This window comes from Microcoleus sp. FACHB-831, assembly GCF_014695585.1.
Lineage (GTDB): Bacteria > Cyanobacteriota > Cyanobacteriia > Cyanobacteriales > FACHB-T130 > FACHB-831.
This window is the reverse complement of sequence record NZ_JACJON010000073.1, coordinates 57,672-115,342: the sequence shown is the minus strand read 5'-3', so window position 1 is coordinate 115,342 and position 57,671 is coordinate 57,672. Positions and strand designations below refer to the sequence as shown.

Sequence of the window (57,671 nt, the reverse complement as noted above, 5' to 3'; positions counted from 1 at the left end):
GCCCAACGACTCCACCTCAACTCAATTCAAATCCTCACGGGCGATAGTCGCAACCTCCCCCAATTTACCAACTCAGCCGATAGAGTATTGCTAGATGCTCCCTGTTCGGGACTTGGAACCCTGCACCGTCGCGCCGATGCGCGTTGGCAGAAAACACCAGCAACAGTTGAGGAACTTTCTACTCTTCAAGGGGAACTATTAAAGCAGGTAGCCACTTGGGTGAAACCTGGAGGCATTTTAGTTTATGCAACCTGCACCCTGCATCCGATGGAAAATGAAGCCGTCATTCAACCTTTTCTCGACCATCACCCTGGCTGGCAAATCGAAGCGCCGCCGGAAAACTCACCAGCAGCAGGCTTTACAACCCCAGATGGCTGGATTAAAGTCTGGCCGCACCGTCATCATATGGATGGGTTCTTTATGGTGCGACTGAAACAGGGTGTAGGGTTGTAGGTAGTTGTTATTAGTTACTACCTGTTACCCAAAAAGGAAAAAGCTATGTCAGCTAATTCTAGTGTTAAACAGCTTGTCAAGATTCTCATCGGTGCTGCTTGGATAGACGGCAAAATTCAGCCAGAGGAACGAGACTATCTCCAGCGAGTGGTGAAGGAAAATGGTCTCGCTGAAGATCGCGAAATTCAGCCGTTGTTATATGAACTCAGGCCCGTGCAAGCCAACGAGTGCTATAACTGGGTGCAAGATTATTTAGGCGATCGCCCCAGCCCAGAAGATTATCAGCGTTTGGTTGAATCTATTAGCGCCTTAATTTATAGCGACGGTGACGTGGCGAACGAGGAAGCTAAACTGCTGAATCGATTGCAGCTTCTCGACCCAGCCACTGCCTCTCCCAAATCTGGCAATAAGACTGTACTCGCAGCGATTCAAAAACTCTACCGCCGCTGGGTTGACCATCAAGACTAACAATTCAGGTCTGCTCTTGAGTCTAAAGTATGAACTCCATATATCAGGCACATCCTCTGGGTGTGCCTTTTTTATCAGGACTTACCCACCAACTCCACATATATTACGGGCGCCCCTACTCATGGCGGTGTACCACTAATTTGCGTAATACCATTTGGGTTTAATCTGGCTACATTTGAAGAGCTGAAATTTCCTACTGGCGTCGGCGTTTCCAATCCAAAATCCAAAATCCAAAATCCAAAATGCTATAAGTCCTGTTTATGGTTGCGAACAGCACTCTCCCGGTCTGGTTTTAGCAACCCATTTCCTTGCAAACCCGCAACTAATTTACGCTATTAACGTCTTTAATACTTAAGGGCACTCTATTCTAAAAAAGCTAAAAATGTTCCCGACATACCCATTTATACCTAAAAAAAGTAAATTTATTGAAATTGCTATTTGTAGGAACATCTTAGTTAGTTTCATGTCTAATAAAACAAAGGCACATGAGTTTGGGAGAACGCACTCAATGTTTAACTTCAAGAGCTTCAAATCTACGACTTCTTTACTATTACTGATGGGGATGACAACAGGTTCGTTGATGCCAATTGTCGCACCAATATTGGCTCCTGCACCTGCTGTTGCTCAAAGCGCTGGTTTTAGCGATGTAGCGTCTAGCTACTGGGCTAAGGATTTTATTGAAGCCCTCGCTTCAAGGGATATTATCAAAGGATTTCCGGATGGAACCTTCCGCCCTCAAGACCCAGTAACGCGGGCACAATTTGCGGCAATGCTTCGGCAAGCCTTCAATAAGAATAAATCCCGCGATGCTGTCAGATTTACAGATGTATCGTCCTCCTACTGGGCTTACACGGCGATTCAAGAAGCTTATCAGACAGAGTTTCTATCAGGTTATCCCGGCAATATCTTCAGACCGGAACAAAGAATTCCCCGCGAACAAGTTCTAGTTTCTTTAGCCAATGGATTGGGTTATTCTGCAACTAATGCAGTAGCATCAGATTTGCAATTTTATAACGATGCTTCTGCAATCTCTAGCTATGCTCGCAATAGTATTGCCGCTGCTACTGAGAAGAAAATTGTAGTAAACTATTCCAATGTCAAGCAGCTAAATCCGGGGCGAAATGCTACTAGAGCAGAGGTGGCTGCTTTCATCTACCAAGCATTAGTTAGCGCTGGTGATGCGGCGGCAATCAGCTCACCTTACATTGTGGCTCTAGTTGACGATACCCCACAAAACACGGCAGTAACAATTCCTGCTGGAACCGCTATTCCAGTCAGGTACGAAAAACAAAAAATTCTCGTAACTCCTGATGAAAAGGCACCGCTGACGTTGACCGTAGCGGCTAACATTCAAACCAATCAAGGAACGGTAGTAATCCCATCAGGAAGTGAGGTAGTTGGGGAATTGCAACCTGCTACTGGAGGGTCTCAGTTTGTTGCCAGAGAGTTGCGTCTGCCTAATGGTCAACGCTTGCCTATAAGTGCTAGTTCTCAGGTGATTACAAAAACTGAGCAGATTTCTAAGGGCACTAGCGTCAGGACTGTCATTAAGGATACCGTATTGGGTGCGGCAGCGGCAGCGGCGGTTTCTGCTGTGACGGGCGATCGCGCTATTGCTACGGAAGAAGTTCTAGGCGGCGCTGGGATTGGTACTCTGATTGGGCTGTTCCTCGGTAAGGACAAAGTTAACTTGATCGTGGTTGAGCCTAATACAGCTTTGAGTCTGAAGTTAAACCAAGACTTAACGGTTCAGCCGTAAGTGAGATGTATGGGCGGGTTTACCAAAATATATGGCATTCCCGCGACATTCTTTAACCATCTGCCCTTAAAGTTTTGAGTAAAAAGAAGCGTTGGAAGTTGGGCGATCGCTTCGCCACAAATCCCGGCTTAGTCTGCGAACTAATCCTCTGGAGTTTCTTGAAACCCGTTTTCTTTAAGAAAACGGGTTTCACGTTTGAAAAGCGAAAATTTTTCGCATTTGAAATTTCAAAACTTAGCCAGCGGCAACCAGACAATAAATGTCGTTCCGTGCCTTCCGTCTAATGAATGAGCATCTGTAGTCCCGGCGTCGTAGGCTGGGCTAATTACTTGTATTTCACCTTTCATTTGCTGGACTAACTCTCGCGCGATCGCCAGTCCCAATCCTGTACCCGGTATCTCTGTTTGAGCTTGCACTCCTCGATAATGTCGCTCAAAAAGATGTTCTTTATCTTGTGGGGGAATGCCGGGGCCAGTGTCGGTAATAGCGATCGCCTGGAAATCTCCCGCAGAGCAATGTTTTTCTTTCCCAACATCGATATAAACATTCCCGCCTGCTGGAGTGTATTTCAAGGCGTTGTCGATGAGATTGTTCAACACCTCGCGCAATGCCTTGGCATTAGTTTGGACTGAGGGTAAGTTTGGGGGAATGTTGGCAACTAATACTAGATTTCGTTCTTGCGCGATCGCCCTTGCGGAATCCAAAAGCGGTTCTAAGATTTCAGCTAGCTGGCATGACTGGGATTGCGGTTGGCTTCCCGCCACCGTGTACGGTAACAAAGGGATTGGCCGATTATCTTGTGGCGTCGTGGGGGGCAATTGTTCGCGGGGTGCTGAGTTGGCTGCTGTCAGGTCAATTGCTTGGTCGAACTGTTGCAGCAACTCTTGCAGGCGATCGCTTTCCCGCACAATACTATTAGCCACTTCGCGGTTAGCATCTCCAGGTCGCAAGCGTCTAATTAACAGCTTGCCAAACGTGCGTATAGCTGTCAGTGGATTGCGAAACTGGTGCAGCAAATCATCCATCAAGTCGCGCTGTTGCGCCTGAAGCCGTTGTTGCAACTTCACCTGATGTTCCAACCACTCACGCTGCCGATCCATGATGCAAGCTATAGCCAGCGTCTGAGCAATCCTTTCAATCTGAAGCTTTTCTCCATCATTCCAGGGGCGGTCATCCCTTCCAGTCACCAGCAACCCCATCACCGTACCTTCATGCATCAGCGGCAAAACAATTTGTCGCTGTCGCCCCAGAGGATTTTCTCCCCCATCGGGTTGAGTTGAACTTATCTGGGCATTATCGCGTTGCGAGCGGGAGGAGGGCTGTAATTTTCCTGACGGTAAGCGGCGAATCTGGTCAAATCTGCCAGTCGCGTCTGCTAAACGCCACCTCGCCCGATTTTCTTCCCATACAGCACCTGTTTCCGGATATACCACTATGGGAATTAGCTTTGCATCGCCTGATTCTACCAGTTCTTCGGTTAAATAGATTGCACTCAGAGCCGCTCCCAGCCCTTGAGTTAGAAGTGCCACCTGCGATTGGCACAAAGCAACAAATTCTGAACTGGCCATTATGTCCATGCGGTAGCTAGGGGCTAGGGATACAGTGTGGCATGATGCCCAAAGTAGATTTTTGCGTTTTGCGTTTAGCTTCAGCGAAGCTTGTTAGATGCGCTTACGCGCTATACACAAAGGACTTTCTTAAGCCATCTGTCCATACAGGCGATATTGCGCGGTCTCGCCCCGCTCAACGTACCAAGTCGTTGCTCTCCAGTTTATCCTGGTCTTACGGTTTATTGACTATAGACTATTGCCTTATCAACTGTAGACTTCCTCAAGTTGGAATTCCACAGCCTCAGATCCCTATTTTCACCCCTCGCCAGCTTCTATTTATTACTTTTGGTTAAGCTTTGTATATTTTATTTTAATATAACTCTCTTTTCAGCACCCCCCAAGGGGGCTTAAGCTTTGTACTTGCAGCACTTGACCGATTTGGCTAAATAGTTTAATACAAGTTGATTTTTTAAACTCAAACGGATATACTTGCGACGGCTTTTGTAACTACCATTACAACTGCTGTCTGAAACAGGAGGTAAGCAGGTTGGCAAGAAGACGCAAGCGCAAAAGTCGCCGTCGCCAGGAAGGGCGCAGAATTCTGGAACACGTGCCTCAGTTTAGTATCGAAAGTGGGGAAGATAAACCAGTTACCGCGGCGCGAAAATTTATTCAATCAGAGGGTATAGTTCCACCCGCATTACTGCTAGTGAAGCGGAACGAACACACAACAGACCGCTACTTCTGGGCAGAAAAAGGTCTCTTCGGTGCCCAATACGCAGAAGAGAATCATTTCTTGTTTCCTAGTCTTAGGGTAATTGACAACACCATAGAGAAGCCTGCGGTCGCAGTTCGCACCAGCTGAGACTTAGACAAAATAGGCATCTCTAGGCGTATTGCCAAGAGAAGTGGGATAAAAATACCCTGGCAAAATTAAGTGCAGCCATTTTTTTAATACAAGGTAAAAACTACACTAGGGCATAGGTCACGTAAACCTTAAGGAGGAGTCTGAAACGACTCGTCATCAGAACGCGATACCTGAGTAAAGGTAACTTGAAAGGAGAGTCTGAGCTTAAGAATCCCACTCCTTGTAGGTGCGGGAGCGTACAAGAGTCAGTAGGTTGTAAGAAGGAATAATTATTCCGCCTACCGCCTTCTGGCTTGCAGGCTTTGCCCGATGCTTCACTCGCAGGTCTTTAACTGCAATGCCTGTTGTAGAGAAGCCAGTTCGTCGCGGTGGGCGGTGACGGTAAGGACACTTTGTGTCTCATTTCCTTCACCGACTACTGCTTCCACCTTGAGAGATACAATCTCTGGGCGTGCAGCTTTTTGCCAGTAAAAAATTCCTGCTGCGGGTGCTAATAGAAGCAATATTAGAAAAACGCCGCCCGCTTGAGGAAATAATTGAGATAAAACCAGCACCAGACAAAGGATGCCGCACAAAGCTAGCAGAGTTAAGAAGATAGCTAGAAACCAGCTGGGGCGGACAAATCCTTGGAAGGTGACTTTATTTTGTTCGGCATCTAGGGCGGTAACTCGGTAGGAGCGGGTTTGAAAATACTGCTGCAACTGAGAAAAGAGAGATGCTTCTGGTTGTTGAGCAATTAGTTTAACTTGTTCCGTGCGATCTTTAACAGAAGCCCGGATAAAGAAAAACAAACCGACTGCTAGTAAGAGCGTTAGCAGGAATGTAGAAGAGAGAATAGTCGTATTCACAGATTTTAGGTAAAGAGAGGCAACATTGCTACTACTTTACAAGTTGCTTGCCCCTGAAGATTACTACCCGCTTCCTTCGCCCCGCGCGATCGCTTGAGCCGATAAGGAATCGAGAATTTTCAACAATACACTAAAGCTTCGCAAATTAATAGTAGTGCCCACCAGCGCCCAAGTCGGGCAAGGGGTGGGCATAGCCCCGGCTAATGCTAGCATCGCGGCGATCGCGATGCCACGGAGCGTCGCAGCCGCAACCCTGAAGCGATATAGGATGCATTACAACCCTAATTGCTAATTACTTGTCTGTCCCTGTTTAGATAATCACGCCAAAGCCCGGCAAGTTCCTGAGCGCGATCCTGCCAAGTGGAGTTGATTTGATACATCCTACGGGGGCGTCCTCTTCCTTCGACTTTTTTCCAGTACCCTGCGATCGCCCCTGTCTCTTCAAGAAACTTGAGTGCGCTATAGAGAACGGTGTCGCTTAGGCGATAGGTTGGGTATTCCCTCTCCAGTCGCGCTATGAGTTCTGTCCCGTAGGATTCTCCCTGCAACAAGACTGCTAGGACATAACATGCCGCTAGTTCCTTGTTGAGATAAGTCGGAGGAGGGTCTTGAAAAAACTGATAGATATCGTCAAATTTCATCTGATTAACCTGCTTTTCACCCCAACCAAACGCATGTTCAGTGGGATAGTCTTGGCCATTCTAACGATGCATTTGTCCACCTGAAACCTTATAGGAAACAGTGTGACGGGCACACAGGCACCCTCAGCCATTAATTTTAGACACTGTAATCCGCGTTGGGAGCCAGAGTAGATGTCTGATTTTACAAGTCCAATTGGTGTGCTACCGGAATTGAAACAGATAGAACAACAACTGCTCCTTGGTGGGACGAAGCTGCGATCGTAAATTTGGTTTGCACAGCGCCTCCGTGCAGTCTCTGTCTACGCACCTGTAAGTCTTTAATTTGGTAGTGCGATAAAAATTCCTCCCAGGCGGGGTAGCGAGACGAACCCTGGTAGACTTCACCCAAAGCGCTAGAAGATTGCTTTAAAATTGGCTTTTTCACCTTGTCGGGCTTGACTTGGTGACTTGGAATAGCCGCAATGCTGCGCGTACTGACGCTGTTCGCCCTTTGGTATTTTTGGCCTATCGATATCGGCTTGTCAACAACAGTTCTTTGGTAGACCACCAAACTACATACGAGAGCAACGGCATAAGCACCGTTAGCCAAATGCTTTTTCAGTGTCGTTCCTAAAAACTCCATCGTACTGCACCAATCGAAACGGCTTAAAAAAGTAATGACAGGCGATGATAGGGGTAGCCTGAGTAAATCAGGAGCCTACATTCTTAGTTTGACGAAAGAATTGTTTCAAAAGTTCTCCCCAAAAAAAAATTATGTGACTTAGGCCATAGTTGAATTTGCTCGGGGTGGCGTCAAGAGCTTGCAATATGCTTGTCTGCCCAAATTCACCCTCAATAGCAGCAGATTGCCAAACGTTTATTGTCAAAGGGATGGCAATAAACGTTTGAAATACGACAATTTAAACAGCAGCTGTTGCCTGGACACATTCGTCACAACCCAGTCATCAGATTTAGATCTATATGCCAGAAACGACAGACACCCCGACCGTTCCCTCAGCCCTAAAGCGAATTGCCCTCACCCTGCGACTAACAAGCTGGATTGGCTTCTGGTTTCAGTTAGTCTTAGCCGTTGTTGCCACTGGGCTTTTTTTGGTGGGGGCGTTTCGGTTTGCCCAGCCTAGCGCCAACACCGGAGCCAGCAATGCAGGGACGGGAGGAGCGACTTTTTTTGCAGTTTGCGGCCTCTTAGTGCTGTATTTCAGTATTTATCAAGCTTTTCGTTGCGTCGTCATCGCTCGCAAGCTGCTAGATCCCAATCCCAACCTCCGCCCTAAAAAGGCAGACACCATTCAAGTATTGCGGCTTGGATTGGTTGTGAGTTTGGTGGGAATGTTACTTAACATTGTGGGTGCACAAGCCATCACAGGCGCTCTAGTAGCCAAGTCTTTGTCCCAACCTCAAGGTGTGCAACTCTTAGACCCCCAATCTATCAACCGCCTAATTCAACCGCTGGATATCCTTGTTGTGCTGGCGAACACCCACACCATTACCGCTCACTTTGCCGGAATCGCAGCGTCAATTTGGCTTATGAATCGCATCGCCAAACAGTAAGGCGAGAGGGGGAGCAGAGGGGTAGTGGAGTAGGGGAGTAGTGCAGATTAAACTCAAAACCGGAGGCGCAGTTGTCTGCGCCTCTGCTCAAAACTCAGTTCCCCATGCCCCATCCCTCATGCCAAATTACCCATAACGCGATCGCAGTGATATCCTGATTTATTGGCAGCAACAGCTGGGAGAATGTGTGCTAGACCTCAAGCAAATAAGAGAAAATCCACAAGCAGTCCAAGAACGCCTAGATCGTCGCGGCGTCGGTAAATATGACCTACAACCTATTTTGCAGCTAGACCAGCAGCAACGGGAACTGGAAGCGAAGCGAAATCAACTCCAAGCCCGAGGCAACGAAATTGGCAAATTAGTCGGTATAAAAATTAAACAGCTTGGCGACCCCTCTTCCCCAGAAATTCAAGCGCTGCGGGACGAAGGCAACCAAATCAAAAGCCAGCTTGGCGAACTAGAACCGCAGGAAAAAGACCTCAAAGCTAAATTAGAGGCTTTACTCCTAACACTCCCTAACTTGCCCAGCGAGTCCACACCCATTGGCAAGAGTGAAGAGGAAAATGTTGAAGTACGCCGCTGGGGTGACGAATACATACCCCAGAGCGCTACAATTCTCCCTCATTATGAAATTGGTGAAAAACTAGGGATTTTAAACTTCGATCGCGCTGTTAAAGTTGCTCAAACCCGGTTTGTAACTCTCATCGGTGCTGGTGCTGCCCTCGAAAGAGCTTTAATCAGCTTCATGCTCGACAGGCAAATCAAAGCTGGCTACACCGAAGTCATTCCCCCGTTTCTCATCAACAGCCAGTCACTCACAGCTACGGGTCAACTGCCCAAATTTGCCGAAGAAAGCTTCAAATGCGACCAGGATGACCTCTGGCTCGCTCCCACTGCTGAAGTCCCAGTAACTAACCTCTACCGGGATGAAATTTTAGAAGCGTCGCAGTTGCCCATCTATCACTGTGCCTATACTCCCTGCTTTCGTCGAGAAGCTGGTAGCTACGGGCGAGACACGCGGGGATTAATCCGACTGCACCAATTTAACAAAGTCGAGTTAGTTAAAATTGTTCATCCCAGCACTTCAGAGCAAGAGCATCAGCAGTTAGTGGGGAATGCTGAGGCGATTTTACAAGAATTGAAGTTGCCATATCGGGCGATCGAGTTATGTACCGGAGATTTGGGCTTTGGTGCTGCCAAGTGCTACGACCTAGAAGTATGGCTGCCCTCAACTGGAAAATATCGGGAAATATCGAGCTGCTCCAACTTTATGGATTTTCAGGCGCGGCGCGGCAGCATCCGCTTTAAAGAAGCTGGGAAGAAGGGCACGCAGTTCGTACACACCCTCAATGGTTCTGGATTGGCAGTGGGGCGCACGATGTCGGCAATACTGGAAAACTATCAACAACCCGATGGAAGTGTGAGGATACCAGAAGCGCTGCAACCTTACTTGGGGCGAGAGGTTCTGTAAGCTTACTGACTGCACGCTCTAAAATGAAGAAGTGTGTAGCTCAGTAGCAATAAATACTTAACTATGAATGTTTTGGCGGCGATCGCAGTTTTAGCCCTCCTCATCCTGGTGCATGAGCTAGGCCATTTTATGGCAGCTCGTCTTCAAGGAATTTATGCCAATCGCTTCTCCCTTGGATTCGGGCCAATTCTGTGGAAGTATCAAGGGCCAGAAACAGAGTATGCCCTCCGAGCCTTTCCGCTAGGCGGCTTTGTCGGCTTTCCCGATGATGACCCAGAGAGCGACATCCCTGCCGATGACCCCAATCTGCTACGCAACCGCCCCGTCCTCGACCGAGCGATCGTTATCAGCGCTGGGGTAATTGCCAATCTAATATTTGCTTACTTTGTTCTTGTGGTTCATTCCGGTATCGTTGGCATACCTTCAGGGTTTAACTATCAGCCTGGTGTTTATGTTGGGCAGGTAATCTCAGAAAACACACCCGCCGCCCAAGCTGGGATTAAATCAGGGGATTTAATTCTCGCTGTAAATGGGAAGGATCTTCCGGCTTCTGAGCAGGCGCGTCCGTCCCTGATGAAAGAAATTCAAACTCATCCCAACAAGCCAATAGACCTGAACATTGAACGCGACAGCCAAAAACTTTCGCTGCGCGTCAGACCGGAACTAGGAGCAGACGGACAAGGACGTATTGGGGTGCAATTGAGTGCTAATGGCAAAAGTATATATCGTCGCCCCCAAAATATAGGCGAGGCTTTTGCTCTGGGAGCTGAACAATTCCAGCAGATATTTGTGGCTACGGTTGAAGGCTTTGGTAAGTTAATTACAAACTTCACAGAAACCGCCAGCCAGGTCAGCGGGCCTGTTGCGATCGTAGAGGCGGGCGCAAAATTAGCCGAGTCTAACACTCTGAGCCTGCTGTATTTTGCAGCAGTTATTAGTATCAACTTGGCTGTCATTAACATTCTGCCCCTGCCAGCGCTTGATGGCGGACAGTTAGCTTTTCTGCTGGTTGAGGGTCTGCGCGGCAAGCCCCTGCCGACCCGCATTCAAGATGGTGTAATGCAGACTGGGCTGATGCTGTTGTTGGGGCTAGGAATTTTTCTGATTTTCCGCGATACTGCCAATCTGGAAGGGGTACAGAAGTTATTTCGGTGAGCATTACTCGTAAGTGGTCGGTTAAGAAACAACGCGCTCTGGAGATTTTGATTCGCCTCAAGCGACTCTATCCAGAGGCTCCCTGTACGTTGAACTATGAAACCCCAGTGCAACTGCTGGTAGCAACAATTTTGTCTGCTCAGTGTACCGATGAGCGGGTGAATCAGGTTACGCCCGAGTTGTTTGCCCAGTTTCCCGATGCAGCGGCTTTCGCTGGTGCGGACTTAGAAGAGTTACAAAATCTGATCCGTTCCACTGGTTTTTATCGCAACAAGGGAAAAAACATTCAAGCTGCCTGTCGCCTAATTGTGGATAAATTTGGCGGACAAGTGCCAAAAAGAATGGAATTGCTCCTTGAATTGCCTGGTGTGGCGCGTAAGACAGCTAATGTCGTTCTTGGTCATGCTTACGATATCCATCAGGGGGTGACGGTAGATACTCACGTAAAACGACTTAGCTACCGTCTGGGTTTGACAGAAGAAACTGACCCCGTGCGGGTGGAGCGAGATTTAATGCGGCTTTTGCCGCAGCCAGATTGGGAAAACTGGTCGATTCGATTGGTTTATCACGGTCGGGCAGTTTGTAAGGCTCGCAAACCGGAGTGCTACGCTTGCGTGCTTGCAGATTTATGTCCTTCTGCGGATTTGTCTGAGGAGAATTTAGCTAATCTCAGCATCACAACCTCGCGTCAAACTTTGGAAATTTCTTTATAAGTTTCCAGTTGATGGCATTGGGATACAATGGAGAATGGTGTCTTTATTTGTGGAAACTAACAATCATGGCTAAAAAGAGCATGATCGAGCGTGAGAAGAAACGCCAGAAGCTTGTAGAGAAGTATGCCGATCAGCGGGCAGAATTGCAAGACCAATTTGATAGTGCTACTTCCCAACAACAGAAGCTGGCTATTCACCGTCAAATACAACAACTACCACGCAACAGTGCTAGAACCAGACTGCGGAATCGCTGCTGGGTGACAGGGCGTCCCAGAGGCGTATACAGCGATTTCGGTCTTTCTCGCAACGTCATGCGGGAATGGGCACACCAAGGTTTGTTACCGGGTGTGGTCAAGTCCAGCTGGTAGAACAAGAAAGTTATGAGTTATGGGTTACGAGTTCTGAGTTAATTCAAAACTCAAAACTCAAAACTCAAACTTAAATGTATTACTGGCCGCAGCAGCGATCTACGCCAAGACTATCTAAAATTAGATCGCTGACCGCATTGGCGATCGCAAACTCGCTATAAAAACTCTCTCGAAAGTCAAACGACTTCATTTCCATCAAAATTGCAATTACGAGCGAACCCAGGTCATTTTCCCCTTCCATGCGCTGTCGGACAAAAATCTGGGACGCTCGCGCGGCAATTTGCTCGTTAACGGCTTCTGGGATAAATTCTGTATCGAGCCACCTATGTAAGGCGTCTCGCAACCATTCACCCTCCTGCTGAGGATTCTCAACTGGTGGTAGCGTAATCGGTGGGATAGGTTGTGACATAGTATCTAGCATTCAGCTATTAGTTAAAAGCTTACCGTGAATAAGATAAAGTACATAATCGCTTCACAAACTAATTAATGCAGTTTGACGTTCCTACTATTATCCAGGGGTATGCCCAAGGCTACTTCCTGATGGCTGATGAGGAAAGCGAAGGCTTGGGATGGTATTCCAGTCGCAGACGGGCGCTGGTTCCCTTAGACGACAGCTTTCGCTATCCGAAGTCACTGCGGCGCGTTATCAACCAGGAGCGTTTTAGCGTTGCTGTGAATAAAGACTTTAAGGGCGTTGTCGCTGGGTGTGCTGACAGGGAAACAACCTGGATTTCGCCGGAGTTAAAGGAAATTTACTTGGCGCTTAATCAAGCTGGTTGGGCGTATAGTTTTGAGACTTGGCAAGGTGATGAACTGGCTGGGGGAATTTTAGGAATTGTTATCGGCGGTGCTTTTATTGGCGAGTCGATGTTTTATAGAATTCCAGAGGGGTCGAAGGTAGCGATGGTGAAGTTGGTGGAGAGATTGCGATCGCGCCAGTTTGTTTTTTTCGATGCCCAAATGATGAATCCCCACCTCGAACGTTTTGGAGCTTACATAGTTGACGATATTCAATATGAAGTTCTGTTGCGGCAAGCCTTAGAAAGCCATTGTTTTTTAGATTAGCTAGCCTATCATTATGGCAGATTAAATTTATTACCTAATAATGAGCGGCCTAAAACTTGTCAAAGAGTTGAAATTATGGCTTTTGGGTATAGCAGCAGGCTTAATTGCTCTTCATCTCCATTTGACGATGAGAATTGGAGATAATGACCTGTTGGGGGCTAGCGTTTTATTTTGGATTGCTGTATTGTCCTTACTTTGGAAAAAACGCGATCGCTTAAATCTAGAAAGTGGTATTTTTTCTACTTTTTTTGGTGCATCGCTGATTATTTTAATTTTTTTCAAGGCTATACACTTATCTAGCCAAGACTCTTTCGTCCGCATCTCACCTTTCATTTCAATATTAGGTTTGAGCCTCGTAGCTTCGGGTTTTAAAGGGTTAAAGCAATATTGGCAGGAACTTAGCATCCTCTGTTTTCTAGCCATAGCTCAAGGCTGGTTATTCCAGTTTGATATATCTGAATTAACAGCTAAATTCGCAGCTTTTGTGCTTTGGGTTTTAGGATTTCAAGTATCCCGCCAAGGTCTGCTAGTCAGTCTACCAACAGGAGCGATAGAGGTATACGCTGGCTGTTCCGGTACGGGGCTTATGCTTCAATTAGTGGGATTTGCATTTATCTTTTTAGTGCTGTTTCCCACTAACTCAAGGCAAAAGATATTAATTACTTTTGTGGCTGCGCTGCTGGGATTTGTAGTTAATGGTGTGCGTGTTGCTCTTATGGCTATTTTAGTAGCGTTATCTAATCAAAATGCATTTGACTACTGGCATAAAGGGGATGGCTCGGTAATATTTTCTATGATTAGTGTCATGGTTTTCGGGTTATTCTGTCATATTTTTATTTTACAAAAATCCAATATAAATCGAAGCAATATTGCATAGTGATGACAGCAAATACCCTAAATAGATAGGGGTAATCAAAGTAGAAAATTTCTAATTATGAAGAGATACTTATTATATTAGTATAAACACCATGAAACGTTGGGATAAAATCAGGATTTGGCTGGTGGCTGCAATTTTTGGCGGTGTACTGGCGGTTTTGGGGAATTCAATTTTATATCCTAGCGTAAGCGATCGCGCCCCTTCAGAATTCGTTTTTCCCACAACAATATCTTTACCTGGCTGGCAGGCTTTAGCAAGCAGCCCCCTAATTAATCAAACTACAGAAAAGCTTACTAAATACATTTCTGGAAGGCAATATCGCTACAGTCAGAAGGATTGGTTCCTAGATATTGAAATGCGCTATCTTGCTAATACAAACGGTGATATCAAAGGCTTAATAAAAACCTATAAAAATATCCCCAACTACACGGATAAAATTGTACCCATCTTACGCCAACAACAAGGAATAGGCTTCTATAGCCTTTTTGTTCATAGCGAACGAGCCTATCTTAGCGCCTGTATTAACCCGCGTGGCGGTAGTACAGTCACGGATGAACAGTTTAGGAACAATCGTATTATTTACGATGTGCGCTTGAGCCGCTTAATTCCCTGGTTGCTAGGTCGCGCAGAACTGCGAGATATGCGTTGTTTATGGGCGCATTTGTCGATACCCCTAAAAGATTATTCTGCTGTAGAAAATGCATATCAAACTTTAGAACAAGCCTGGGTTCCTTGGTATCAATGGTGGCAATACAAATTAGTAGGATGGGTATTGCCCACCCTAGTAATTATGATTTAATGGCGGGGTGTAGAGTTTTTCAATCCCATCAGCCGCTTCCAGCCAAAGTAAATTCCTAACAACAAAAGCCCTAGAATATTGCCGAACATTTTGGTGGGTTCTGGCACTTGGCTTGGGTCTGAAGATTGAGTGGATTGCCCCCCTTGACTAGGTGAATTAACCTGGTTGGATTGCCCTATTGCGCTGGGTGCTGGCATTGAATTAGGTAGCGCTGCTACATTCGTTATCGGCTTGGCAAGCCCTGTAGAAGATGACGTTTTCTTAGCTGTTTTCGCGGGAGAAAGTTGGGGCTGATTAGCATTTTTGCGAGAAGTAGTGTCACCCCTCATACCATCCGGATTTTCCACTGGTACTTGCATTTTCCTGGTGTTATTGGGATCGACTCGCACTTCTTCAGTGACGGCGACAAATGCGGTGTATTTAGATAGCAAACGATAAGCTAAAGCCGTATCGGTAACATCTTTGACGCCGGATGAAGTTTCACCCTGATACATTTGTTTCATCAATTCTTTAATGCGGGCGCGTCCCCAAAGTTGAGCGATCGCTGCGTTTCCAGCGCTGTCAAAATTGACTGGAATTGTCTTCTCATAACGTTTGCCACCCGCAGCAATCCCGGAAATCTTCAAAGTGCCATTGCTGCGATCTTGCTTGCGCCCAAACAACACTACTGGCTGATTTGCAAATACATCCGCAGGCTTTAGGGGATAAATTGCTGGTGAAGCGCCAGAACCTTGCCAGCTAACTTCAATATTTGTTAGCACAGGGCTGTTGATTTGTTGGAAGAACTTTTCAGCTACTTCCTGTGTGGGTTCATCCTGACGGACAACTTTTGCAGTTCCTCGTCCTTCCTCTGCCAAACGCTCAATTAAAAAGCGATTAACAGAACTTCCCACGCCAAAACTATAAAGCCGATTCCCCGGTTTAAGATTCTTTTGGACTGTTGCGATCGCTCGCACGTCGTCGCCTACCAATCCATCTGTAATTAGCACAACGCTACGCAGACGCCCTTGGGGAGCTGGTGGAAAATTCACAACAGTATTAATGCCATTAAGTAACTCTGTACCGCCGTCGGCTTGCAGCCGCTCGATATAACTTAGGGCTTTGTCGCGATTTTCTGGTGTATTTCGTAAAGGTGTTGGTGATAGCTGAGTTGTGCTATCGGCAAAGTCAATAATGGTAAATGTATCTTGGGGATTCAAGCCATTAATAAACCGCCGCATCAGTTCCTTAGATTTTACCAGCGGATCGCCTGATTGCGAACCAGAGGTATCCATAAGGAATACCACATCTTTTGGCACAATCTCATTAGTTTGATATTGCACTGCGGGGATTAAATATGTGGCAAAGTGTCCGCCGCGTTCATCTGCATCAGCAAGTACGGTAGACTGCGTTTCTTTACCTGCAACTTGATAGCGCAAAATGAGATCTTTGTTGGGAATTGTATCTTGTTTAGCCAACTCAACTCGCAGGATGCGTCCGTCTTTCGTAGTGCGGATTTGATGAGAAGTAGAGCGCACGTTAGAAACTTGTACGCCTGCTTCAATTTCTACCGTCACGCCAATATCTTGTCCGGCAATGTTTCCACCTGACTCTACAGGCGGGTTAATTGTTGATGCGTTGGCAACATTGCTATTGTCGCCATTGTTTGAGATGTAGCGCGGTGCTACCACCATCGGAAATACAAATTCGTAATCGCCTTTTTCAAACTTCAGGCTATTGGTATAGCGAATAGTGACATCAATTTTTTCGCCTGGTTTGATATTAGCTAGCGACTGAGTGAATATATTGTCGCGTTCTTGTTCGAGTAATCCAGCAGTTTTGCCTTGCTCTTTGGCTTGCTGATAAATTTGCTTTGCTTCTTCGCGTTTTTTGATAAGACCTCGGATGATGCGATCGCCTACTTTTATTTCCATATCATCCACCGCCGCATCTTCAGGGAGTGGAAATTTATAAACCGCTTCTAAGGGTTCTTTAAAGGGGTTTGTAAAAGTCTGCGTCACTTCCACCCGCGAGACATTACCAGCGACTTTCGCCATCACTTCGGTATGCTGCAACGGGAAAACTTGCTGCTTCCCATCTACTTCTGCAAACAAACCACTTTGTTGAGAGTGCGATCGCTCATCAGATTGTTGCGTCACCATCTGCGTTACAGGAGATACTAAATACCGAACTCCTGCGAATCCCAACACTAAAACAGCACCCGCCACTAGCCATTTTTTCTTAATTTCAAAACTAGCAACTGGGATAGGAGTTGAATTCAAATCTTGAAGGACTTCATCTGCTGAGTGGTAACGCTTATTTGTCGCACTTTGTAACATTTTATCGAGGATATTGCCTAACTGTAGCGACACAGAAGCTCCACTTTTCCTAGCCTTCTTCCCACGCGCACCGTTCGGCGTTTGACGTAGATAATGTCGCCAAACCCAGGCATCTTCGCTACCATCAAATAAGTCAAACGGAGGTATCTGGGTTAGTAGATGAATGCAGGTGACACCCAAACTGTATAAATCGCTAGCAAAAACGGCTTTACCTCTGACTTGTTCGGGAGCCGTGAAAGCCGCAGAACCAATTACCGTGCCAGTTCTTCCCAGAGTAGTTTCTGTTGTATATTTTGCAGCGCCAAAATCGACTAAAAACAAACTGCCATCAGCGCGACGGCGAATAATATTTTCTGGCTTAATGTCTCTGTGGATGACTTGATGGCTGTGGACAACCCGCAGTATGGGCAACAAATCATTAAGTAACTGTCGAATTTTGGTTTCGTCGAATGGCCCTTCTTCAGCTAATTCTTCTGCTAAGTTGCGACCATCAATAAATTCTTGTATTAAATATTGGCGTTGGTCTTGTTCAAAATAGGCCAACAGTTTAGGAATTCGCGGATGTTTGCCGAGTGACTCTAGGCGAGTCGCTTCTTTGCGAAATAACTCAGCTGCTTTTTCAGTATTGCTAGTGCCTTGTTGTTGAGGAAAAAACTGCTTAATCGCGCAATATGGTTGGGATGGGGAAGATTCATCAATAGCGCGAAATGTTCTGCCAAAGCCTCCTTGACCGATAAGCGCGATCGCTCTATATCTATCTTGCAGGAGTAATTTTGACCCGCAATTTTGGCACGTTTCGGCATTGCGATCGTTCTCTGGATGCTCGCAAGCAGGATTGAGGCAGTAGCACTGATTCCGATTTTGGGTTGTATTTTCTTGAGGCGGCAGTGTTGTCATAGCAGCTATTTTGGCTAACCGTAGCCGCTATTCTAGCCGCTGAATTTCGCAAGTGGAGGCAACATATACGGTGCAAAGCTTGACCGTGAAAGGTTTTTGAGGATATTCGACACTAAAATTTTTAGTTTGCCTAATTATAGTTGTTACCAAATTGGAATTAACCCTTATGGATGTTCCGCAATTATGGTAAGCAGTCTGGATTCTTCTGTGTTGCGAAGAGGGTGAGAGAGGGGTGCTAAATATTTTTGTAACATTTTGCAAAAAATTTATTTATGTACTGCTTTATAAAGATTGTGTAAAGGAGGCGATCGCGCCACATTGCCTAGATGCTTTAGTTAAAAAATAGCTATTTCTTGGTTTAGTAAAACTTTTTTTTGTAAATAAATAGAGACGTGGTAATTACTAAACGTGCTTCGAGAAATGAGATTTTTGCCCGGAGCCGCTATTTATCAATATATAAAATAGATCGGGCAGATGTTATCTTTACAAAGAGTAAGGGCAAGTGGAAAAGCTTGAATCCGAGCTCTAAACTTGAATGCGGCATCGATACTGCCAAGATAAAAACTCTTAAAACAGTGTTTAGCCTGTAAACAAGTAGCCTAATATTTAGCAACACCTTCCTATGGCTAAACTCCTGAATTAGCCTGTAAAGTTAAGCAGGAAGTCAATAGAGAGGATAGCTATGTACGTGTTAATTGGTGGAGCGGGCTTAGTAGGGCTTACTTTAGCCCAAAAACTGGTAGAACTAGGGCATACCGTCGCAATAATTGATATCGACCCCAATGCGTGCCGTTATGCCCGCGATCAAGTGGGAATAATGGCTTTTGAAGGCAGTGCTGTGAGTACAGAAGTCTTGCTAGAAGCGGGAATTCGCAAAGCAGACTCACTAGCTGCTGTCCTGCGGGATGATGCCTTAAATCTGGCTATGGTAACTCTTGCCAAACACTATGGCGTTTCCCATATTGTGGGTAGGATGCGCCACCCCGATTTTGAACAACCTTTAAAAATTGCTGGGGCACACCATGTAATTAGCACCATAGATTTAGCAGTTGCCACAATGGTCAATGCCATAGAATATCCCGAAGTGGAATCTATGATGCATTTTGAGCAGGGTCAAATTGAAGTTTTAAAACTCGCAATTCCACAGCAGTGCAATGTTGTTGGTCGTAGTGTTGCCCAAATCGCTCAAGACTCTCGCTTCCCCACAGGTTCTCTAATTATTGGTTATCAACCCCATCCCCACATGGATTTGATGATTCCCAACGGCAGTACGATACTGGAACCAGGTTCAACCATCTTGATCGTGACGAAGCCGGGGTCATTACATCAAGTGATTGATTTTATCGGCGGCTCTTAATCATCTTCTAGTTTGAGCAGTTGTTGGTTAATCGTCTGTAGCCTGCCGCGCACGATTTGTTCGTCAAGAATCCGCTTACGCAACGCCTCGTTTAGCGCTCCCTTTTCTGCTAGTAGCAAGCGCCGACGAATAGCATCAAATTTAGTGCGATCGCCCAGAGAATTGCTCAGTTGTTCGGGACGTTTGTTATACAAATCCCTCAACAATTTTTCGGCTCCTGCCACCTTAAATTGATAAGTTGAACGCATTTCCTCATAGATAGATTTCGGTAGAACACCAGATTTTAACAAGCTATCTAATTCATCTTGCGCTGCTTTAGCGGTAATTAGCTCGGCTTGTAATTCCTCTGTTTGTTGCTGAAATTCTGAGAAATGAGACAAATTAAACCGTTTCACAAACCAAGGTAAACTTAGCCCTTGCCCAACCAACGACAGCAGTACCGTGCCAAATACTAAAGCAATCAATGCCTCCCTACCTAAAATAGTTGCAGGTAAACTAAAAGCAAGAGCCATTGACAGCGAGCCTTTGATATTACCAAGAAACAGGATATGCTGCCAGCGCAACGGAATCGCCCGGTCAAAAAAACGAACAAGTGCCAATAATGGATATACCGACACCAAGCGCCCTACTTGATAAGCTACAATCGCCAGCAAAACTGCTGGCAGTGTTTTCCACAGCGTTATTAAATCTATTTCTAAACCGATAAGTAGGAAAATAAAGGTATTGACCCCAAAGCCAGCATATTCCCAAAAACTTAATAACGTTATGTTACTGGACGCAGAAACACTTCTGGAAAGCCCAACATTCCCGATAATCAACCCGGCTACTACTACCGCTACAACAGCAGACACTCCCAGAATTTCACCGATCTGAAACGTTCCTAGCGCTACTGCAACTGTCAGTAAAATACTGCTTAGAGGATCGTCTGAGCGAACAAATAAACCAGTGCTTAAGTAACCCAACGCTAATCCTACAAGAGTGCCTCCCACAATCACTACAAAGAGTTCTTGAAGTCCAGCCAAAAACGTTAACGAGCCAGTTTGATGCACTTGTAGAATCAGGCTGAACACAACTAAAGCAATACCATCATTAAATAAACTTTCTCCCTCAACAATTGTGGACAGCCGAGAGGGGACTGACACTTCCTTGAAAACAGCAATTACTGAAACTGTGTCGGTAATTGCCAAAATCACCCCTACCAACAACGCTGGTATCCAAGTTAACCCCAGGCCAAATTTCAATATAATTGCCGTAATGCCAGAAGAAATTACCACCCCTGGCCCTGCTAAAAGCGCAATTGGTTTTATAGTGCTGCGGAGGCGGCTGATATCAGTATTAATGGCAGCTTCAAATAACAGAATTGGTAGAAAGAGATTGAATATTAGCGAAGAATCCAAGCCGATGCGACGCGGCAGCAATTCTGTAATTGCCAACCCCGCTAATACTAAACCCGTGACATACGGAAGCCGAAGGTAACGGGAGACGAGAGCAACACCAGTCGCAACCAGCAGGAGAATAATCAAAACGGTGACTAAACCCTCTACCTTCCCTGGATTGGATGGGTCTGCGTTATTGATGCTTCCTAGTATAAATGGCGGTGAAAATAACCAGAGGAATGCTGTTGTTGATGCAAGACTGTCCATATAATTGAGCATGATGATTGCAACAATAGATAACTCTACACTGGTTAGCTCTGCGGCAAGCTGTCCTCAAATAAATAAAAAAGTCTGCGATAAGGTTGTGTATACAACAAGCGCGAGCTGTTTATTTTTTGGGACTTAGGTTCTTGATTACTCTACCATTACTTACGAAAGATATTCCCTGAGCGCTTGAAGCACTAATCATAACTGTCTCAAACACAGGCTGAGAAACTTCTTTTTCTGCTACCCATTCCACGATAAAATTTGCTCCTAAGCCACCACTTTTGTCACTTCTCTCTACCACAAAATCCGTAGAAGCCAAGGAGCCTAGTTCTATCGGATTTTCTAAATACTGCCTAACCAATTTACCGTTGGTATCGTAGTATCGTACTGAAGTAATAATAATGCTATTATCTATATCTGTATTGCGGACGCTGAGAGTGGCTGATAAATCTATAGCTTGCTTTTTATTCTCAAAATAGATATGGGAATAAACGGGAACGTATATAGTTTGACCCATAAGTATTTTGGTTTTATCTAAATTCACCACCTTGAGTTGCTTTTGACTTACTTGATTACTATCAAGTTGGGGCAATTTTTGAGCATCTTGCAATGTGCAGGCAGTGAGGAGAAGGCTCGCAATTGCTGAATAGAGATAAGGATACAGCTTCATTAGAGACAAGTGGCAACTCTAATTTAGAGTGGATAATTGTAGATGGCTGTCGCCCATCAAAAAGCTCCTGTCTTTCCTGCAATTAGATGTACTAACAGACACACTTTACATTATGGCCTAAGTTGTTTCTAATGCATGGGCATTGCGGCTCGGGGGTTTCCAGGTCGTAGTAGCTTGACCAGTATCGTGTTTAATGCCCAGGATAACGTTTATGTTTAGTTCGTACCAATGCAAGATTTGTACGCTCGGTTGGCTGAGTGTATATGATTGGCACGGAGCTTCTTTCGCGAAGCGATCGCGCTGATCGCTATCCTAAATAATCATCAAATAAGTTTAAGTCAAATTTTCCCTAATGACTATTACTCAGGACAGAAGATGACCCCTCTTTAAAAACTAAACTCTTGCTAAGTCTGCAACCTGCAAAGCTGATTGAGTCCATGCATCATTTGATAATCGCCCCTTAGACAAGTTGAAGTCAAAGGCATGAGGTGGTTCCTGTACAAACGAGGGTGAACCTTTTTCGTTCACCTTCACCAAGCTGACTATCCAGGGGAGAAAATCTAAGATTTCTTCTGGCAGTACTGTTAACTCGAAGTACCAACTTTCATTAAGTCCTTGACATTCTTTGCCCCATTTTGCCGTCCCGACTCTGCCAGCACTCTTATTAATAGCGACCCTAAGTAAAAACGGGCGTTCTGGAATTAATTTATCTGGTGCTGTGTAAGCATAAATACTGACGTAGTTTAGCCTTTTCCTATCATCTACCCACGACGCAATAGCAAAATTACTGCTATATGAACTACCACTAATTTTTACTGGCACATTCATAGCAGTAGCAAACAGAGAGTAGAACTCGCTCCTTAGCTGGGAAATAAGGCGTATTGATTCTGGGGTCATTCTTGCTACACTCTTGAAAATATATAAGCTAAATAGTTCGCTTTTAAAAACTTGCGATCGCCTAGAGCAAAAGTTGTTGTAAACAAACCTTTGCTTGGCGATTACCTGTTTACTACACAGCCAACTCATTCCCTGCCTAAGCAAACATCATTGCCACACTATCAAGGCATTTTTACCGCCCTTATTTCGTATTTAAATTTTGTTGCATTAATCCAACTAATGCTGTTAAATAAGCCTAGATAAAAATTGCTACAAATTGTTAAAATCTCCTTCTTTAGCTGCAATTTTACAAGGCGGCGCTATTCAGGCAATACACTAGCAGAAAACAAGTCACCCCCAAGTTTTTAGCCATGAATTTATTCGGCAATTTTGCCGAATTACGCTTATTCTTATACTTAACTCCCCATGCAAGTTTAATTTATTCCTAAAAATCAAAAACCTTTTACTTACCCTATCTACAAGTAAGCAATTCTAATCGTGCTTTGTTCCATCAGGCATTGTTGCCCCGCGCAGGTATGCATGACTGAGGTTTACATCACTTAGGTCTACGTTAGTTAAGTCGGTTAGAGCCAAGTTTGCTTTAGTTAAGTTTGCCCCAATTAGGCTTGCCCCATTAAGATTGGCTCCAGTGAGGTTTGCCCCCATCAAGTCCACGTTCCCCATATTTGCACTACTAAAATTGGCCTCATGCAGGTGTGCATAACTCAAGTTTGTTGTATGCAAATCTGTCTTACTGAGGTCTGCCTTAGTTAAATTTGCTCCGCTTAGTCTTGCACCGCCGAGCTTTGCACCGCTCAGATTTACATTTGTTAAGTTTGCCTTAGTTAAGTTTGCATTATTGAGTTTTGCGCCATTCAGTTTTGCGCCACTCAAATTTATATTGCTAAGATTTACATTTTTCAAGTTTGCTGCCATCAGATCTACGTCAATAAAATTTCTTTGTCCGGCTGCATATCGGCTTAAAAGTTCTTTGGTATTCATTTTTGTGTTTTTTATCCTAAGCGTGTTAACCGTTTCGCGCATTTCTACTAATAGGAAATCTACTGGCCAGATTCCCAAGGTGATTTTCTCGCATCTGCGCTAAAGATTTAATTTCAAGGCTTTGCAAATTGACAAGGCAACACCAATCCATCTGCCAGGTGTTGCACTGTAGCTGATATTGCTGACCGCTAAGGCTGGCAATCAATTTAACTACCGTTGGTTTGAGAAAATACCGCCAACATGGTACGATCGCCATGTTATGTTACCAATCTAAATATCGGTGAATAGCCTGTTGTCCGCCGCTTCCAGAAAAACAAACCCGCGCCAGTATTGAGGGTAAATAACGAGCCAGAATTATTAACAATATGGCGCTATTTTAATGGCAAACCTTGGCTTAAGGTTTTTAGGTACGTGCAAATGCGAAATTATTACTGCCAGTTGGCTGAATTTTTACAATTGGCACGGCGACGCGATCGCGCTTACCGCAAATTTTGCTTTAAAGCATCACAAACAAGCATAGCGATCGCATCTGCCCCTCGTTTATAACCCCCAGCGGGGCGGCGCGTCTTACTAAGACGAGTCATTCCATTTGCTATTGACTAAATTCTCAGCCTATAAATCAATAGCGGAAACGACGTTTACGCCTTCTAGCAAGTGCTTTGCGCTTGCGTTTCTCAATTGGAGTCTCAAAGTGACGTTGGCGCTTTATATCTGGAAAAATCCCTGCTTTAGATACTTGGCGCTTAAATCGGCGCAATGCTGACTCAATGCCTTCATTTTCGCCTACAACTATTTGGGTCATTTTGCTTACTCCTAAAGTTTCGATCAATGGCTGGATACCCTCATCAGCCAAAAAGTCAATTGCAGATTAAGGAAACCCAAACGCTAAAGCGTTGGGGTAAACAGACTAATCCTCCTGCCCTACAGGCTAGGATTATTAAACCCGCGCAGGCGGGCGAGGGTTCCTGTAGATAAGTCGTTAGCAGGGGCTAAAACAGTTCAATGCTCTGACTCCTTGCTCTGCAATTGACCCTATTTATGGTTCCGGTCTCAAGATTTAATAGCGCCGATTGCTTCGGTTGTTATTGCCCCAGTTACCACCACCTCCACCACCACCAGAAGGCCCTCTAGACTCGCGAGGTTTAGCCTTATTAACTTTCAGATCCCGCCCCATCCACTCAGCTCCATCCAGAGCCTCAATAGCAGCAGTTTCTTCAGCTTCAGTTGACATTTCCACGAAAGCAAACCCCCGCACGCGACCCGTTTCACGGTCAGTTGGTAGCTGAACCCGCTTGACAGTTCCATACTCGGCAAATACACCGCTAATGTCTTCTTGCGTAACTTCGTAGGATAGGTTGCCTACATAAATTGACATGGAATATCTCCAGAATCAGATGTTGTGGGGAGTTAGATTCGGAAAACGCCTGTCAATACAAATAACAAACACTACAGCCGAATTTAAATCTTACTAAAGATTTTAACACACAATTCATTACATACCAGCATTCGCATAGCTGGTTTTTGGTGAAAACTCAAAACTCATGCTAGTATCGAATCGCTAGTCTAGTAGCGATCGCCCGACGAACACTTTACATTTGCTGTGGCACGAGTAATGGTGCAGCTTGTAACAAAGTTTTGGTATAAGGATGTTGGGGATTGTTAAAAATTTCTTGAGTCTCCCCAAGTTCGATAATTTTTCCAGAATTCATCACAGCAATGCGATCGCATAAAAATCTTGCTACCGACAAATCGTGAGTAATAAACAAATAAGTCAGGTTAAATTCCTTTTTTAACTCCAACATTAGCTGCAATACTTGCGTCTGCACAGTAGCATCCAACATACTCACAGGTTCGTCGCAAATTAACAGCTTGGGACGAGTAATCAAAGCCCGCGCGATCGCTACCCTTTGCTGTTGTCCCCCAGACAAATCGGAAGGATATCTCTGATAATATTCCTCGGCGGGAGTAAGTCCTACCCGCTCTAACATCTGCATTACGCGGCTTTTCGCCTCTTTGGGACTAGCCAAATTGTGAATAAAAAGAGGATCGGCAATACTTTGTCCTACCGTCATCACCGGATTTAGACAAGCATGGGGATCTTGAAACACCATTTGTATTTCCCGCCGTTCCGCTCGCATCGACTCGGGAGACAATTTTGTTAAATCTTGTCCCAAAAACTCCACGCTTCCACCACTAGGACGAATCAGCTGCAAAATAGTACGAGATAAAGTACTTTTGCCACAACCAGATTCTCCAACAAGTCCGAGAATTTCACCTGGATACAGCTCTAAATTAATGCCATCTACTGCTTTAATCGCCGCAGGTGTTTTTACATCTTCTCGATTGCCAAATTGTGATAAAAACTGCTCAATAAAACCGCGTTCCAAAGTGTAGTGTTTTTCTAAATTTTTTATACGCAGCAACGGTGCATCTTGGACTTTAGATTCAATTACCTGTTCCCCTTTTTCTGTTCCTTGTTCCCTTAGATGTAGGGCAGCATTTAGCAGCGATCGCGTATATTCGTGTTGCGGACGGGAAAAAATATCCTTCACAGGGCCAGTTTCCACCATCTTGCCAGCGTACATTACAGCAATGCGATCGCAATATTCCCCCACCATCGCCAAATCGTGAGAAATCAGCAATAACGCCATTTCCCTTTCCCGACACAATCTTGTTAGTTCCTGTAAAATCTGTGCGGCGACAGTAACATCAAGACTCGTAGTGGGTTCATCAGCCACAATCAGCTTAGGGTTGAGCAAGAGAGCCAGAGCGATCGCCACCCGTTGGCGCATCCCACCGCTAAACTCGTGTGGATACTGCGACCAGCGCGTAGGCGGAATCTTCACCGCCTCCAGAGTAGCGATCGCCCTGTCCTTAGCTTGGCGCCGCGATAGGTCTGGTTCATGAGCCTTCAGAGTTTCCAGACAATGTTCGCCAATCGTCATCAACGGATCGAGGCGAGTCATCGGATCTTGAAACACCAACGCCACAGCTTCCCCGCGAAATCGCCGCATCTGTGGGGGTGTAAGCTCAAAAATAGACTGACCCTGAAAATACGCACGTCCTTCAATGCGCGTCTGTGCAGGTAACAACCGCATTATTGCCCGTCCCAGCGTTGACTTACCGCACCCCGATTCACCCACCATCCCCAGTTTTTCCCCGGGTTCAAGGGTAAAAGAAACATCATCCACAGCCCAACTAGGCTGACCGCTAGACCGACGGCTTGGATAAGCTACCCGCAGATTTTCTACACAAAAAAGGACTTTACTCATATTCAGCTATCAGCATCTTAATTCTTTCTTCTTACTCAGCAGGAGCCGGGGAGTTGTTATTTAGTTACTCCTACTCGCCGCATCAGATAGGCAACTCCAAAATCCCCATTCGGATGTTTTGCTAAAAGTTCAGCAAGCTCAAACACGCGCGTCGCCAAATCGGAGCCGAGTTTTTCCGTTGTCGCCTCGCGTTCTTTCTCCGATTGCTGCTGCTTTTCCACCCGTGCTTGCCATTCATTGGAAAATAGCTGCTCAATCGTTGCGTGCAGTCCTAGCTTAGATAGCACATCCCACTCGCCATAATCGCACCAAATACCCTCACAAGTCAGACAGCGCTCCACATAAAACGGCGTCTTCAGCTTCACCTTAGCGCGGGATAGATAGCGTCGGCACTCCGGACACAAAGCAGCCTTGGTATCGAAGGGAGACTGCACAAAATCTACAGGAAGGGTTTGAGAGAGCAATTCTGGATCTACACTCGGAAGCTGCGCTAGACTAGCTTGCCACGCTTCGTATTCACTAGCAGGAATCCAAGTCCCCTTGCACTCCATACATTGCTTAACCGCTAAATGTCCAGCCAACGTGCCATCGATTAGCGATACATTTTTACATTTTGGGCAGTTCACCAGTTGATTTTCCTCTCAAACGCCAATTTCCCTATTAAATTTACCCCGTTTACTATGACATCTTGTGCCAATGGTTGATGGCAATTGAGTTCTTAGCTTCGGTTTTTAAGTTTGGCGGAGCCGGAGGCGACTGGCCTCCGGAGTGTAATCTTCCCTCTCCCACTGGGGAGACGCGAGCTTATCGGCGTTGAGACAAGATTCCCCCAGAATGCAGACTCAGGACGTTTCACTCCCCCCTTATACTTGGAGAAGCGCTTCGCAGTAGCCAAGCAGAGTTTTAATGCGCGATCGCATTGATGCATACCTCACAGAGGTTGTGGCTGACTGGCGGGAAGCCTGCAAAAACATTACATCCATTTCGAGGAGCCGCATCTGTTTGTGGATTTCCGTTTGAAAAGACTGCCACCTAGACACCAACGCTGGATCTAGTTGATCTGCGGTCAAACTGGCTATTCTCCTATGAAAAATTTGTTGCAACTCTTGTCCATTCTCTGCGATCGCCTGCTTATCCGGAATTGAAGCATCTAGCGTTTTTTGCACCTGCAAAAGTGCCATTGAAAATTCCTGATGGGCTTGTCGATGATCGGGCGGCAACATTGAGGATATCCTTACGATATGATCGATATTAAGAATTTTGTCAAGAAAATACAGGCATTGGCGAGTCAAACTTCGTCTTTTAGCTCTGGCAACATTAAAGTAACCTTTAGTTTCCAAGAGCTTGATGCCCTATTTCTGAGAATATTCTTACAACCTTCCCATAGCGACCCCTTGTTCGTCTGTCTAGCTTAACCTCAACAGCGAACAGCCATTAGTCAATAGTTCCTCTGGTGGTAGCAGGCAGTAGATAATTTTTCCCTATATCCACTAGCCCTAAACCAACGATCCCAACCTCTTTCATCTTTGTGCATCCGTGTTTCAACTCCCTGTTCCTTCTCCCTATTTGTAATATTTATACTCGGCACTATGAACGCAACAACAGCAACTTCTACATTTGAGTGTGTTATTCCTGACTGGCTACAGCAATGTTTAATCGCCCAAGACAACGGGGGCGAAACAACATCGGTTAACACCAAAGCCGACAACGACTTGGTATGTCGCGCTTTTGAATTTGCTTATACCCTGCACGAGGGTCAGACTCGCAAATCAGGAGAAGCTTATATCTGTCACCCCGTCGCCGTTGCGGGATTGTTGCGAGACTTAGGAGGCAGCAGTGCTATGATAGCCGCGGGATTCCTGCACGATGTAGTAGAAGATACCGAGGTGACTATAGAAGAAATAGAATCTCGGTTTGGTGCAGAAGTGCGACAACTGGTGGAAGGCGTCACCAAGCTATCTAAATTTTCAGAAAACTTCTCCAGCAAGACAGAACGCCAAGCCGAAAACTTCCGGCGGATGTTCCTGGCAATGGCTCAAGATATCCGAGTGATTGTGGTCAAACTAGCCGATCGCCTGCACAATATGCGAACGCTAGAACACCTACAAGATGAGAAACGGCGGAGGATTGCCCTGGAAACGCGAGAAATATTTGCACCACTGGCAAATCGGCTGGGGATCGGACGTTTTAAGTGGGAATTGGAAGATCTTGCGTTCAAATATCTCGAACCCGAAGCTTACCGCAAAGTGCAAGAATTGGTCGCTCAGAAACGTGGAGACAGAGAGGCTGGATTAGCTGAAGTGGCGGCAACTCTGGGGCAGCGCTTGGATCAATTGGGAATAGATTACGTCGAAGTCAGCGGTCGGCCCAAGCATCTATGGAGTATATACCAAAAGATGCAGCGGCAGGGAAAAGAGTTTGAGCAAATCTACGATATTGCTGCTGTGCGGATTATTGTAGAGTCGATCGATCAGTGCTATCGTGCCTTGGCTGTAGTTCACAATAGTTTTAGACCGATCCCAGGTCGGTTTAAAGACTACATCGGGTTGCCCAAGCCGAATCGCTATCAGTCGTTGCATACAGTTGTGTTCGGCAATTCGGGTGCGCCTTTAGAGGTGCAAATCCGCACCCTGGGAATGCATCAAAGTGCTGAATATGGAATTGCGGCTCACTGGAAGTATAAGGAAACAGGTGGGTCGGGCAAAACCCAGTTCAGTTCTGAGGAAGAAAAATTTATCTGGCTCAGGCAAATGTTGCGCCAAGTGCTGGAATGGCAGAATGATGTCAAAGATCCCCAGGAGTATCTAGAAGGGATCAAAGACAATTTATTTGATGAAGAGGTATATGTATTCACGCCCAAAGGGGATGTGATATCTCTGGCGCGAGGGGGAACGCCAGTGGATTTTGCCTACCGCATCCATACAGAGGTAGGGAACCACTGTTATGGTGCGCGTGTGAACGGGCGGATGGTGACGCTAGACACGCCGCTGAAAAATGGGGACATTGTGGAAGTTATTACCAGAGAAAACAGCCATCCGAGTTTGGACTGGCTGAATTTTGTGAGTACGACAACAGCTCAAAATAGAATTCGGCAGTGGTACAAGCGATCGCGTCGCACGGAAAACGTCTCTCGCGGTCGGGAAATGCTAGAGAAAGAAATGGGCAAAAATGGCTTTGAAGCTTTGCTCAAGTCAGAACCAATGCAGGCAGTAGCACTAAGATCCAATTACCATAGCGTCGAAGACTTACTTGCCGCTTTGGGTTACGGCGAAGTGACGCTGAACCAAGTGGTGAATCGCCTGCGAGAAGCAGTTAAAGCAACTCAACCGATTGCAGCGGCGCTTGCAGAAACCTTGCAGGCAACTCCTTTACAACAAATTCCCTCGCTCGCACGCCCCCAACCAGGTAACAGCACTAAAAACCCGATTGCTGGAGTCGAAGGGTTACTTTATCACAGAGCAGGATGTTGCGCGCCTATACCAGGCGAGGCAATTATAGGTCTTGTTACAAAAGGCGATCGCGGCATTTCCATTCATCGACATGGGTGTCAGAATGTCGAGAAGGTAGAGAGCGACAGACGCATGCCCGTCAGTTGGAACCCCCTAGATGAGGCAGGCCGTCCCCAAACTTACCCCATCAACCTTCAGATTGAAGTAATCGATCGCGTGGGAGTGTTTAACGATATCCTCTCGCGGTTATCGGATGACAAGATTAACGTGCGGGGTGCAGGCGTGAAGACAGCACCAGGAAGACCAGCGACGATCGACTTGTGCATTGATATACGCGATCGCGATCAACTAGAGCGCTGCTTCACCCAAATTAAAAAAATGAGCGACGTTTTAAATCTCCGTCGCATTGGACAAGGGGATGAGTAATTATGGGTAATGGGGAGTAGGGAATAGGTAATAGGGAAAGGCGAATGGAAATGACCCATGCCCCATGACCCATGACCCATGCCCCATGCCCCATGCCCCATTCAAATTAGCCAAGACTATGAAACGTTCTGCCTGTCTCATCTTCAATCCAGTTGCAGGTCAAAGCGACCCAGAGCAAGATTTAGCCCAAATTAAGGCAATTTTGGAGCCAGAAATTGACCTAGATATTCGCTTGACAACGCCTGAACTCGACGCCGACGAACTTGCGCGTGAAGCGATCGCCCAAGGTGCCGATACCATCATTGCCTCTGGTGGCGATGGCACAGTTTCGGCTGTAGCCGCCGCCTTGGTGGGCACCAGCATTCCCTTAGGCGTAATTTCGCGCGGAACAGCTAACGCCTTTGCCGCCGCTTTAGAAATTCCCAATAATATTGAAGCCGCCTGCGCCACTATTTTAGGGGGGAAAAGGCGGACGGTGGATGCAGCCTACTGCAATGGCAAGCCGATGGTATTGCTAGCCGGGATTGGTTTCGAGGCAGAGACAGTAGAGCAAGCAGATCGAGAGAGTAAAAACCGCTTCGGGATGCTGGCTTATATCCTAGCTGGCATCAAACAGCTACGGGAGATGGAAAAGTTTGAAGTCGAAATAGAAACCGAAGACAAAATTATCTCCGTTACAGCAGCAGCAGTCACCATAGCCAATGCGGCTCCCCCCACCTCGATATTGGCTCAGGGGCCAGCGGGATTGATTGTAGATGATGGACTGCTGGATATAACAATAGTTGCACCAATAAATGTAGCAGGAGCGATCGCCGCTTCCTATCACCTACTGCAAAGCGCCCTGAGTGGCAATGCCGCAGAAAGAGACGACATTGGCTATCTGCGTGCCCGCCGCCTACAGGTACGCACCAATCCTCCGCAGAAAGTCGTACTCGATGGCGAACTAATCGGCACTACACCCGTTGATGTTGAATGCATACCAGGAGGCTTAACGATCCTCGTCCCCCAAGTTGAAGAAGCCCTAATTGCCGAAAAACTTGAAGGCTTGCCCAGCTTAAAGATAGAATCCAAGTCGCAGCCCCTAGAGAATGACGAGGGGGAATTTTTGGATGTATTAGATCCTACACCTGAATAAAGGTGGCGTTATATTTAATAAAACATATCGGATTTAGGACATTTATTGTCTGGGGAAATAATACTCTTTTATTGTTCATAGTTTGCTGAATCATTCACATACTAATGATGAAAAGTAAAGAGAATTTTCCCAATCCGTAACGAATATTTCAAGTTAATTATGAAAATAATTCGTTCTATAGTACGTTCTCTAACTAAAAGTTGGTTGCGATTTTTTCGTGTCTTCTTGCAACGAGCGCGACAGTCGAACGACTTGCGATCGCCAAGAAGTAAACCTAATATCAAACCTCCATCGGGGGCGATCCCAGCAGCATTACCAGCCAACGAAGCAGATAGGATAAAGGCACTTTATCGTTATAAAATTCTCGATACTGCTCCTGAAGAAGCATTCGATGACCTGACAACTCTGGCTACTTATATTTGCGGCACTCCGATCGCCTTAGTCAGCCTCATCGATACTCACCGACAGTGGTTTAAGTCAAAAGTCGGCATAGACGCGCCAGAAACTCCCAGAGAACTGGCCTTCTGCGCCCATGCTATTTTGCGCCCTGACGATCCGTTAATTGTGCCCAATGCTTTAGAAGATGAGCGGTTTGCGGGCAACCCTCTAGTTACGTCTGAACCCAATATCCGCTTTTATGCTGGAGTTCCCCTGGTGACGCCCGATGGCTTTCCCATTGGTACTCTCTGCACGATCGACAGGATTCCCCGAAATTTAGACCCAGAACAGATTAAAGCTTTGCAAGCTCTGGGTCGGCAAGTGATCACCCAGATGGAGTTGCGAATTACCGTAGGTAAGTTAGAACGCAACATCAAAAAGCGCCAGCAAACCGAAGATAAATTGCGAGAAAGCGAAAAAAAATATCGCTCAGTCGTTGACAGTATCAAAGAAGTAATATTTCAAACAGACGAAACAGGATTGTGGACGTTTCTCAATCCCGCCTGGGCAGAAATTACCGCATTTTCAATTGAAGAAAGCCTCGGGAAAAACTTTTTAAAGTACATTCATCCCGACGATTGCCAAAAAAGTCTGGAGCTATTTCAGCTTCTGCTCGAAGGAAAAAAAGAAGACTACAAACACGAAATTCGTTACCTGACTGCGCGGGGAGGCTTTCGGTGGGTTGAGGTTTATGCCCGGGTTACACTCGACCCTGAAGGCAATATCATCGGCACGACGGGCACGCTCAACGACATCACGGATCGGAAGCAGGCAGAGGCAGCATTGCGCCAGAGCGAAGAATCATTACGCAGTGCCTTTGAATACGCTGCTATTGGGAAGGCGCTGGTAGCATCCGATGGTCGGTGGCTGCAAGTCAATCGTTCGTTGTGCGAGATTGTTGGTTATTCAGAAGGCGAATTGCTAGCTACGACAGTGCAAGCGATCGCGCATCCAGACGACTTGAATACCGATAGTCATTATGTACGTCAACTACTCAATGGTGAAATTCGCTCCTATCAGATCGAGAAGCGATACTTACACAAAAAAGGGCACATAGTATGGGTTCTGTTGAGCGTGTCTCTAGTTCGAGATAGCAGCGGAGAACCTTTGTACTTTATTTTTCAGATTCAGGACATCACCGAGCGTAAAGTTAGCATTCGGGCGTTACAGGAAAGCGAGGCGCGATTTAGGGCTGCCGTCGCAGGAAGTCTAGACGCCTTCTTCTTATTGCAGAGCATCAGAGACGAGTCGGGAAAAATCGTAGACTTTGCGTTTGTAGATGTTAACCGTGGTGGCGAGAAGATGATTGCCATGTCTAAGGAGGAAATCATTGGCAAGAAACTGTGCGAACTTCTCCCCATAAATCGCACTGGTGGTTTTTTGGAGAAGTACGTTCGGGTTGTTGAAACTGGAGAAGTATTAGAGGAAGAATTCCCCATCAGTACGCCAGAGATCTCAGCTTCGTGGATTCAACATCAAGTAGTACCGCTTGCAGACGGTATAGCAATTACATCAAGAGACATCAGCGATCGCAAAGCTAGCGAACATGCCCTACAAGAGACGACTAGCTTGCAGCGGGCAATTTTAGATAGCGCCAACTACACCATTATTTCCACAACTGTAGACGGTACAATTCGTACTTTTAACTCGGCGGCAGAGCGATTGTTGGGCTATGCTGCCTCTGAGGTAGTTGGGAAAACCACGCCCGCCATCCTTCACGAGCCAAATGAAGTAGTGCAGAGGGCACAAGAACTATCTGAAGAGCTTGGAATCGATATTGAGCCTGGGTTTGAGGTTTTTGTTGCCAAAGCGCGTCGCTTCACGATCGAAGAGCGCGAATGGACTTACATCCGCAAAGATGGCAGCCGCTTTCCTGTCCTGTTGTCGATTACAGCATGGCGCGACAGCAGGGGCAAGATCGCGGGATTTATGGGGATTGGTAGCGATATCACCCAACGCAAACGCTCGGAGCGGCGTCTGGAAACGCAGCACGCCACTACCCGCATATTGGCAGAGTCAGCCACGCTATCGGAAGCAACGCCGAAAATCCTGCAAACCATTGGTGAAAACTTGGGCTGGGACGTGGGCGAACTCTGGAGCGTGGATCGACAAGCTAACGTGTTGCGTTGTGTAAAAAACTGGCACGGTAGGGTAATTGACACTGGCGAGAAGATACTTCCATCCAGTTCTTCGGAATCGCCTTTTACAGAGTTTGAGGCGATCGCGCGACACACCACATTGGCACAAGGCATTTGCTTGCCCGGTCGGCTTTGGGCAAGCGGCAAACCAAGCGGGATTGTTGATTTAGCAAGCGATCCGAACTTTCAAAGACAAGCGATCGCAGCTAAAGAAGGGCTGCACTCAGCCTTTGGTTTTCCCATCCTCAGCGGGGGGGAGATACTAGGCGTGTTCGTCTTTTTTTCTCAGCAAATCCAACAGCCAGACCAAGATCTGCTCAACATGATGACCGCCATCGGCAGCCAAGTCGGTCAATTCATAGAACGCAAACAAGTAGAGAAACAACTCCGAGAAAGCGAAGCGGGGATTCGGGCGTTGTATCAAGTCACGGCAACCCCAGACCTCAACTTTGACCAGCGCCTCCAGAGGATGCTAGAGATGGGATGCCGCCGCTTCGGTCTGGAGGTTGGTACGCTGGGGCGAATTAAAGACGAAGTTTTTGAAATCATTGCAGCCGTTGTCCCCGAAAATTCCCCTTTCCAAATTGCCAGGGGCGATGTCTTCGAGCTGGGGTCAACCGATCGCCGCGAAACGCTAAAAGCTCCAAACCTCGTTTTCTGTGAGTCAGCAGCAACATCAGAATCGTGTTTCCACCCAGCCTATGCCACCTTCAATTTAGAGGCTTATATTGGTACGAGCGTCGTTGTTGCCAATAAAGTGTACGGCACGCTTGGCTTTTCTAGCCGTTACCTCCGACAGAAAGCTTTTAAAGCTGTGGACAAAGAACTGTTGAAGCTGATGGCTCAGTGGGTTGGGGGTGAAATTGAACGTGCCACAGCCCAGAGTGCCCTGCAACAGGAATTTTCTAAAGCATTGCTGCTCAAACAAATTACTCAAGAAATTCGACAGCAGCTTAGTACCGAGAAAATTTTCCAGACCGCTGTGACTCAGATCGGTCAGGCATTTCAAGTTAATCAATGTTTGATTCTCACATATGTGGCAACGCCACAACCCCGGCTATTGGTGATGGCAGAATATTTAGCGCCTGGGTATGACTCACTGGGGGATTTAGAAATCCCCGTCCATCCCAACTCTTATACTGCCCATCTGATAGAGCAAGATCGGGCGATCGCCTCATCAAACGTTTACGCCGAGTCGCTACTACAACAAGGGCCGAATCTCAATGAAAGACTCAAAGTAAAATCTCTGTTGACAATTCGCACCTCTTATCAGGGGGAACCCAACGGTGCTATTGGGTTACATCAGTGCGACGACTACAGACATTGGACAGATGATGAAATCGAGCTAATCGAAGCCGTAGCTGCTCAAGTAGGAATTGCCCTTGCTCAAGCCCGACTCTTGGAGCAAGAAACTAGGCAACGCGAGCAATTGAGTACGCAAAATTTTGCATTGGAAAAAGCCAAAGGCGAAGCGGTAGCAGGCAACCGCGCTAAGGGTGAGTTTCTGGCTACAATGAGCCATGAAATCCGGACGCCGATGAATGCGGTAATTGGTATGACTGGATTGTTGCTCGATACTACTCTAAATCCCCTTCAGCGAGAGTTTGTCGAAACTATTCGCAGCAGTGGCGATGCTTTGCTAACCATCATTAACGACATCCTTGACTTTTCCAAAATTGACTCTGGCAAACTGGAGCTTGAGAAGCATCCTTTCGATCTGCGAGCCTGTGTTGAGGAATGTCTGGATCTGTTGGCTCACCGGGCTGGTGAAAAAGACCTGGAATTGGCCTATCTGATAGATAAACAAACCCCGAAGACGATTTTGGGAGATGTTACCCGACTGCGGCAAATTTTAGTTAATTTGCTCAGTAATGCGGTTAAATTTACTGAAACTGGCGAAGTTGTGGTTTCTGTCACCGCCCAACGGTTAATGGGGAATGGGGAACCACAAATTAACGATGAACAAAGGTATGAGTTCAAATTTGCCGTCCGAGATACGGGGATCGGCATTCCCGCCGAACGGATGGATCGGCTATTTAAAGCCTTTAGCCAGGTGGATTCTTCTACCACACGCCATTATGGTGGCACGGGGCTGGGTTTAGCGATCAGCAAACGTTTGAGCGAAATGATGGGTGGGAGAATGTGGGTCGAAAGCGAACTTGGCGTAGGATCGACCTTTTATTTCACCATCGTGCAAGAGTGCGTTCCCAGTTCATCGCTGGTTGAGTCCCCCACTCCGCCGATTACGCTGGATATGAAGCGGCTGCTGGTTGTTGATGATAACGCCACGAATAGGCAAATATTGACCCTACAGGCGCACTCTTGGGGGATGCTCGTGCGTGCGGCGACTTCTGGTGCTGAGGCACTTTCGTGGCTTAGTCAGGGTGAAACATTTGATATCGCGATTTTGGATATGCAAATGCCGCAGATGGATGGTCTAACTTTATCGCAAGAAATTCGCCAGCTAGAAGAAACAGGCGGAATGCTTACCCCGCGCTTGCCCCTAGTGATGTTGACTTCGATTGTTAACCCCCAGGGAGATGAAGAGACAGCAAAAGCAAATTTTGCAGCCTTTCTAAACAAGCCGATCAAACAGTCTCAGCTATACAATGTCTTGAGCGGTATATTGAGTAAACAGCCCATGCAGGCAAAGCCTCCCCGCTCCCAACAATCCGCTATTGACCCAGAGTTAGCCTCTCGGCTGCCCTTGCGAATTTTGTTAGCAGAGGACAATGTTGTTAATCAGAAGGTAGCGATCCACCTGTTACGACGGTTGGGATATCGCGCCGATATTGCTGGAAATGGTCTGGAAGTCTTAGAAGCGCTGCGTCGTCAGCCCTACGATGTGGTGCTGATGGACGTGCAGATGCCAGAAATGGACGGTTTAACCGCCACGCGGCAGATTTGCCAGGAATGGAGTTATGAGGTGCGCCCCTGGATTATTGCCATGACTGCAAATGCCATGCAGGGCGATCGCGAGGAGTGCTTGAATGCGGGTATGGACAACTACGTGAGCAAGCCAATCCAGGTCGAGACGTTGGTTGAGGCGCTGAGTTCGTGTTGTCCGCTTCCGAGAAAGGCGATCGCACCGAAGTCTGAATCTCCCGCGTATGAGGCGATCGACGAGGCGCAGCTACCGACATTTGACCCCGAAGCATTACAAAGTATTTGCGAAATGGCTGGTGAAGAGGCACCTTTAATTTTGGTGGAGGTAATTGATAGCTACCTGGAAGATGCACCAAATCTGGTGGAAGCAATTCGACGGTCTGTGACAAATAACGACGCGATCGCATTGAGATATGCTGCTCACACGCTGAAGTCAAGCAGCGCGACTTTGGGCGCTACCGCTTTGGCAGAATTGTCCAAGCAGCTTGAAGCAATTGGTCGTGGGGGAACAACAGAAAACGCCCTAGCGATCGCGACTTCTGTTAATGCCGAATACGAGCGCGTCCAGGCAGTATTGCAACAAGAACGTCAGCGATATCAAGATCAACTATAGACTAGGGACTAGATCGTTGGGCATCGGTGAGTGACTGATAGATCGAAGACCTTTCTGCACGACTCCTTAACCAACGAAAACCCCAAGCTTAAAGTCTAAAACCGGATGAAAACCCTCTCCCTTCCCCAGCAGCCACCAGTTATCCTCGTGGTGGACGACGATAAGACGATGCGGCGACTGCTGCGTCGAGCGATGGAACAGGAAGGATATCAGGTGGTAGAGGCTAGCGATGGAGAAGAGTGCGTCACCGCTTATAAAAGCATCCAGCCGCATATTGTCTTGCTGGATGCGATGATGCCAGTGATGGATGGCTTCGCGTGTGCGAGGGCACTGCAAGCTCTGCCTGGGGGCGATCGCACTCCCCTACTGATGATTACTGGCCTTGACGATCCACAGTCGGTTGATCGGGCCTTTGAGGTCGGAGCGACCGATTACGTCACTAAGCCCATTCACTGGCCCGTCCTGCGCCAGCGCGTGCGTCGTCTCATCGAAACAGCTTCGCTCTTTAAACAACTAGAAGCAGCAAATTTAGAGTTGCAACGACTTGCGTCTTCCGATGGCCTTACCCTACTGGCCAATCGGCGACGCTTTGAGGAATATTTTCAGCAACAGTGGCTGCAAATGGCACAAGAACAGTTGCCGCTGTCTCTCATACTAGGGGATATAGATTTTTTCAAGCTCTACAATGATACTTACGGCCATCAAGCTGGTGATGAGTGTTTAAAGGCTGTCGCTGCTGTACTGACTCTAGCGGCAAAGCAACAGCCGGATTTAGTCGCTCGGTATGGGGGTGAGGAGTTTGCCATACTTTTGCCCAATACCAATGCAGAAAGCGCATTGCAGGTGGCTGAGGAAATTCGACTTGAGATCGCAGCCTTAAAAATTGTCCACGAGCCGTCAACGGTAAGCCAGTACATCACAATGAGTTTGGGCGTTGCCAGCACGATTCCTGAGAGCAACCTAAATCCGGCAGCCCTGATTTCTTTGGCTGACAAGGCGCTGTATCAGGCAAAAAACGAGGGACGCGATCGCGTCAGCTTTGACCCTTGAAAGTACCAATTCAAACAACTGGCAATTGTGCGGGCAGTTTCGTGGCGTTAATCCGAGTTGCCTGCAAAGGTTCAGCCAAATGTCAGTTTTTACTATTTCTAATCGCTTATAGGAGTTTATAAAGTCCACATTCATTCCACCATAGAGACAATCCCACATTCCCCACCCCAAGCATCTATTCGAGCCGAATTAAAACTGCTATGACAACCTGTTATCGCCCAGTTGGCTGGGAGAGCTTTTAAACTAATAGTTATCACTTAGGCGCATCTAAAACGGCTTGCCTTCGTAAGTGGCCTGGTTACAGTGGGGTGTCATCTAAATAGAGGACGTGAATTTTTAACACCGCTCAAAAACAGGATGCGGCGCGGTTGTCCTCAACCAAGCAAATCAGACATCCCCATAACCCACACATTAAAAATGCGCTCCGATCGCCCATTTCCCTGGCAGGACAATTTCCAGAATCAAGTAGAGACGCGATCGCTCGCCTCTCGACAAGAGTTGCAACCCACCGACTCCGACATACGCAACAAAATGCAGGAGGCAATCTGTCGAACAGAGGCTGAACTGGAGCAATATCGCACCCTTTACGACAGCATTCCTTGTATCTACTTGACCCTAGCCTCAGACGGAATTGTTCTTAACATCAATCACTTTGGCGCCACACGTCTTGGTTACATTCGCGATCGCTTAGTTGCCAAACCTGTTTTTAGCCTGTTTCATCCTGAAGACACCCTGCGTCTGCAAGATGCACTGCGAGACTTTGTGCAGCAATTAGCTCCTCTGGATATCGTGCATTGGGAGTTCCGCATCTGTTGCCAAGATGGCACCGCATTCTGGGTAAATGTCACCGTTCGCCTTGTTAAAGACATATGTCAGCACGAGAATACAACCCAACTGCAAGAATCCCAAGCCACTTACCAACCGCAACAAGGAGAAGTTGGCGACTTAAAACAACCAATAATCCTGTTTATTTGCGAAGACATTACCGAACGCAAGCTAGCTCTTGATGCCCTGCGCGAGAGCGAGTACCGATATTACACCTTGGCCAAAATGGCGCCCGTCGGGATATGCCACACAGATGCCGACGGGCAATGCTTGTATGTCAACGAACGCTGGCGAGAACTTGCGGGAATGACGCTCGGAGAGGTACTAGGACAAGGCTGGACTCAGCCCATACACGCCGAAGATCGGCAACGTGTCCTCGCCGAATGGAATCAGGCGCGTATGGGGACTAGGGCCTTTGCGTCAGAGTATCGTTTGAGGCGTCCGGATGGAATAATAAGCTGGGTATTTGGCCAAGCTGTGGCTGAAAAAGGCAGAAATGGTGAGATTGTTGGCTTCATCGGCACTATAACTGACATCACCTCTCGCAAGCAGGCGGAAGAAGCCGTGCGGTTGCAAGCTTACCGCGAGAGATTGATGGGGGCGATGCGCGATCGCATTCGCCAATCTCTAAACTTAGAAGAAATTCTCAGCACTACGGTGGCAGAAGTGCAGCAATTCCTGCAAGCTGACCGGGTTCTGATCTACCGCTTTCAACCTGATTGGAGTGGAGTTGTAACCGTCGAGTCCACTGCTCCTGGTTGCACTCCCCTCTTGGGCACTCCAATCCAAGACCCCTGTTTTGGGAAAAACTATGCCTACCCCTATCAGCACGGTCGCATCAAAGCTACTGAGGATATTTATGCCCCCGGTACCGCCCGATGTTACGTGGATTTTTTGGCTCAGTTTCAGGTTCGGGCGAACTTGGTGGTTCCCATTGTGCAAAACAACAGCGCGTTGGGGACTGCGGACTGGGGGATGAATCTTCTAAATCCCCAATCGCCACTATTTATTGCCCAATCCTCCGACTCCCCAATTCCAAATCCGTTATGGGGATTGTTGATAGCACATCAGTGTCGTGGCCCCCGGCAGTGGCAATCCTGGGAGATCGATCTGCTCGATTCGCTCGCTACGCAGGTGGGAATTGCCCTGCAACAAGCGCAGCTCTATCAACAGTTGGAGGCAGCTAATCAACAGCTACAGCGCCTCGCCACCCTCGACGGTCTTACCAGTCTTGCCAACAGGCGTAAGTTTGATGAGTATCTAGATGCCGAATGGCGGCGTATGGCACGGGAAAAAACACCCTTATCACTTATTTTGTGCGATATTGACTTTTTTAAGAGATATAACGATAATTACGGTCATCCAGCTGGGGATGAGTGCTTGCAAAAAGTGGCTTGTGCCATACGTTCGGCTGTAAAGCGCCCTGCTGATTTAGTGGCTCGCTATGGTGGAGAGGAATTTGCGGCGATTCTCCCGAATACCGACCTTGCTGGTGCGCTTAAAGTGGCAGAGGAAATTCGCTCTCGTGTTGGAGGCTTAGAGATTGTTCATGCTTTTTCATCGGTGAAGCAGCACGTCACCATATCGTTGGGGGTCGCTAGTATAATTCCCGGTCATGATACGTCAGTTAAGATGTTGATTGCCCTTGCTGACAAGGCGCTGTATCAGGCAAAAGCAGAGGGACGCGATGGCGTTAGCGTATGCACCTAAGCCCTATTCGCGTTACTCTATGCTGCTACACTTGTAGGCTCTGCGCTCTACCCCAAGCATTGGCGATCGCTTACACCTACTTTCTATTTTTACTCTCAACAAGCGAAATCTGTTGATACTCCTAATTGCTCTTATTGACGATAATTCCTGGATTTTAGCTCTATTCGTTACTATCTAAAAATATATCTAGCTGTCTTGATAATTTCCTTAGAACTTTATTTATCCTCAAAATAATTAATCAAAATCTTCTCTAATTTATTACGTTTTAACGAGTACTTCGACAAAGAGTGACCTATAGAGGCGAGAAATTTGCCGCGATTTTGCCCAATACTCCTAGTGTTGGTGCTATGCAAATAGCCGAGGAAATTCGTGCGGCTGTTAGAGCCTTAGAGATTCTACATCAGCGATCGCTCGTCAGCCAGTTCGTCACCCTGAGTTTAGATGTCGCTAGTACGGTTCCCCAGCCACGACGCTAATCCGGCAACCCTAATTGCGGCAGCAGATAGCCTTATCAAGCGAAAGCACAAGGTCGCGATAAGTGCGCTTTAAATTGATTTTTTAGGCGTTTAATAACACCTGTCGCTGTTTGTTTTTGTTTAGGGGTTTCCTGCTTCCTGTTTCGGGGAAATTAGCCCAACCCCTGACCGATAGACCGTATAAAAGTGTATTTATCCTATTTGCTAAAATATCAAGCCCGTTTGAGTAGCTATATTAACTGTTATAGGCTAATTGACAATTGTTTTTATCCCTTGCCTGTGTCGCATCTAATGAAGGGTAAACTACCCGATTTTGTATAACTATTTAATTATTTTTATAAATATGTGCCAGTTTAATAACAGTCCACTGTGTTTCCACATATCTCTATTTAGCTGTTAAATAAAGGTGATTTTTTCGCGGCAATCTTCATGGCAATATTTTTTTATCGATGTGGCAATAAGCCAGGATGCTTGCATTGAGCCTATTTTAAAGCCGCGCTAAGTAGTTAGTCAAGCCAATAAAAAAACTTGGTGAGATTTTTCGGAACTTTTTGATTGCTAAAGGCGACTTTGAAAGTAACAAAGCAACAGAAAAGCATACAAAATAAGGAACGAATTATGAAACGCTCTCTCAAGTCTGCTGCAAAGATTTCCCTTTTATCTACATTGGCGATCGCTCCTGTTTTACTGTCTCATGGCGCCGCTTCTGCTAAACCAACAGGAACTGATGCAAACTACGTCGGTGCTGGTGCTGCCGCGGGTGTTACTAATGGTGGACAAAACGGAGATGCAGCTACATTCGGCGGTACTATTGTTGGCCGCTACAAAATTCAAAATACCCCTCTTTCTGCTAGAGGTGCTGTAATTTTCAGCGGTGAAACTAGCGCTATCATGCCAATGATTTCCTACGATGTTCCCATCACCAACAACGCTAACGGCTACGTTGCTGCTGGCTACTCCTTGGTGGAAAAAGACGGCGCTCCAACTCCTATTGGTAATAAAAACGCCCCTGTTGTAGCGGCTGGTGTTGAAGCTGAAGTTGCCAAGAACGTTGTTGTTTTCAGCGACGTAAAGCTGGGAATCAAAGCTTATGAAAATAGCCCTGCATCTGCTGTCAGCATCAACGGTGGCGTAGGCTATAGCTTCTAATGTTTGAGGTAGATGTGGTGGGGGTTATGGCTAATTCTTCTATCCCCACTACATTCTTAAATTCCTAATCGGACGAAGATCCTTCAGTTTGTTCGCCCTGGGTGGGGGTTGACAATGTTTTGAGTTCTTGATTCTTACTACTTAGAACAGGCTACTACGATTTTGGATTTTAGATTATAAAACTAGCTTTCTATAGTTAGTTTTATAAATGAGAGCCTTTTGGTTCTAGATCCAAATAGTATTCTAGCCTGTTTTGTTTTCTGTAATAGCTCGCTCTTGTCTATATAAAAAATATTCCACCTCAAAACCGCGATCGCTTTTTATAGCTCTAATACTAAAACAATATATTTTTTCTTTTAGTAATTGACTTTAATAGGGCAGTATCATATTATAAATATTAAAAACACATAGAGATAAATCCCTCTTGTGGCATCAACGTACAATTGTACGTTGATGCGGAAAAAAAGGCGCATTTCGCGATAAGCCGAAGTTGGGTAGACAAAAATTTCATTTAGAATGAAGCCGTGCCATTAACTCCTTAACGCGAGGTTTAAAAGCTTCAATTGCCTCTGGAGTGGGTTGAGTTATTTCCCAAGAATTACGCTGTATTAATTGCTCGCACCAAGCGTTAAGTTTTGGATAGCCATCTAAGGGCACGCCAATGCTAGGACACCAGGGAACAGCAGTTCCGGCGACGATATCCGCTAGAGTTAAATTGTTAGCACCAAAAAAAGAGCGGTCGCCTATTAAATTTTCCAAAAAATTTAGTGCAGTCGCTACTTTCTGTTTAGACTGTTCCTGCTTTTGCGAATCTAGTTCGCCAAAACCCATCATTTGCTGAATTAGCGGATTCATAGCAGGTAGGAGTTCATTTACACTCACCATCTGCACCATTCGCACCGTTGCTATATCTTTGGCATTATTTGGCAACATAGCAGGCGTAGGATACTTTGCCTCAAGGTAGTCAAGGATTGCCAATGATTCGACTACACTAAAGTCATCATCCACCAGAACAGGAATGTGGTTGAAAGGACTGATATCCATAAACTCTGGTTGAAATTGATCGCCATCCAGCTTCATTTCCACCAATTCAAACTCAATCTCTTTCTCCAGCAGGGCAATCCACACGCGGCGCGAGTTTGCAGAAATAGGGGTATGATAAAGCTTTAACATACATAACCTCATCGAACTTACTTCTGTGCCTACTTTGCATTTGAAGCATAGTAGTGGCGGGTAGTTCCTACAATAATTGTTAAAAGTTTAGGTTTGTAAAGCAGTGCCCAGACTGGGCGTTGTAAAATTAGGATATTAGGATTCAACAGAATCCCGACCGACTTACCGGGAATGCGTTCACATTTTCAGCCCCCCAATTTTCGATGGTTAAAACTCCCACACCCCCAGTACAAAAGCTTTCTAAGGTAGAAGGACTTAAAGAACGCAGTAATTACCTGCGCGAACCAGTGGCAAGTGAGTTGCTACTGGATACGAATTACTTTTCAGAAGACGCCATTCAAATTCTCAAGTTTCACGGTTCATACCAGCAGGATAACCGCGATAACCGGGTGAAAGGGCAGGAAAAAGACTACCAGTTCATGCTGCGAACCCGCAGTCCGGGAGGATTTATTCCCCCCGAACTGTATCTGACCCTAGAAAAGTTGGCTGAAGAGTATGGCAATGGAACGCTACGCGCAACAACGCGCCAAGGGTTTCAGTTGCACGGAATTTTGAAGAAGAATCTCAAGCCCGCGATCGCTGCTATCGTCAGAAGCATGGGGTCAACGCTGGGAGCATGCGGCGACTTGAATCGCAACGTCATGGCTCCACCCGCTCCATACAAAAATCGACCAGAATATCAATATGCCTGGGAGTATGCAGACAACGTAGCCGACTTGCTAACTCCCCAAACTGGCGCATATTACGAAATTTGGCTCGATGGCGAAAAATTCATTAGCGCCGAGGAGAACCCAGAGGTAGTAGCCGCAAGACAGCGCAGCGGGAATGGCACAAATGTAAATGATGCAGAAGAACCGCTGTATGGCGATCGCTATATGCCCCGGAAGTTCAAGTGTGCCGTCACCGTACCGGGGGATAACTCAGTTGACCTTTACTCCCAAGATATCAGCTTGGTTGTAATTACCAACGACAAAGGCGAACTAGAAGGATTTAACATTTTTGCTGGTGGTGGTTTGGGACGCACCCACAACAAAGAAGAGACATTTCCCCGGCTGGCAGATCCCATTGGTTATGTAGATAAGGCAGATGTCTACGACGCGGTGAAAGCGATTTTAGCAACTCAGAGAGATTATGGCGATCGCGCCAACCGCCGTCACGCCAGAATGAAATATCTCTTGGAAGATTGGGGCGTTGATAAGTTCCGTGCCAAGGTAGAAGAATATTTCGGCAAACAACTAGCACCGTTTAAGGAATTACCGCCGTTTAAATACCAAGATTACTTGGGATGGAACGAACAGGGAGATGGCAAACTTTTCTTGGGAATTTCCATCGAAAATGGTCGGGTTAAAGACGAAGGCGACTTCAAACTTAGAACCGCACTGCGGGAAATTGTACAGAAGTTTAACTTAACAAGTCGGTTAACCGCGAACCACAACTTAATTCTTTGCGACATTGCACCGGAACAGCGACAGGCAATTCAGCAAATTCTCGATGGTTACAAAGTACAGGTAGATCCTAATGCCATTGACCCCTTGGTGCGCTATTCGATGGCTTGTCCAGCATTACCCACTTGCGGTTTAGCCATTACCGAATCCGAACGGATAATGCCCAGTATGTTAGAACGAATTCGTTCTGTGCTGGAGAAAGTGGGACTGCAAGATGAGCATTTTGTCGTGCGGATGACGGGTTGTCCAAATGGATGCGCTCGTCCCTACCTAGCGGAGTTAGGATTGGTTGGCAGTGCTACTGAGAGTTATCAGGTGTGGCTGGGTGCTTCGCCAGATCAAACGCGACTGTCACAAGCTTATGTGGACAGGATGCACGCTAATGACCTAGAAACTTTTTTAGAGCCGATTTTTGTTTACTTTAAACAAGAACGGAAAGAGGGAGAAAGTTTTGGCGATTTTTGCGATCGCGTCGGTTTCGATGCTATCCGCCAGTTTACTGTCGAGTATCAGTCTGAACCTCTATCATCCCAGTCAGATCAAGGATTGATCAATGAAGTGGTGATGCCTGAACCTTCTGCGACACAGGTTGCTAAGAAAATGCGTCACCGCATTGGCCTTCGCGCCGATCTTTACAGCCGTTTGAAGGAAGCCGCAGCTTCTCAAAACAAGCAGATCAGCCAGTTGGCTATGGAAGCGATAGAAGCTTACTTGCAGGATAATCAACAACCGCAAGATTAACTATTGCAGCCCCCTCGAAAAATTAGCAATTTAGTTATAGCCTGCTAGTGCAGGCTTTTTTTTGCCTTGTTTGGGCTAGTTCCTCTACCCTATGGCTGATTCCCAATGAGGGATGCAAGTAGAACCTGGTCAGAGGTGTAATGGATGATACAGACATCAGGCTGTCCTGTAATAGGGTGGTAAGCCTAGCAAATAATATTTAATGTCATTCTTCGGTATCGCTGGAATGGCATAAATTAGCAAGTTTTGTTATCACCACAAAACTAGGATAGCCAGAACTCATAACGGAGGGAAAAGATTATGAGTTGGGTAGAACGGCAATTTGGGCAAACATCTAGCAGCGAGGGAGACGGGAAGCACGAGGACCCTAAAACTATTGAAGAACAAATGAGTCCTGGGCTGACTGGCGAGTACGATTGGTATCTGCGTGAGAAGGCAGGGATGCATAAACCGCCTACACCTCCAGAATATATGGGATTTGAGGGGGAATACGATGCTAACGGTTTAGCCAAGCGCGTTGCTGCTGCTTTTGATAAAGATCCTGACATCGGGAATGTGGAAACGCTGGAAATCGCGCAAGATGGCGGCACTATAGTGCTAAAAGGTACCGTCCCTGGCGAAGCAGTTCTCAGCCATATTGAAGAGGTAGCTGCCAAAGTAGATGGCACGAAGGCATTAGATACCAGCCAAGTAACAATTCAAGGTTGTTAAAGTTCGCCTTCTTTTAGTAGCTTTGCCCTAAATAAATCGGGCTTAGGCTATTTATTAAAGAAACAGGGGAGCAGCGGCAGCTATGATATCAAGTCTGGTTGATTACACCCAATATCAAAAGAATCCCAGCCCACCCCACCTGCGGGGAGGGGTGGGGTTCTTTTATTATGGGCAAATGGCTGGACATGATATGACACAAGGTAGCCTGTGTTAGCGCTCTTTTTTATTCCCGGTTAGTTGCCTATTGTGTGATTTGTGTATAACAAAGTAACGGGCTGGGGCAATCAGCAGCTCAAGCGGTTCTGGAACAGTAACAGCGGGCAGTGGGTTTGGCTGACAGAAAAGCCCGTTCCCCTGGCGAGTTTAAATCGCAGCCTTTGGAGAGGGGCAGTCCCCTCGGTGAATTTCTACATTTTGCTGTTTCTGTCTGGGGTTATAGCAACGCTGGGGCTACTAGCCAACAGTGCGGCAACGATTATTGGAGCAATGATCGTTGCTCCTTTGATGGGGCCAATTATTGCGATCGCTTTTGCGATGGTGGCAGGAAACCGTCGTCTCCTCAAGCGGGCTAGTTTAACCCTACTAACTGGGATTGCGCTAACAATAATTACATCAATTGTAATTTGTCAAGGAGTTGGGCTAACAGCGCTTAACTCGGAGGTTATGGGGCGCGTGCGTCCGACTTTGATTGATTTAGGAGTCGCGCTAGCAGCGGGAGCAGCAGGAGCGTATGCCAAATCTCGACGCAGCATTGCTGACACGCTACCTGGAGTAGCGATCGCTGTGGCGCTCGTTCCTCCACTCAGCGTTGTTGGTCTTGGGCTATCTCTGGGTTCCAAGTCGGTTAGTGGTGGGGCTTTTCTGCTGTTTATCACTAACTTAATTGGCATTATCTTTAGCGGTGGAATTGTATTTTTATGGCAGCGCTACGGTTCCCTAAAAAGGGCAAAAAAAGGATTGGCGCTGTCTGTTGCAATGCTAGTTGTATTAGGTTTGCCTTTAGGATTTTCGCTCCAGAATCTTTTAGTTAAGGAACAAGTTCGTCGCAGCGTAGAGAGATTAATCCGACGGGAAACTATTACTTTTTCCACTTCTGACATCAGTGCAGTAGAGGTACAGCAACAGGGAAATTCGCTTTTAGTTCATCTGGAGGTGGCGGCTCCCTTGGGTTCGATTACTGGAAAACAGGTGAGCTTAGTCAGAGAATTTATTGAAAAAGAGTTAAAAAGGCCGATACAGTTGAAGGTACGGGTGATTCCCATCAATGAATTTGAATCGCCTGCAAGGGAAACTTAAGCGACATCAGGAATGGGACTGCAACGGTTAGCGATCGCGCCACACCAACTACAAAACCAGCAAATTATTCTGAATACTCAGCAACAGCATTATCTAAATCGGGTGTTGCGGTTAAAAGAGGGCGATCGCTTTATTGCTATGGATGGACAAGGGCAGTGGTGGCTGGCTAGTCTAGGAGCGAGTGCCGCACAAGCCCGCATTATTGAATTACTCTCAGTTCAAAATGAGTTGCCCGTAACGGTGACGCTGATGGTAGCTTTGCCCAAAGGCAACGGTTTTGATGAAGTAGTTCGTCAAATGACAGAATTGGGGGTAGTTTGCATTGCGCCAACGATTAGCGATCGCACTCTGCTCAATCCCAGTCCTCAAAAACTCGAACGCTGGCGACGCATTGCAGGGGAAGCAGCCGAACAATCGGAACGTCAAATCGTACCTACAATTTTAGATCCCGTTCCGTTTGCTACAAGTTTGTCATTGATTAATACTCAGCAGTCATTTACAAAAAACAAGCAATATATCTGTGTTGCGAGAGGCGAGTCACCGCATTTCCTAAATTGCTTGAATGACTTGCGACAGATGACACCAGACAAAGAACAAATAAATATTGTAATAGCGACGGGGCCGGAGGGAGGCTGGACGCCAAAAGAAGTAGAGAGCGCGATCGCTGCTGACTTTCAACCCGTTTCTCTCGGTCGCCGCATCCTCCGCGCTGTCACCGCACCCCTCGTGGCATTGTCATTAGTGGCGGCAGCTTGGGAACAATAAAGTAGGAAGTTAAATTCCGCACTCAAGAAAGAATTTGATTGGCGACATTGAAAGAACGAGACAATAAACCATGATTGAAGAAGTTTCCGCCGCCTTCGATCGCAAAGACTATCGAAACGCTGCCCAATTACTGAAAGATCTAGTAAAGCAAGAACCCCAAAATCCTTGGGTGCAGCTTTATGTCGGGCGACTGCATGAAGTGACAGGCAAACTGGAAGCGGCAGAAACCGCTTACCTAAATCTACTGCGTAACACGACAATTCCCAAGATTATCACAGCGGCTCGTCAGGGGATGCAGCGATTGGCAGAAATGGAAAAAGAAACAAAACGACAAGCACTTGCCAAATCAAAAGCATCTCCCGACGCAGAAGAACAAGGCGTTTTAGTATTAGAACCCATAGCTGACGATGCAAAAACAGCAGCCGCCCAAAAGTTTGCCCGTATCATGCAGCTAGATCCTTACACCGCAAGGCTGCATTTGCCTTCTCGTTCTTGGCGTTTGTACCGTGCTGGCAGCGTAGGAGAACTTAGATATTATGGTCAGCAGCTAGATGAAGCCGAAATTCCTAGCTTTTGGGCATCAATAGCAGATATTAAAAAGATAAATGTCTTTAGGATTAACTACTTCGAGTCGGAAGCCAAACAACCCACAGTTTTTTGCCAAAACGAACACGATCAACAGGGTTCTCTAAGCTTTAACTGGTCTGAAGTAGAAGCCAGAGTAGAGGGGCTGTTGCCAATTTTTGAAGAAGTTGTGGACATGGACTGGCAACGTAAACTGCAACGCAAAACCAAAACTCTGGATTATGCCCACTTTTGCGATTTGCATCTACCCGCAAGACGCAGTATTCTCCGCTTGTGCGATCGCAACTATCAATTTCAGAACGGCGTTGTCTTGTCTCAAACAAAACACGCACAAGCCCAGCCAATTAGCCAGCAGACAACTCGAACCAACTGGAATAGCTTACTCACCTTTGTTAACCAAAAGCTGCCCCAGACACGAATTTGGTCTGATTTCACGGCCTTTGCAGAAACCGGGGTAGAACAAGTCCAACTACTACAGCGTTTTAATTCTCACATTGACCTGCTACGCCGAGAAGATACTCCTTGGGACTGCGCTTTCCATTTGTACAGCGGACTTGTTTTCCTCAGACACGCTAATAGCTAATGAAGATTGGGGATTTGCGGTTGGGGATTGGGAATAACGCTTATCCCAGACTCCCAATCCTCTAATCCCCACTCTCTAATTGCCACCTAATATTTCAGGCGTTTGGCGTTTTGACCTGACGCGCCAAATCTAAGAACGAGTTCATGTTTGCTCCCGGACGCCGACGGCTGCTAGAACTGCTAGCTGGGTTCAAATATTGGGGCGCAAAGGTAGCTGATTGATTACTAGGCGCAACCTTGCCGTTATTATTAGCGCTTCCGTTATTATTGGCGGCGACTGGTTCAGGTTTCTTTGCTGGTTCTACTTTCGCGGGTTCAGGCTTCTTAGCCTCGACCTTAGCTGGCTCCGCTTTAACTGCTGCTGCTGCTGGTGCAGCTAATGGGGCTGCTTTAGTCGGTGCAGGTGATGAGTTTTGAGCAGTCTGGGCTTTCACAGGTTGAGCGGAAGAAGCTTTATTCTCAGTCTCTTCAGCTTCGTCTAGCTGCATGAAAAACCCACTCCCTTTCTTAGCTTTGGGAGAGCTTGACTTGATTTCGGGAGATTTATTGGAGCTAAAAAGCCCGGTAATGAAGGCGGCAATTCCGCCGAAAAACTTTTTAATAAAACCAAACATTGATCGTTACTCCTGACTTTTAGATGGCTTTGACTGAGTTCAAAAAACTGTCTGTATCGCTAGTCTTTGTGATTATAAGACTGTAAGCGGAGCTATTGTTCTCCGCTTTGTTATTACAACATCTGCGCCACAAAATAGCCTGTTGTTTTTTCTTACCCTTGGCGGTTCGATGCCTCGCGAGGTATCCCTACAAGTGGTATTTATATTGAATTATGAATTTACCTGGCGTTCAATCGCAATATTTATTTTAAATTTTACATAAAACTTTACATAAACAGCGATCGCTTATAGTAACTTTGCATAGATATGAGCCAAGCAGCAAGAAATTTACAAATATTGATTTCTATCTCATTTTGTACTCAAAAGGCTTAGGCCAATGAACCAAACTGCACCCAGGCAGAGGGGAAAGCGATCGCACCCGTCTAAGCTGGAGTTTAGAAGCGATACCCAGACAACATGAACGACTTAAACAATCGCAATCCCGTGTTATTGATTCACGGCATCGACGACACGACAGCCATATTTAAGAAAATGGCTTACTACCTGACGGGCAAGGGTTGGTACGTGTACGACCTAGATCTCATACCGAATAATGGAGACGCGGGTCTTGACAAACTAGCCGAACAAGTCGCCAAGTGGATCGCCAAGACCTTCGATCCCGAACAACAGTTGGATATTGTTGGTTTTAGCATGGGCGGAATCGTCAGCCGCTATTATGTTCAGAGACTAGGGGGAATTAACCGCGTAGGGCGCTTTATTACAGTCTCTTCGCCCCACAACGGAACTGTAACGGGCTACTTGCGCTCTGGCCCTGGCTGCGTTCAAATGCGTCCTAAAAGTGCTTTTCTAGCGGATTTAAATCAAGATGCAGCCATGCTGGAGCAGGTGAATTTTACATCTATCTGGACGCCTTACGATCTAATGATCGTTCCGCCCACCAGTTCAAAAATGCCTGTAGGTCGAGAAGTGCAAGTGCCAGTTTTGGGTCATGCTTGGATGGTGACAGACCGCAGGAGTTTGGATGCAATAGCGATCGCACTTTCCCAACCAATCAAACGCGATCGCCCACCAGAGCAAATTCGCGATCGCCAAAAATCGCTTCAGAATGACAGTAAAATTTAAACTCCAGCAAGTTATGAAACGGATCTTCTAGAAAGAAGGTGCGATGCTCGGTGGGTAAGCCCTCAAATCGGCGTCTAGGCTGTTCTCTAAAATTCAATTTTTTCTCTTGCGCCCGTGCTAAAAGGTTCTCCCAATCAGCTTCTTGTGTAAAGACTAGCCCAAAATGTCTGGGATAAATAGTGCGCTGGGGGGCAAGCGGTTCATGGGTAACGTGAGCTACAATCTGATGACCGTAGAGGTTGAGAATTATCGAGCTGGGAGATTCGCGCCCGACTTCGCAGCCCAATCCATCGGCGTAGAAAGCTTTAGTTTGGGCGATGTTGGTAACGGGGAAGGCGAGATGAAATAGGACTTGGTTCATAGTAAGCATGTGCTATAGACAATTAAAGTTGGCATTTACAAATGTTCTGCCCAACTAGCAGGCTAGACGATTTAATGGTTTGGCTCTTAATATTGTGGCAAAAGTGAGAAGCTGCAATCGATATGCTTATGCTACCTAATATTAATTTTGAAAATCCCTGGTTAGTTGCGATCGCATTGAACGCGGCGTTACTAGCGATCGCCTTCGTAGCTCCCAAAAAGTTACTAACCCCAGCAGGTTTATTGCACGGCTGGCTGCTAGGCGTTCTTATTTGGGGTACTTTGGGTTGGCAAGGATATGTAGTGGTATTGTTTTATTTCCTTGTTGGCTCTGGAGTCACGCGCATTGGCATGGATATAAAAGAAGCCGAGGGAATTGCAGAAAAACGGTCGGGAGCGCGGGGGCCAGAAAATGTTTGGGGTTCTGCTTTTACTGCTGCTTTGTGTGCCTTGCTCGTTCTCGTTGTACCGATTAGTTGCTTTAATTTTGTAGAAATTTGTGCAGATCGGGAACTTGTTAATGATATTGTGCGTCTGCTATTACTGGGTTATGTTGCAAGTTTCAGCACCAAGCTTTCCGACACCTGCGCTAGTGAAGTAGGGAAAGCCTACGGTAAGCGGACATTTTTGATTACCACATTACAACCAGTAGCGAGGGGGACAGAAGGTGCAATAAGTTTAGAGGGTACATTAGCTGGGGTAGTGGGGTCAGCAGCGATCGCACTTCTTGGTTGGGGAGTGGGCTTGATTGATTCGCTAGGCGTGCTTTGGTGCCTTTTAGCAGCATTCATTGCCACCAATATAGAAAGCGTAATTGGAGCCACACTGCAAGCTAAATACATCTATCTAACGAATGAATTAGTGAATGTAATTAATACATTTATAGGCGCGCTCGCCGCCCTGATGTTTGCTTTGCTATGGCGTTGGTTACTATAGCATTTTTAGTTTTAAAAATGCATCTACCACAAGTAGTGGGTAATCAAGCTTGACGCCAAATTCAAAAATATTTTATGCGGTTAAAGATTTTGTAATAATTCACAAATACCGCATTAATACTGTTGGCAAAACATTAGGGGTGTCCATTAGGATCGAGTAGCCATAAATAGATATAAGTACTTACAGGATTGAGCCAAACTCGATCGGAGGAAATCAATGACATCTACATCAGATCAACAATTGGCACTGCAAGCACAGCAGCCAACAGCGCCAGTTGCCCCCGGACTGAGCGTTCCCAGCTACACTTCAAGCAGTTCTGCACCTAATATTGCCCCCCCTGCTCCTACCCCCAAAGTAGGCTACGATGTCAACCAAGATGGCAAAGCCGATCTGCTCTGGCGCAACTATGGAGTAGGACGCACTATTGCCTGGGAGATGAATGGCTCGACCTACTCAAACACGACTGATATCAATCCCGTTGTAACGGACCCGAACTGGAAACTACAAGCAACAGGCGACTTCACGGGTGATGGCAGAGAAGACGACCTAATATGGCGCAACTATGAGACGGGGCAAAATGCCTTGTGGCAGATGAATGGCACAATTATCGTTAGCACTACTGCGGATTTCCCCGTCGTCGATGACCCCACCTGGAGAATAGAGGGAGCGGACGACTTCAACGGCGATGGAAAAACGGATATACTCTGGCGTCACTATGCGACGGGGAGAAATGTGGCATGGCTGATGAACGGGACAAAGTTGCTTGACGTTAAAGACATCAACCAAAACCCAGAAGTCAGCTGGAAACCAACAGGAACGGGCGACTTCAACGGTGACGGCCAAGCAGATATAGTGTGGCGCAACTATGCGAATGGAGCCAATGCTATCTGGCTGATGAATGGTACAACGCTGCTTGATGTTCAGTACACCACCGCTGTAGAAGACACTAAATGGATCATGGCGGGGACGGGGGACTACAACGGCGACGGCCAAACGGATCTAGTCTGGCGCAACTATACAACAGGCCAAAATGCCATATGGCTTATGAATGGTATAAAGCTATCGGGCCTAGAGTACCCAAGCACGGTAAGCGACCTTAACTGGGAGATAGGTCTAAATAATGGAGTTTTAGACAACGCGAATAACAAGTTGGCTTATGCCCGCGACATCACAGTTGGCCCAACCACCAGCACCTATTCTGATTGGGTGGGCAGTTCTGACAGGAATGACTACTACAAATTTACTCTAGGGGCTGGGGGTAGCTTCAATTTAGCACTCAGCGACTTGGGTGCAAATGCTGACGTGCAACTGCTCGACAGTAATGGTACTGCGATCGCTGGTTCCGGTAACGCTGGCACTGCAAACGAATCAATTGCTAAAAGCCTAGCCGCAGGCACTTACTATATCCGCGTCTTGCCAGGTCCAGACCAGAACACTTTCTATAATCTGAGCGTATCTACCAGCAATCTGATATTGCTAAATAAAAACAGCAGTCTGGCTGTCGATGAAGGCGCAGGAGGGACAATCAGCAATACCCAGCTATCGGTTAGCGAACCTGGTAAAACAGCTGGACAACTTACCTATAAAGTTTTTTCTGGTGTAACTCAGGGCAGCCTGCTAAAGAGCAACATCGCCCTTGCTAAAGATTCGACCTTCACCCAAGACGATATCGACAAGGGGTTAGTAACATACAAGCACAACGGTAGCGAAACTACCAGCGACAACTTCAGCTTCACCGTGTCTGACGGTGGTAGCGGCGCTATTGGCTACACCACCTTCAACTTCAATGTCAAACCAGTTAACGACATACCCGCAGTGAATATGAATCCGGGTATCTCGTTGAATGAAGGTGCAACGGTAACTATAAACCCGATCAATCTCAAAGTTACCGACCCAGACAACACCCCTGCACAGCTGCTCTATACAATCGGTGCAGGTGGACCAGTTAACGGTAAGCTGCTAAATAACGGCAAAGCTCTGGCCCAAGGTCAAACCTTTACTCAAGCAGATATTGACAATAAACTACTCGCTTACCAGCACGACGGTGGCGAGACTACCAGCGACAGCTTCAACTTCACCGTGTCTGACGGCGCAGGTGGCACAGTTGGCAATACCACCTTCAAATTCAATGTCGTCCCAGTTAACGATATACCTGTGTTGAATGCAAATCCGGGTATGTCGCTCAAGGAAGGGGAGACGGGGACTATCAACACAATCAATCTCAAAGCTACAGATCCGGACAACACCCCTGCACAGCTGATCTATACACTCGGTACTGGCGGACTAGCTAACGGTACTCTGCTAAATAGCGGCAAAGCGATCGTTGCAGGTGCAAAGTTTACCCAAGCGGATATTGACAACAAACTGCTCTCTTACCAACACAACGGTAGCGAGACTACCAGCGATAGCTTCAACTTCACCGTGTCTGATGGCGCAGGTGGCACAGTTGGCAACACTACCTTTCAATTCAATGTCATCCCAGTAAACGATGCGCCTGTCCTAGACAACAGCGGTTCGCCCGTACTTACAACAATTAAGCAGAACCAGCCCCTCAATACCAATACAGGCACACTTGTTGCTGACATTATCGGCGACTCCATTACCGATGTAGACATCACACCGGCACCAGTAGAAGGAGTTGCAATCACAGCGGCAGACAACGCCAACGGCAGTTGGGAGTTCTCTGTTGACAATGGTGCAAGCTGGACGGCGGTTGGCCCTGTATCTGTAAGTTCGTCGAGATTGGTGGCAACGAACGCTAAGCTGCGCTTTGTACCCAAAACAGACTTTGCTGGCGATGCAACAATTACTTTCCGCGCTTGGGATCAGACCAGCGGCATCAATGGCGGTACGGCTGATACTAGCGTAAACGGTGGAATAACAGCCTTCAGCACCGCAGTGGAAATTGCCACGATTACAGTTAAGCGGGAATTAAGCTTGACCAAGGTGATCAACCCAGGAAGTAAATCTTCCTTACCTCAACAGCTGACTGTTGCAGGGAATTATATGTACTTCACGGCCAATGGCACAACGACTGACGCTAAAGGCGTTACCCAGAACGTTGGCACTGAGTTGTTCAGAAGCGATGGTACGACAGCAGGGACAACTCTGGTTAAAGACATCTTCGCAGGTACGACTACTACCGGATCGCCTAACAATTCGGCCCCTGACAATCTCACCAACGTGGGGGGCATACTGTACTTCACAGCCGATGACGGTGTAAGTGGTAGAGAGCTGTGGAGAAGTGACGGCACGACGGGAGGGACGGTAATGGTCAAGGACATCAGAGCGGGTGGTACCGGTTCGGCTCCTACCAATCTCACCGCTGTCGGTAACAAGCTGTTCTTTACAGTCAATGACGGGACGACCGGGCTTGAGTTGTGGGCGAGCGACGGGACGATGGCGGGAACAGCGATGGTTGCAGACATCAACCCAGGATCTGGCAGTTCCTCTCCTGATAATCTCATTGCTTTCAATAACAAGTTGTACTTCACAGCAAATACCGCAGCCAACGGGCGCGAACTGTGGGTGAGCGAGGGCACGACGGCGAGCACGAAGATGGTACAAGATATCTACTCTGGAGTTGCCGGTTCAAATCCCACCAATCTCACGGTTGCGGGTAACAGGCTGTTCTTCACAGCCGGTAACCAGACCGAGGGAACTGAGCTGTGGCAAACCGATGGCATTTCTGCGGCTATCGTAAAAGACATCAATCCTGGAATAAACAGTTCAACTCCCCTGTATCTAACTGCTGTCGGTAGCAAGGTATACTTCAGCGCCAATAACGGAACCAACGCAGCTGAACTGTGGGCGAGCGATGGCTCTACTGGGGGCACAGTGATGGTAAAAGACATCAACACCACTCCTTCCAGTTCGGGGACTTTAGATTCTTCTCCTAATAATCTTGTCAACGTCAATGGCGTGTTGTACTTCGTCGCCAATGACGGACTCAAGGGGAACGAGCTGTGGAGGAGCGACGGCACGGCAGCGGGCACAGTGATGGTGAAAGACATCAATGTGGTGGCTGGCGGTACGACTGGAAATACTCTCGGATCTAACCCTAATAATCTCACTAACGTCAATGGCGTGTTGTACTTCGTGGCCGATAACGATGTCAACGGGCCTGAAGTGTGGAAGAGCGATGGCACCCCAGCAGGCACAACGATTGTCAAAGACATCGTACTGGGGGCTAACAGTTCGTCTCCTACCAATCTCACTAACTTCAAGAACACCCTTTACTTCACTGCCAATAATCAAATTAACGGAGTTGAGCTGTGGACGAGCAATGGCACAACGGCAGGCACGGTACTGTTAAAAGATGTTAACGAGGGGTCTACTGGGGCCGCTGCTGACTTTCTCGCCGCTGGCAGCAATAACACCCTCTACTTCACAGCAACCGATAAAACCTTTGGGAACGAGCTTTGG

The 57,671-nt window shown here is 46.8% G+C and carries 49 protein-coding genes (2 of these 49 cut by a window edge); 28 read left to right on the top strand and 21 right to left on the bottom strand.

Annotated features, from left to right (window positions below; translation table 11 throughout):
- The 3 genes from H6F77_RS22800 to H6F77_RS22790 all read left to right on the top strand — a co-directional run.
- On the top strand, positions 1–453 hold the final stretch of the coding sequence (locus H6F77_RS22800; protein ID WP_190491199.1) for a 16S rRNA (cytosine(967)-C(5))-methyltransferase. It extends 948 nt beyond the left edge of the window; only the last 453 of its 1,401 coding nucleotides appear in the window; its start codon lies off the left edge, out of view; it ends in the stop codon at positions 451–453.
- Between the two features lie 45 nt (positions 454–498).
- Positions 499–921: a tellurite resistance TerB family protein gene (locus tag H6F77_RS22795; RefSeq protein WP_190491198.1), complete on the top strand. Its 423-nt coding sequence runs from the start codon at positions 499–501 to the stop codon at positions 919–921.
- 508 nt (positions 922–1,429) lie between these two features.
- The gene (locus H6F77_RS22790) at positions 1,430–2,680 is read left to right on the top strand and encodes an S-layer homology domain-containing protein (protein ID WP_190491197.1); all 1,251 of its coding nucleotides are present in this window, start codon (positions 1,430–1,432) and stop codon (positions 2,678–2,680) included.
- A 52-nt stretch (positions 2,681–2,732) separates the two neighbouring features.
- Here the strand turns inward: H6F77_RS22790 and H6F77_RS22785 are convergent, their stop codons facing one another.
- Positions 2,733–2,873 (bottom strand): hypothetical protein, encoded by a 141-nt coding sequence (locus tag H6F77_RS22785; RefSeq protein WP_190491196.1) that lies wholly within the window; start codon positions 2,871–2,873, stop codon positions 2,733–2,735.
- Between the two features lie 34 nt (positions 2,874–2,907).
- Positions 2,908–4,248 carry a GAF domain-containing sensor histidine kinase gene (locus H6F77_RS22780; RefSeq protein ID WP_242022470.1) on the bottom strand — a complete coding sequence of 447 codons (1,341 nt, stop codon included), beginning with the start codon at positions 4,246–4,248 and terminating at the stop codon, positions 2,908–2,910.
- Positions 4,249–4,777: 529 nt separating this feature from the next.
- Here H6F77_RS22780 and H6F77_RS22775 point away from each other — a divergent pair.
- A complete protein-coding gene (locus H6F77_RS22775) occupies positions 4,778–5,095 on the top strand; it encodes a DUF3155 domain-containing protein (protein WP_190491194.1) in 318 nt (105 codons plus the stop codon).
- A gap of 317 nt (positions 5,096–5,412) precedes the next feature.
- Here the strand turns inward: H6F77_RS22775 and H6F77_RS22770 are convergent, their stop codons facing one another.
- From H6F77_RS22770 to H6F77_RS22755, 4 genes are all read right to left on the bottom strand, one after another.
- Positions 5,413–5,946: a cofactor assembly of complex C subunit B gene (locus H6F77_RS22770; RefSeq protein WP_190491193.1), complete on the bottom strand. Its 534-nt coding sequence runs from the start codon at positions 5,944–5,946 to the stop codon at positions 5,413–5,415.
- 63 nt (positions 5,947–6,009) lie between these two features.
- Positions 6,010–6,138, bottom strand: a complete 129-nt coding sequence (locus H6F77_RS28560; RefSeq protein WP_255515846.1) for a hypothetical protein — start codon at positions 6,136–6,138, stop codon at positions 6,010–6,012.
- An 89-nt stretch (positions 6,139–6,227) separates the two neighbouring features.
- Positions 6,228–6,587 carry a PadR family transcriptional regulator gene (locus H6F77_RS22760; RefSeq protein WP_190491191.1) on the bottom strand — a complete coding sequence of 120 codons (360 nt, stop codon included), beginning with the start codon at positions 6,585–6,587 and terminating at the stop codon, positions 6,228–6,230.
- Positions 6,588–6,768: 181 nt separating this feature from the next.
- Complete coding sequence (locus tag H6F77_RS22755; RefSeq protein ID WP_190491190.1) at positions 6,769–7,209, bottom strand: hypothetical protein; 441 nt, start codon at positions 7,207–7,209, stop codon at positions 6,769–6,771.
- A 338-nt stretch (positions 7,210–7,547) separates the two neighbouring features.
- Here H6F77_RS22755 and H6F77_RS22750 point away from each other — a divergent pair, with 338 nt between their 5' ends.
- From H6F77_RS22750 to rpsN, 5 genes are all read left to right on the top strand, one after another.
- Positions 7,548–8,138, top strand: a complete 591-nt coding sequence (locus H6F77_RS22750) for a DUF3611 family protein (RefSeq protein ID WP_190491189.1) — start codon at positions 7,548–7,550, stop codon at positions 8,136–8,138.
- Positions 8,139–8,325: 187 nt separating this feature from the next.
- The gene (gene serS, locus H6F77_RS22745; RefSeq protein WP_190491188.1) at positions 8,326–9,609 is read left to right on the top strand and encodes a serine--tRNA ligase; all 1,284 of its coding nucleotides are present in this window, start codon (positions 8,326–8,328) and stop codon (positions 9,607–9,609) included.
- Positions 9,610–9,672: 63 nt separating this feature from the next.
- Positions 9,673–10,764, top strand: coding sequence for an RIP metalloprotease RseP (gene rseP / locus H6F77_RS22740; protein ID WP_190491187.1), 1,092 nt, complete (start codon positions 9,673–9,675; stop codon positions 10,762–10,764).
- Positions 10,761–11,477: an endonuclease III gene (gene nth, locus H6F77_RS22735; protein ID WP_190491186.1), complete on the top strand. Its 717-nt coding sequence runs from the start codon at positions 10,761–10,763 to the stop codon at positions 11,475–11,477. The genes rseP and nth overlap by 4 nt, the downstream gene beginning before the upstream one ends.
- A gap of 65 nt (positions 11,478–11,542) precedes the next feature.
- On the top strand, positions 11,543–11,845 hold the full coding sequence (rpsN, locus tag H6F77_RS22730) for a 30S ribosomal protein S14 (RefSeq protein ID WP_190491185.1): 303 nt from the start codon (positions 11,543–11,545) through the stop codon (positions 11,843–11,845).
- 79 nt (positions 11,846–11,924) lie between these two features.
- Here rpsN and H6F77_RS22725 read toward each other — a convergent pair whose 3' ends face one another.
- Positions 11,925–12,254 carry a DUF8822 family protein gene (locus tag H6F77_RS22725; RefSeq protein ID WP_190491184.1) on the bottom strand — a complete coding sequence of 110 codons (330 nt, stop codon included), beginning with the start codon at positions 12,252–12,254 and terminating at the stop codon, positions 11,925–11,927.
- A gap of 77 nt (positions 12,255–12,331) precedes the next feature.
- On the opposite strand from H6F77_RS22725, the gene aat reads away from it, so the two are divergent.
- The 3 genes from aat (at position 12,332) to H6F77_RS22710 (ending at position 14,586) form a co-directional block, all read left to right on the top strand.
- Complete coding sequence (aat, locus tag H6F77_RS22720) at positions 12,332–12,910, top strand: leucyl/phenylalanyl-tRNA--protein transferase (RefSeq protein ID WP_190491183.1); 579 nt, start codon at positions 12,332–12,334, stop codon at positions 12,908–12,910.
- A 40-nt stretch (positions 12,911–12,950) separates the two neighbouring features.
- A complete protein-coding gene (crtA, locus tag H6F77_RS22715; RefSeq protein ID WP_190491182.1) occupies positions 12,951–13,787 on the top strand; it encodes a cyanoexosortase A in 837 nt (278 codons plus the stop codon).
- Positions 13,788–13,878: 91 nt separating this feature from the next.
- Entirely contained in the window at positions 13,879–14,586 is a 708-nt protein-coding gene (locus H6F77_RS22710) for a cyanoexosortase A system-associated protein (protein ID WP_190491181.1), read from the top strand.
- On the opposite strand, the gene H6F77_RS22705 is transcribed toward H6F77_RS22710, so the two are convergent.
- Positions 14,583–17,801 carry a protein kinase domain-containing protein gene (locus H6F77_RS22705; protein ID WP_190491180.1) on the bottom strand — a complete coding sequence of 1,073 codons (3,219 nt, stop codon included), beginning with the start codon at positions 17,799–17,801 and terminating at the stop codon, positions 14,583–14,585. The genes H6F77_RS22710 and H6F77_RS22705 overlap by 4 nt on opposite strands.
- Before the next feature lie 682 nt (positions 17,802–18,483).
- Between H6F77_RS22705 and H6F77_RS22700 the strand changes: the two genes are divergently transcribed.
- Entirely contained in the window at positions 18,484–19,158 is a 675-nt protein-coding gene (locus H6F77_RS22700) for a potassium channel family protein (protein ID WP_190491179.1), read from the top strand.
- On the opposite strand, the gene H6F77_RS22695 is transcribed toward H6F77_RS22700, so the two are convergent.
- The 10 genes from H6F77_RS22695 to patD form a co-directional block, all read right to left on the bottom strand.
- On the bottom strand, positions 19,155–20,801 hold the full coding sequence (locus H6F77_RS22695) for a cation:proton antiporter (protein WP_190491178.1): 1,647 nt from the start codon (positions 20,799–20,801) through the stop codon (positions 19,155–19,157). The two genes, H6F77_RS22700 and H6F77_RS22695, sit on opposite strands and share 4 nt — an antisense overlap.
- Before the next feature lie 121 nt (positions 20,802–20,922).
- Positions 20,923–21,471 carry a DUF3124 domain-containing protein gene (locus tag H6F77_RS22690; protein ID WP_190491177.1) on the bottom strand — a complete coding sequence of 183 codons (549 nt, stop codon included), beginning with the start codon at positions 21,469–21,471 and terminating at the stop codon, positions 20,923–20,925.
- Positions 21,472–21,864: 393 nt separating this feature from the next.
- The gene (locus tag H6F77_RS22685) at positions 21,865–22,368 is read right to left on the bottom strand and encodes a hypothetical protein (RefSeq protein WP_190491176.1); all 504 of its coding nucleotides are present in this window, start codon (positions 22,366–22,368) and stop codon (positions 21,865–21,867) included.
- Between the two features lie 471 nt (positions 22,369–22,839).
- Positions 22,840–23,349 (bottom strand): pentapeptide repeat-containing protein, encoded by a 510-nt coding sequence (locus tag H6F77_RS22680; protein WP_190491175.1) that lies wholly within the window; start codon positions 23,347–23,349, stop codon positions 22,840–22,842.
- 25 nt (positions 23,350–23,374) lie between these two features.
- On the bottom strand, positions 23,375–23,605 hold the full coding sequence (locus H6F77_RS22675; RefSeq protein ID WP_190491174.1) for a hypothetical protein: 231 nt from the start codon (positions 23,603–23,605) through the stop codon (positions 23,375–23,377).
- A 363-nt stretch (positions 23,606–23,968) separates the two neighbouring features.
- Positions 23,969–24,151, bottom strand: a complete 183-nt coding sequence (rpsU, locus tag H6F77_RS22670; protein WP_190491173.1) for a 30S ribosomal protein S21 — start codon at positions 24,149–24,151, stop codon at positions 23,969–23,971.
- Positions 24,152–24,406: 255 nt separating this feature from the next.
- Positions 24,407–24,724, bottom strand: coding sequence for an RNA-binding regulator (gene rbp / locus H6F77_RS22665; RefSeq protein ID WP_190491172.1), 318 nt, complete (start codon positions 24,722–24,724; stop codon positions 24,407–24,409).
- A 214-nt stretch (positions 24,725–24,938) separates the two neighbouring features.
- The gene (locus H6F77_RS22660; RefSeq protein ID WP_190491171.1) at positions 24,939–26,621 is read right to left on the bottom strand and encodes a dipeptide ABC transporter ATP-binding protein; all 1,683 of its coding nucleotides are present in this window, start codon (positions 26,619–26,621) and stop codon (positions 24,939–24,941) included.
- Positions 26,622–26,677: 56 nt separating this feature from the next.
- Positions 26,678–27,247: a TFIIB-type zinc ribbon-containing protein gene (locus tag H6F77_RS22655; protein ID WP_190491170.1), complete on the bottom strand. Its 570-nt coding sequence runs from the start codon at positions 27,245–27,247 to the stop codon at positions 26,678–26,680.
- A 237-nt stretch (positions 27,248–27,484) separates the two neighbouring features.
- Positions 27,485–27,844: a heterocyst frequency control protein PatD gene (gene patD / locus H6F77_RS22650; protein ID WP_190491169.1), complete on the bottom strand. Its 360-nt coding sequence runs from the start codon at positions 27,842–27,844 to the stop codon at positions 27,485–27,487.
- Between the two features lie 366 nt (positions 27,845–28,210).
- Here patD and H6F77_RS22645 point away from each other — a divergent pair, with 366 nt between their 5' ends.
- From H6F77_RS22645 to H6F77_RS22615, 7 genes are all read left to right on the top strand, one after another.
- On the top strand, positions 28,211–30,496 hold the full coding sequence (locus H6F77_RS22645; RefSeq protein ID WP_190491168.1) for a RelA/SpoT family protein: 2,286 nt from the start codon (positions 28,211–28,213) through the stop codon (positions 30,494–30,496).
- A 118-nt stretch (positions 30,497–30,614) separates the two neighbouring features.
- Positions 30,615–31,631: a YegS/Rv2252/BmrU family lipid kinase gene (locus tag H6F77_RS22640; RefSeq protein ID WP_190491167.1), complete on the top strand. Its 1,017-nt coding sequence runs from the start codon at positions 30,615–30,617 to the stop codon at positions 31,629–31,631.
- Between the two features lie 159 nt (positions 31,632–31,790).
- A complete protein-coding gene (locus H6F77_RS22635) occupies positions 31,791–37,706 on the top strand; it encodes a PAS domain S-box protein (RefSeq protein WP_190491166.1) in 5,916 nt (1,971 codons plus the stop codon).
- A 105-nt stretch (positions 37,707–37,811) separates the two neighbouring features.
- On the top strand, positions 37,812–38,756 hold the full coding sequence (locus H6F77_RS22630; protein ID WP_190491165.1) for a response regulator: 945 nt from the start codon (positions 37,812–37,814) through the stop codon (positions 38,754–38,756).
- A 417-nt stretch (positions 38,757–39,173) separates the two neighbouring features.
- Entirely contained in the window at positions 39,174–41,291 is a 2,118-nt protein-coding gene (locus H6F77_RS22625) for a sensor domain-containing diguanylate cyclase (protein WP_190491164.1), read from the top strand.
- 287 nt (positions 41,292–41,578) lie between these two features.
- Positions 41,579–41,767, top strand: coding sequence for a diguanylate cyclase domain-containing protein (locus H6F77_RS22620; RefSeq protein WP_190491163.1), 189 nt, complete (start codon positions 41,579–41,581; stop codon positions 41,765–41,767).
- A 618-nt stretch (positions 41,768–42,385) separates the two neighbouring features.
- On the top strand, positions 42,386–42,916 hold the full coding sequence (locus tag H6F77_RS22615) for a hypothetical protein (RefSeq protein WP_190491162.1): 531 nt from the start codon (positions 42,386–42,388) through the stop codon (positions 42,914–42,916).
- Positions 42,917–43,423: 507 nt separating this feature from the next.
- Here H6F77_RS22615 and H6F77_RS22610 read toward each other — a convergent pair.
- Positions 43,424–44,089 carry a glutathione S-transferase family protein gene (locus H6F77_RS22610; RefSeq protein ID WP_190491161.1) on the bottom strand — a complete coding sequence of 222 codons (666 nt, stop codon included), beginning with the start codon at positions 44,087–44,089 and terminating at the stop codon, positions 43,424–43,426.
- A gap of 203 nt (positions 44,090–44,292) precedes the next feature.
- On the opposite strand from H6F77_RS22610, the gene sir reads away from it, so the two are divergent.
- The 5 genes from sir (at position 44,293) to H6F77_RS22585 (ending at position 50,215) form a co-directional block, all read left to right on the top strand.
- Positions 44,293–46,275: a sulfite reductase, ferredoxin dependent gene (gene sir / locus H6F77_RS22605; protein ID WP_190491160.1), complete on the top strand. Its 1,983-nt coding sequence runs from the start codon at positions 44,293–44,295 to the stop codon at positions 46,273–46,275.
- A 300-nt stretch (positions 46,276–46,575) separates the two neighbouring features.
- On the top strand, positions 46,576–46,986 hold the full coding sequence (locus H6F77_RS22600) for a BON domain-containing protein (RefSeq protein WP_190491159.1): 411 nt from the start codon (positions 46,576–46,578) through the stop codon (positions 46,984–46,986).
- A gap of 255 nt (positions 46,987–47,241) precedes the next feature.
- On the top strand, positions 47,242–48,282 hold the full coding sequence (locus H6F77_RS22595; RefSeq protein ID WP_190491158.1) for a DUF389 domain-containing protein: 1,041 nt from the start codon (positions 47,242–47,244) through the stop codon (positions 48,280–48,282).
- Positions 48,283–48,294: 12 nt separating this feature from the next.
- On the top strand, positions 48,295–49,047 hold the full coding sequence (locus tag H6F77_RS22590; protein ID WP_190491157.1) for a 16S rRNA (uracil(1498)-N(3))-methyltransferase: 753 nt from the start codon (positions 48,295–48,297) through the stop codon (positions 49,045–49,047).
- Positions 49,048–49,117: 70 nt separating this feature from the next.
- A complete protein-coding gene (locus tag H6F77_RS22585) occupies positions 49,118–50,215 on the top strand; it encodes a tetratricopeptide repeat protein (RefSeq protein WP_190491156.1) in 1,098 nt (365 codons plus the stop codon).
- 94 nt (positions 50,216–50,309) lie between these two features.
- Here the strand turns inward: H6F77_RS22585 and H6F77_RS22580 are convergent, their stop codons facing one another.
- Positions 50,310–50,702: a hypothetical protein gene (locus tag H6F77_RS22580; RefSeq protein ID WP_242022468.1), complete on the bottom strand. Its 393-nt coding sequence runs from the start codon at positions 50,700–50,702 to the stop codon at positions 50,310–50,312.
- Positions 50,703–51,284: 582 nt separating this feature from the next.
- Between H6F77_RS22580 and H6F77_RS22575 the strand changes: the two genes are divergently transcribed.
- Positions 51,285–51,950 carry an esterase/lipase family protein gene (locus tag H6F77_RS22575; RefSeq protein ID WP_190491154.1) on the top strand — a complete coding sequence of 222 codons (666 nt, stop codon included), beginning with the start codon at positions 51,285–51,287 and terminating at the stop codon, positions 51,948–51,950.
- Here the strand turns inward: H6F77_RS22575 and H6F77_RS22570 are convergent.
- Positions 51,880–52,311, bottom strand: coding sequence for a VOC family protein (locus H6F77_RS22570; protein WP_190491153.1), 432 nt, complete (start codon positions 52,309–52,311; stop codon positions 51,880–51,882). The two genes, H6F77_RS22575 and H6F77_RS22570, sit on opposite strands and share 71 nt — an antisense overlap.
- A gap of 128 nt (positions 52,312–52,439) precedes the next feature.
- Between H6F77_RS22570 and H6F77_RS22565 the strand changes: the two genes are divergently transcribed.
- Together H6F77_RS22565 and H6F77_RS22560 are read left to right on the top strand one after the other, a co-directional pair.
- On the top strand, positions 52,440–53,246 hold the full coding sequence (locus H6F77_RS22565; protein ID WP_190491277.1) for a TIGR00297 family protein: 807 nt from the start codon (positions 52,440–52,442) through the stop codon (positions 53,244–53,246).
- 216 nt (positions 53,247–53,462) lie between these two features.
- A protein-coding gene (locus tag H6F77_RS22560) for an ELWxxDGT repeat protein (RefSeq protein WP_190491152.1) crosses the window boundary here: on the top strand, positions 53,463–57,671 show its 5' portion. It continues 1,185 nt past the right edge of the window; only the first 4,209 of its 5,394 coding nucleotides appear in the window; its start codon is at positions 53,463–53,465; its stop codon lies off the right edge, out of view.

Excerpts from the sequence above, each read along its gene's own strand:
- H6F77_RS22610 (WP_190491161.1), bottom strand. The coding sequence starts at position 44,089 with ATGTTAAAGCTTTATCATACCCCTATTTCTGCAAACTCGCGCCGCGTG.
- rpsN (WP_190491185.1), top strand. The coding sequence starts at position 11,543 with ATGGCTAAAAAGAGCATGATCGAGCGTGAGAAGAAACGCCAGAAGCTT.
- H6F77_RS22725 (WP_190491184.1), bottom strand. The coding sequence starts at position 12,254 with ATGTCACAACCTATCCCACCGATTACGCTACCACCAGTTGAGAATCCT.
- H6F77_RS22690 (WP_190491177.1), bottom strand. The coding sequence starts at position 21,471 with ATGAAGCTGTATCCTTATCTCTATTCAGCAATTGCGAGCCTTCTCCTC.
- H6F77_RS22710 (WP_190491181.1), top strand. The coding sequence starts at position 13,879 with ATGAAACGTTGGGATAAAATCAGGATTTGGCTGGTGGCTGCAATTTTT.
- sir (WP_190491160.1), top strand. The coding sequence starts at position 44,293 with ATGGTTAAAACTCCCACACCCCCAGTACAAAAGCTTTCTAAGGTAGAA.
- H6F77_RS22750 (WP_190491189.1), top strand. The coding sequence starts at position 7,548 with ATGCCAGAAACGACAGACACCCCGACCGTTCCCTCAGCCCTAAAGCGA.
- H6F77_RS22615 (WP_190491162.1), top strand. The coding sequence starts at position 42,386 with ATGAAACGCTCTCTCAAGTCTGCTGCAAAGATTTCCCTTTTATCTACA.
- rseP (WP_190491187.1), top strand. The coding sequence starts at position 9,673 with ATGAATGTTTTGGCGGCGATCGCAGTTTTAGCCCTCCTCATCCTGGTG.
- H6F77_RS22705 (WP_190491180.1), bottom strand. The coding sequence starts at position 17,801 with ATGACAACACTGCCGCCTCAAGAAAATACAACCCAAAATCGGAATCAG.
- H6F77_RS22780 (WP_242022470.1), bottom strand. The coding sequence starts at position 4,248 with ATGGCCAGTTCAGAATTTGTTGCTTTGTGCCAATCGCAGGTGGCACTT.
- patD (WP_190491169.1), bottom strand. The coding sequence starts at position 27,844 with ATGTTGCCGCCCGATCATCGACAAGCCCATCAGGAATTTTCAATGGCA.
- H6F77_RS22680 (WP_190491175.1), bottom strand. The coding sequence starts at position 23,349 with ATGAATACCAAAGAACTTTTAAGCCGATATGCAGCCGGACAAAGAAAT.
- H6F77_RS22640 (WP_190491167.1), top strand. The coding sequence starts at position 30,615 with ATGAAACGTTCTGCCTGTCTCATCTTCAATCCAGTTGCAGGTCAAAGC.
- H6F77_RS22575 (WP_190491154.1), top strand. The coding sequence starts at position 51,285 with ATGAACGACTTAAACAATCGCAATCCCGTGTTATTGATTCACGGCATC.
- rbp (WP_190491172.1), bottom strand. The coding sequence starts at position 24,724 with ATGTCAATTTATGTAGGCAACCTATCCTACGAAGTTACGCAAGAAGAC.
- H6F77_RS28560 (WP_255515846.1), bottom strand. The coding sequence starts at position 6,138 with ATGCCCACCCCTTGCCCGACTTGGGCGCTGGTGGGCACTACTATTAAT.
- H6F77_RS22580 (WP_242022468.1), bottom strand. The coding sequence starts at position 50,702 with ATGCAGCTAGACGAAGCTGAAGAGACTGAGAATAAAGCTTCTTCCGCT.
- H6F77_RS22570 (WP_190491153.1), bottom strand. The coding sequence starts at position 52,311 with ATGAACCAAGTCCTATTTCATCTCGCCTTCCCCGTTACCAACATCGCC.
- H6F77_RS22760 (WP_190491191.1), bottom strand. The coding sequence starts at position 6,587 with ATGAAATTTGACGATATCTATCAGTTTTTTCAAGACCCTCCTCCGACT.
- H6F77_RS22630 (WP_190491165.1), top strand. The coding sequence starts at position 37,812 with ATGAAAACCCTCTCCCTTCCCCAGCAGCCACCAGTTATCCTCGTGGTG.
- H6F77_RS22790 (WP_190491197.1), top strand. The coding sequence starts at position 1,430 with ATGTTTAACTTCAAGAGCTTCAAATCTACGACTTCTTTACTATTACTG.
- crtA (WP_190491182.1), top strand. The coding sequence starts at position 12,951 with ATGAGCGGCCTAAAACTTGTCAAAGAGTTGAAATTATGGCTTTTGGGT.
- H6F77_RS22700 (WP_190491179.1), top strand. The coding sequence starts at position 18,484 with ATGTACGTGTTAATTGGTGGAGCGGGCTTAGTAGGGCTTACTTTAGCC.
- H6F77_RS22795 (WP_190491198.1), top strand. The coding sequence starts at position 499 with ATGTCAGCTAATTCTAGTGTTAAACAGCTTGTCAAGATTCTCATCGGT.
- H6F77_RS22565 (WP_190491277.1), top strand. The coding sequence starts at position 52,440 with ATGCTACCTAATATTAATTTTGAAAATCCCTGGTTAGTTGCGATCGCA.
- H6F77_RS22600 (WP_190491159.1), top strand. The coding sequence starts at position 46,576 with ATGAGTTGGGTAGAACGGCAATTTGGGCAAACATCTAGCAGCGAGGGA.
- H6F77_RS22625 (WP_190491164.1), top strand. The coding sequence starts at position 39,174 with ATGCGCTCCGATCGCCCATTTCCCTGGCAGGACAATTTCCAGAATCAA.
- H6F77_RS22590 (WP_190491157.1), top strand. The coding sequence starts at position 48,295 with ATGGGACTGCAACGGTTAGCGATCGCGCCACACCAACTACAAAACCAG.
- H6F77_RS22585 (WP_190491156.1), top strand. The coding sequence starts at position 49,118 with ATGATTGAAGAAGTTTCCGCCGCCTTCGATCGCAAAGACTATCGAAAC.
- H6F77_RS22645 (WP_190491168.1), top strand. The coding sequence starts at position 28,211 with ATGAACGCAACAACAGCAACTTCTACATTTGAGTGTGTTATTCCTGAC.
- H6F77_RS22660 (WP_190491171.1), bottom strand. The coding sequence starts at position 26,621 with ATGAGTAAAGTCCTTTTTTGTGTAGAAAATCTGCGGGTAGCTTATCCA.
- H6F77_RS22635 (WP_190491166.1), top strand. The coding sequence starts at position 31,791 with ATGAAAATAATTCGTTCTATAGTACGTTCTCTAACTAAAAGTTGGTTG.
- H6F77_RS22695 (WP_190491178.1), bottom strand. The coding sequence starts at position 20,801 with ATGGACAGTCTTGCATCAACAACAGCATTCCTCTGGTTATTTTCACCG.
- H6F77_RS22675 (WP_190491174.1), bottom strand. The coding sequence starts at position 23,605 with ATGGCGATCGTACCATGTTGGCGGTATTTTCTCAAACCAACGGTAGTT.
- H6F77_RS22755 (WP_190491190.1), bottom strand. The coding sequence starts at position 7,209 with ATGGAGTTTTTAGGAACGACACTGAAAAAGCATTTGGCTAACGGTGCT.
- aat (WP_190491183.1), top strand. The coding sequence starts at position 12,332 with ATGCAGTTTGACGTTCCTACTATTATCCAGGGGTATGCCCAAGGCTAC.
- H6F77_RS22685 (WP_190491176.1), bottom strand. The coding sequence starts at position 22,368 with ATGACCCCAGAATCAATACGCCTTATTTCCCAGCTAAGGAGCGAGTTC.
- rpsU (WP_190491173.1), bottom strand. The coding sequence starts at position 24,151 with ATGACCCAAATAGTTGTAGGCGAAAATGAAGGCATTGAGTCAGCATTG.